The sequence below is a fragment of the Maribacter huludaoensis genome (assembly GCF_029350945.1).
In the GTDB taxonomy this organism is placed as follows: domain Bacteria; phylum Bacteroidota; class Bacteroidia; order Flavobacteriales; family Flavobacteriaceae; genus Maribacter; species Maribacter huludaoensis.
In genome coordinates this window covers 1,039,027-1,096,697 of sequence record NZ_JARKMS010000001.1, presented here as the reverse complement: position 1 = coordinate 1,096,697, position 57,671 = coordinate 1,039,027, and the positions used below count along the sequence as shown (strand labels likewise).

Sequence of the window (57,671 nt, the reverse complement as noted above, 5' to 3'; positions counted from 1 at the left end):
TTGTCCTTCCGAGGAAAACCTAATCCGAATGAAACTGGACGGAATTCCAGAAGTTAAAAACCTTGACTTAGACATCGCTAAACGAAAACTGACCGTTTTTCACAACGGACAGGCAGACCAAATTGAAAAGTCGATTGACGAATTGAAATTAGGAGGAAAGAAAATTTCAACAGAACAAACCCACGAAACGGATTTTGATGAAAAAACAAGCCAAAAAAGGTTACTTTGGATTGTTCTTGCAATTAATTTCGCCTTCTTCATTATTGAAATGACGACAGGACTGATTTCAAAATCAATGGGATTAGTTGCGGATAGTTTGGATATGCTTGCGGATAGTTTTGTTTATGGAATTAGCTTGTTTGCGGTTGGAGGAACGTTGATTAAGAAAAAACGCATTGCAAAATTAGCTGGATATTTTCAAATAACACTTGCAATTATTGGATTTGTGGAAGTGTTGAGAAGATTTTTCGGAGCCGATAGGCTTCCCGATTTTTCGACAATGATTATCGTTTCAATTTTTGCACTTATTGCGAACGGCTTGTGCCTTTATATTTTGCAAAAGTCCAAAAGCAAAGAAGAGGCACATATGAAAGCGAGTATGATTTTTACTTCTAATGATGTCATTATTAATTTAGGGGTTATAACCGCAGGAGTTTTGGTCAATTGGCTAAATTCTAATAAACCTGATTTGATTATCGGAACAATCGTATTTGTCTTGGTAATTCAAGGTGCTTTTAGAATTTTAAAACTTGGTAAGTAATTTATTCTACTTTCTCTTATCCCCAGCCCGCTTGTCAAAAGCAATCAAATTAAACAGTTCTCGCATTCTGCTACGAACGCGATTACCATAGCGTTCTTCTAGTTCCTCGGCATTCAGATTAGTTGTAGCGTGGGTTTTCATTTTATGTTTGGTCTCAAGGTAAAGTTCGTATCGGGAAAGTAATACTTCGCCCATCACGTTTAAATCTTTACCATAAAATCTTCCTGCAGGTTCAATACCCAAATCATCAAAGCAATAGAATTTGGTACTGCCATAATCTTCAATAGTCTTAAAGCCTAGGTGGTTAAAGCTAAAAGCAACATTCCTGCACGGAATCATTTCGTACGGTCGTTGTAGCGGTACGATGTGTCGCAATAATTTCATTAAACTTGTTTTTCCACAGCCTACGGGTCCAGAAAGCAAAATGCCTTTGTCAATGTCTATTCCATACTTTTCACAATTGTCCTTATCCTTGATAAAATAGTGGCAGAGCTTTCGGATGATTGTGATATCTTCATCGTAAATTCTGAAATTTTTTCCGAATAATTGTCGGCCTTTGGCATTCAAGTAAATCAAGATTTTATCAAAATCGTAGAGAACACTTTTGCCATCAAATTTTCCTAGCGAATATTCCACGCCACCTTCGTTAATTTTAGAGGGGTTGTCCATAGTCTTTGTTTTTAGTGGTTCGCAAGTTGTCCTTGATTTGGGACGCCTCTTTAAAGTTTGGTTTGTTTTCCTCAGCGAAAAGTTCGGTTCTATCCATCCAATTTGTAGCTACTGCGCGCCAATCTCTAATCGCTTTTCCGTCGCTAGTTTGCCAATTACGAGTTTCATAGTGTTTATAGAATTTTTTTCCTTCATCAGCATTAATACCTTTTTCAATAAAAAAATCAATAATGGCCTGCCAGCCCTTTGGTTGTTTTATATTGTTTACTTGTTTGGTATTGTTTATAGTAGATACTAATGCTTGTCCACCTATGGGAGGGTGCAAGTCCACAGCTTGTCCGTTTATGGGATGGTGCTGTCCCGTAAGCGGTACACCATTGGGACGGTACTGTTCCGCAACCTGTTCTAATATGGGACTGTACCGTCCCATATCCGGTTCATCACTTGTCCCGATAATGGACATCTTGATTTTACTGCCCTTATATGGATTGTTGGAAGGAAAGTAGCTTAGATAGTCCCAAGCATTTAAATCGGTCACACATCTGTGGTATGTGGATTTTGAGCCTATTTTAGACGCAAGCATCAAATCCCTGCGGTTCACGTAAAATTCATCCGCAAATCTAGAGCTGTTCCATTCTTGGAACAGCGCCATATACAAACTGATATGTGTAGGATTGAGCCGGTCATCAAAAAAGAACTTTTCAAAAGCCGCATTGAGTAGCTTTATATAGTTCATCGCCTAAGAATTAAGACCGTGCTGCACTCGGTTGGCGGTCATTATCGTTTGAATTTCTTCAGAATCATAGTAAATGATTCCCCCAACTTTGGTGTAAGGCAATGTACCATTGATACGTAGGTTTTGTAAGGTGCCTGGACTTACTTGTAATAAATCCATAACCTCGGAAGATTTGAGGTATTTCTTGAGCTTTCCCTTGGCCTGATTGGTCAATAGTTTTTTAATGTCATCGAGTAATTCTAGTTTGAATTCCCGAAGGTCGTCTGTGGTAATAATACTTGTCGGCATAATAAAACGGGTTTAATGGTGAGGGACTATCTGAGTTTGAACTTTTAATTGATAGCCCCTGACCTGATTTGACTTTCGTTCTACAAATTTGAATAGGTTTATCGGATTTTATTCCCCAGTACGACCGTAGTACGGGCAAAATTTAACATATTGAAATTTGATATGTTCTGTAGTGTTTTGAAGGTCATAAAATAGAAATCACACGCCAAATCATAGTAAAATAAATGAAAAAAGTTTTCAAAATCGAAAGACCGTAGGTCTACCGTAGTACGGTCTTATTTTAACATTTTAAAATTGAGTTTAAGGAAATCATTAAAGGCTTATTCTTCGCTCTTTTTTATTTCGATTTGAAGTGCTATCGAAAGGTCGTCAAGAAAAAGAGTTCTACTATTTTTCCGATTTTTAATGTCCTGAAAAGTTTTGTAAATGTCTTTTGGCTCAAAATCGAATACCTGCTGCAATCGCTTAGAAACTTTCATTATACTTTGATTATCCTGCTTGCCTAAACCTTTTGCACAAAGGGCATAGACCAATTCTACCCAATCCGTATTAGAAAACGGCCACCGGATTTTTTGAAAAGATGTAGCTGAAGTTAAAGGGACATTTGAACCATTCTGAATTCGAGTTTTTTTTTCATCCAGATAAATTATCAGAGAATTGAACGCCTTGAACTTTCCTAAAAGCATATCTCTTGGTGTGCAAAATTCTGGGTCTTGAAAATAGAATTTTGAGGTAATAATGCGAAAAGTGTTCATATGGTCTCTTGTATAATACTCTTTATCAAAATGAACTGCTTCAGAATTAATATAACGCCCAAAATCGATATTATACAAGAAGAAACGATTGAGTTTGTTGATTTTCTTTTTGATATATTTTAACTGATTATTTTTACCCGCCTTCGGGAACTGTGTTTCAAAAGAATGTATCTCTGAAAAATAAATTAGTGCTGTTAGCGGAATTTGCTTGGTTTCCTTAAAGAATGTTATTTCGTCCTTGATGGTATTAAATCCTTCTCTAAGAATTTCTTTCTTAAAGGTGCTGAGTAAACTGCTGCATAGTGCGATGGATTGATACGCCCTTTCCAAGATGTCATCATTTTGAATTCTAACATCATCCAAATCTTTTATCAGCTTTTTTGATAATAATTGTAAATTCATAAGAAGGCGTATTAAAAGTGTAAAACATATTAACGTGTTTTAATTAAAGGTTTCAAAAAGGATATTTTTGTGATTTAAACTAGATTAAATCGCACCCATATTCTAAAAAAATCAAGTTTTGCAAGGGTTGTAATGGAATTCTTGTTAATTTACTTTTTTAGTAAAATAAAGTCAAGAAAATGTGACGTACTTAATTACGGAATATACCGTATTTTTCTACGGAACTACAGTCATTTACTGTAAACACTAGGTTTGAAGTCTTTGGTAGCTATTACTTTTTCTTCCGGAATCGTTTTAAAAATTCAGTTCTATTTTTCACGCCACTCTTTTTAAAAATATTGGAAGCGTGTTTTGATACTGTACTTTCAGCGATGAATAAATCTTTAGCGATATTTTTGTAGCTCAAGTTACTTTAAATGGAAACTGCAACCTCGATTTCACGCCGGGTCAAATCTTCATAGATAATCTTATTCTTTATTAATTCGGTTCTATGCTTTTTCTTCAACGCAAAAACCTGATACATCCTGTTCTTGTTTTCGATAAAATAAAGATACCTGTCGATTTCTATGGTCGTAATGGCGTAAAATGCAATATTCATTACGCTAAATGTAAGCCATTGATAATCGCCTATCAGCGTGCAAACGGGAAGCAATGCAATACTTGATGCGCCAATTAATGAAAGTTTGTTCCTTCTCAAGATAACAGGCTTAGGATTATTTGGTATTGATATTCGACGATAGAAAATGGCTAGAAAAACGAAGGCAATTATCGAAATCGGAATTGAAAAAAAAAGTCTTGCCGAATTAAGATTGTCCGTTAGTGAATAAGGAATTATAAATAATATTAAAAAACAGACTGCTACCATTATAGCAACATTCCGAACAGATGATTTAAAGGATAGAACTACTATATCGTATTCTTTATATAAGTGGTATATAATGAAAACGCAAAGGGCAATGGCCACGCTATAGGTAACGATATATTGAAGAATAATTGGACCTGGTAAGCTATCTACAGGAAGTAAACCGCCTGTAATATTGTATGTAATAAAAAGTAAGCCTAGACTGATAAAACGTTCAAGGCTCCTACAGTTCTGTTTTCTAGAAGCGTAAATTGCAAACAATACAATAAACGTATCTAGCAATAGATAGAAAAACGTTGTCCAATGTATAGATGTACCAAACATTTATAATGTTACTATTCATTATGCTCAAATTTGTTGGTTTCTAAGTTTTTTGAAACATTGTTCCAATGAAATACTTTTCCGTTCATAGCAATATAAACATCTGGCTTTAGAAATTGTAGTGAGCTAATTGCATACCCTAAATTAAATGGGGCATCCGTATTAGCAGACGACCCTAAAATGAAAGACCCAACTAAAACTATAGTTTTGCCAATATTGAGCTTTCCTATATAGTTTGCGGTAGCTTCCATCGTGAAAGTACCGTGTGTAATTAATACTTTGGTCGCATTAGTTCCAATTATCTTACTGACAAGCAATTCAAGGTCATTTTCAGTAATAGCTCGACTATCCTTTTTAAAGATACTTTCGATGGTATATTCAAAGTCAACATTTGCACTATCTAAAAAGTCTTTAATTGTTATATTAGTTTCTGTAACACCTTGGTCATTTTCATAATCCAAACCTTCGATTGTGCCGCCCGTTGTGAATATATGTATCATAATTAATTGTCATTGTAATACTTTTAAAGTTAACCGAAATATTTTATAATGGTTTTGAGGGGATTTAATGTAGATAAATTTTAAGATTAAACATACAAGTATGATTAGAAATTAATGACACTATCAAGCGCATCATCAGTATCTTTATTGATGAAGTTTGCTTGGTAGCGTATTGTTGTGGTCACCGAAGAATGACGATATAATTTTTGTAACATTTGAATTGGTATTTTATCCCCAGAAATATTTCCGAAACTATGTCGAGCTATATGCATACTTATGTTTTTAGTTATGCCTAGTTGCTTTGCTGCAATTTTTAGCCTTCTGTTTAGGTTTCTGGTAATGGATTGTGTCCTTTTTGAAACTTCCTCGGTATTATTTAGGTCTATATGATTTAATTGAGGAAACACCAATCCGTTGCTTTCTGATTCATCCTTATAATTTTCGATTATTTCAATTGCTTTTTCAGGAACCTTTAGAGAAACCAGTTTGCTATTTTTATTCATTCTATAAAGTAGCCTACCATCATTAAAATCCGACCATTTTAGTTGAAGTACATCCCCAACTCGTATGCCAGCGAAATAAAAACTAATAAGCCAAATATGAATTGCCTTTTGTTGGGCTTCCGTTATACCTTGCGCATTTTCAAGTTTTTGTATTTCATCGGCGGTAAACCCTATTTTTTGAGATTCAGGAATTCTAATGGTCATCTTACCTTTCCCAAAAGGATACAACCCTCTATCTACAATAGATTCTGAAATAGCTAAATTATAAATGGTTCTTATAAGAATCAGATAATTCACAACAGTTCTAGGCGATAGGTTTTTGCGATGTAATAAGTGTGTTTCAAACTTCTTTAGGATTGTAACGTCCAGCTTGTTAAAAGGAAGTGAATCCTTACCTAGAAACTCTTTAAACTTTTTCAATCGACCAAATTCCGTATCGTACTGATGGTGTTTGTTTCTGTTCTTAAGATTTTGAAGATGCATATCTGCAACCGTAAAAAAGTCTAAACCCTTCTTCTTAATTATTTTATTTCTTATTTCTGAAACAGTTTCATACTCAGATTTCATTTCCGATTTGAGAACCTTGTCATTTGCTTCGGCTAGCTTACCTGTTATAAAATTGTTGAGGACTTTGGAGTTAGGGTGGGATTTTCTAACATTACGATTCCTTTCATCCCAAAACTTTTCATCGATGTATTGACCCGTATTTAGAAAGGTGCTTTTACGGTCTTTTGTGATTCGAATAGCAATAGGAAGCTGTCCAGCTTTGTTTTTTTTCTTTCTCGTAACTGCTCTAATTGTTGCCATATCGAATTTATTAAATCTTCAGTATAAAGGTAATCATTTTGGGTACAACATAGGTACAACATTTGTTGATTTCGTTTGATATTATTTGATACCAAATTATATTAATTTTTAATTAAATAATTGAATATCAGTATGTTTATATTATTATGATGCATTAGTATCAAAAACTCATAACCCGAAGGTCGCTGGTTCGAGTCCAGTCCCCGCTACTAAAAAAAAAGCCACTGAAAATTCAGTGGCTTTTTTTATCCAAAATTTTACTCATTCAATTTTTTACGAACTGTTGACCAAAAGGATAATAACGTAGCCGTTGTTTTTTTAGAAAGATCTGCTAATAGGGTCATGTTGGTTACAAACACCTCTTTAGAATCATAATAATGAGAAGCATCTACCGGGGCATAAAGTGCCATATCCCAATTGGGAAAATATCTTTGATCTGAAGTACCTTGCCATAAAAGATCCAAAGTGTGGTGTCTGTTATCTTTTTCTATTTTACCGAATAAATCCATTACATCGTTCTTTTCACCTTCCAAAATCTGAACAATACTTTCTTCAAAATAGACCAGGCATCCGGTTATATTCCGAGCGTTATTTCTCTTTCGTGCATCAATGAGAATGTTCTCAATTTGATCAATTGTTAATTCAGGTGCTATTTTTGATTGGTAGGTTAGTTGAAACATTTATTCAATAAAGTATGTTTAGCACATTAAGTTAATAAAAAAGTTCATGCATTTTGCCAATCTCTTAAAAAAGCGGTCTGCTATAATTTTCCAATAGTCAACAACTCTCCCCACTGGGTAGTATATCTAGGGCTCCTGTGTTCTTTTATCAATGCCCATTCTTTAGTTCTGTTCCCTACGGTGGCTACCTTAATTTTGTTTTTACCAAATTTGCCGTTTAAATCATCAATGACACTGGTAATTACATCACTTTCACTTTTATGTGGTTTATTGAACAAATTTGTCTGCACCTCATTTTGGCGTACCAATTGCGTTAGGTTTACGCCTACTTTTTTGTACCTATAGCCTGGTTTATAAATTTCTCGCAAACCTTTAAGTGCTTCTTTCGTTAACCTAATAGTGCTATCGGTCGGTGTGTCTAGCGTTATGATCGTCTTATTTCTATACTGCTTATCTATAGCACTATGTTGATTGGTCTGTAATGAAATTTCTAATTGAGCCGCAAGACTTTGTTGCTGTCTTAGCAGATCGGCCACTTCGGCTACATAATAACTGCAAGCTTCTTCTATAAGCGAATAATCGGTCAGCTTGAAACCGAACGACTTTGCCGTGCCTATACCTTTTTTAGCATTGGCTTCCGTTTCTAGAACTAAACAAGGTATATTATTAAGTTCTCGCCAAAGACGTTCGCCTATAACCGTCATTTCTTTCCTAACCCAGGCCACTGGCATATTGGCAAAATCCAACGCTGAATGAATGCCATTGTTTTGAAGCCGAATTGCATGTTTCTTACCAATGCCCCAAATATCCTTCACTTGAAGATTTAGCAGTAAATGGTGTCTCTTTTTTTCACTATCCACTACATATACATTATTGTTTTTAGGTATTTTCTTGGCGTACTTATTCGCCAATTTTGATAGTGATTTTGTCTTTGCAATACCCACACCCACAGGTATACCTGTATTTTTATATACCGTATCTTTTATTGTATGTGCAGTTGCCGTGTAATCATCTAGCCTAAGACATCCCAAATCTACCCAACTTTCATCAATGCTGTATTCTTCCACTCTGGGTGAAAAGGTCATCAAGGTATCCATCACTCTTCTTGACATATCACTGTAAAGCGTATAATTCGATGAAAAATAGGTGACATTATTTTCATCCAGCAACTTTCGTATTTTAAAAATAGGCTGAAACATGGGAATATCCGTCAGAGCTTTTGCTTCCTTGTTCGCAGCAATTACGCATCCGTCGTTATTACTTAAAACAACTACCGGTTTATTAATTAAATCTGGTCTAAAGACCTGTTCGCAAGAGGCATAAAAACTATTACAATCTACCAATGCTATCATAAAACCGCTTTAATTATATATGTTATTGTTCCCCAAATATTCATTTCAAGATTATGTTCTTTTGCTATACGTACTATCTTAAAACTATCGTCTACCGTTGCTAGCACTAACTGGTTTTTTTTAGGGCTTAAAGATTTATCTACAATAAGTACATCATTGGTAACTACGTTATACTCTTTAAATTCATCATCGACCACCCTTATGTAAAAAGTTGAAGACGAATTGGTGACCAAAACTTCATTTAAATCTATACGAGGTTCACTGTAATGTGTAGCCGGACTGGAAAAACCTGTCTGCGTAGGGCTTTTAACCCTATGGTTGTTTCCTGACTTTTTAATTAAACGATTATCTAAATCATTCATTATTATATGATTACATTATTATTCTTTGCGCTCTCTTACCCAAAAATCATTAGGTACATTCCAAAAACCCAAAACGGGCATAATTTTAAAAACCACTCGGGATGGATACCTGTAGTATAGATAAATATCATGTGTGTCAGTTTCATATTCCACAAAGAAACCATCCATAGAAATCGGTTTTTGCTCTATTAGCCCTAAATCCTTTAATGCACATTCATAGCGCTCTTTCCCTATCTCTTTGAGCAGGGCCTTAATACGCTTAATATCATAATTTCTAAATACTGTTTTGGACATGCTCCAAATTTCAGGATATATTCCAAATAATTTAATGTATTTTTGAAAATATTATTAACAATGACGATAAAATAAAAAAACCACCTCAAGGCGAGGTGGTTATCCAAATCCAATCAATAACCCTTTAAATAAATTGAAGGGACTCAAAAACTTAATCAATGCTACAAAAGTACGTATGGTTACGAATGATTTTCGGTAAATTTTTAACGTAAAAGAATTAAATCTATGTGCTCAATAAAGCTATTAAATACTTAATGCGAGTTAACTTTATGTACAAAAGCATACTAATTTACAATCACCGTATAGCTTTGACCTCATGAACAGGGCTATTCTAAAAACTTCAATTTAACTACAACACTAAATGAGTTTAAAAGAAGAATTAAACAAGCAACAGTTAAAAGCGGTTGAATTTTCAGGTAAACATCTGTTGGTATTGGCAGGTGCAGGTACCGGAAAAACACGCACAATTATTGCAAGGGCCGCTTATTTGATAGAAAACGGAGCAAATCCGTCAAAAATTCAGATTCTTACATTTACCAAAAAAGCGGCAAATGAAATTGTAGAACGTGTAAAGGCTAGTTTACCACAATCCAATGGGCGCGCTATGAGCGGTGCTACCTTTCATTCTTGGTGCAATCAACTGATCATTAAATACCCCAACTTATTCGGTGCCGCTAATTTTACGGTCATTGACCCGGATGACCAATTGGGATTGATGAAAATGGTCTGCGGTAGTCATAGCGAAGTTTATGGTAAGCTACGTATTAAACCTCAACAATTATTAGATGTCTATTCTTATGCCAGAAATACCAAAAAGAATTTAACCGAATCTATACGCACGTTACTCTACAAGGGTAAAGAAGATAAGGATACCGATTATGAAATAACCGCAATGAAGCCCAATGTAGAACTACTACTAAGGGCATATCAAAAAAAGAAAATGGAACAACATTATCTTGATTATGATGACCTGTTATTGGTAGTTTCTACACAACTAAAGTCTAACCCAGAGGCCAGAAAGCTCTTATCTCAAGACCTTGATTATCTACTGGTGGACGAAATGCAGGATACCAACCCACTGCAATGGGAACTACTTTACCCGTTCATAGATATCTGTAGTTTGTTCTGTGTTGGCGATGATGCGCAATCTATCTATTCTTTTAGAGGTGCAGATTTTAGAAATGTTCATCTGTTCAAAGATCGTGTACCCAATTCAGAAGTTTACAAACTTGAAAAGAATTACCGCTCTACGCAAGAGATACTGGACATCTCTAATTGGTTATTGGGTAAATCGCCAATAGATTACAATAAACAATTACAGAGTGTACGGGGAAGCGGAGAAGTACCTAAATTACTGAATGTAAGCGATGAATGGCAAGAGGCGAATTGGGTAGCAGATGAGATTTTAAAAAATTATACAGATGAAGACCGTAAGTTTTCGGACCACTTAATTTTATCGCGTTCCCAATATTACACCAAGACATTACAGGCGGTTTTCATAAGACGAAAAATACCGTACGTTACCTACGGAGGCCGTAAATTTTTACAAGCAGCACATATTAAAGATCTTGTTTCTTTGTTACGTATAGTCAACAACCCTTATGATGAAATTGCTTGGGTACGGTTCTTGACCTTTTGGGAAGGAATAGGAGAAGTGAGAGCTTCCAGAATTATGGCAGTTATCATTGCCGATGAAGGTAAAACCGACATCCCCACACTATTACAGGGTGCCATACCCGGAAAAGATGGAATCAAAATTGCAGAACTTTATAATGCCGTACAAAAAGAGAAAGGCAAAGTGGGCAGAATGGTAGACATTGCCTATGATGCCATGTCACTAGGGCTAGCTTTCAGATATCGTAAAGATTGGATCGAGAAGCGCAAAGGAGACTTCCCTGTATTAAAACTTTTGGCGAACAGCTACGCCAGCCTAGGTGAATTTATTGGTGAAGGTTTATTGGACAATGCGGAAAAGATGAACGGCGCACCTGTTTTAAGCGAATCTCAATTAGAGACCGATGAAGAAAAAGACCATGTGGTCATATCCACTATCCACTCTGCAAAAGGATTGGAAGCGGATGTCTGTATTGTTTTGAATGTATCGCCAAAGGCATTTCCTTCCGCATGGTCTTTAGATGATGTAGATGCCATTGAAGAAGACCGTAGAGTACTGTATGTTGCACTAACACGTGCTAAGAATAGATTGATAATTACAAGAAATACCGCATCAATATCGGCAATTCACGGTAAATCCATTTCTGCCAATGTAGGACAGCAGACAGACGATGCAGAAACCTATTTTTTAACGGCTATACCTGAAAGATTGGTACAACAAGAGACCATTGGTCATGACTTTAAACCAGTTAAAGATGCTTCAACACCCAATGCTATAGACCTTTCTTCAGGAATGGATTTCAGCTAAAGATTACAAATGCAGAAAAGACAATTTGCTATTATTTCAATGACCACTTTTGGTTATAAACCTGACCCTTTAAGAATAGTACAACTATCAATTAGTAAGCTTAGAGGTGACTATTACGAGCCTATTTTTACGACCAACATCAATCCTGAAGAACGTTTACCAAATTACATTCAGCAAAGAACAGGTTTGACCGATACTATACTTTTAAAAGCCCCTACTTTTTCAGAAGTTGCCAATACTATATTAGAAGAACTTGAAAATCATATACTAGTTGGGCATAACGCATCATTTCTACATTATGCCCTACAATCGGAATTTAAGTATTTAGGGTACTCTTTTAAAACTCCACAGTTATGTACCGTCCGCTTGGCGAAGAAGTTGATTCCGAACATGACTAGTTATGAACTACCCTATTTGAGCGGTGTATTGAATATTCCGTATACAGCATCAAATACTCTAAATGATGACAATGCTGCTGTTGCCATACTATTTCAAAGATTGATTTTGCTAGATGATGACGAAATGGTCATCTCAAAATTCTTAGAACCTAAAGTCGAAAAAGAACATATAGCACCCAAAAACACAGCCTATCAAAAACTAAACGCTTTACCTAACTCTCCCGGTATTTATAAGTTTCAAAATAAGAAGGGTGAGGTAATATATGTTGGCAAAGCGAAGGATATTAAAAAAAGGGTATTAAGCCATTTCTATAATACCACGGAGAAAGAAATAACATTATGCGATGCTACCTTTCATATAGATTTTGAAACTACCGGTAGCGAACTTATTGCCTTATTACGAGAAGCCGATTTGATTGACAAACTAGATCCACCTTTTAATTACATTCAAAAGAAAAGTTATGTCACGTACCATATAGTGCCTCAAAAAAATAGAAAAGGTATAATACAGCTTAAAATAGAAAGAAGACCTTTTGAACACTCCCCCACCGAAATATTCTTGAAAAGAGGTGATGCCATTAAACGTTTAATTGAACTGACCGAGAAATTTAGATTATGCCCCTTACAAACTGGTCTAAAAAGTAAGTTGGGCAGATGTACCCATGGTGAGTATAACGAATGTGATGGCGTTTGCACCGGGGAAGAAGAAATAGGACTATACAATTTTAAAGTTGAAAATGCCTTAAATTATCTCAACAATGAAAATGACAATTATGTACTTTTTGAAAAAGGTAGAACCAAAGAGGAACGTGGTTTTGTTTTAATTCTTCATGGTGTTTATCAAGGATATGGATTTTTAGACAACTCCCAATCGGTTTCTAATTTAGAACATTTAAAAGATATGTTAGACCCAAAAAAACACTCTTATCATACCGCAAAGATTATTTCAAGCTATACCAAGCGTAATCCATGGAAAATTAAACCTTTGGAAAATGTAGGTTAAGATTTAAAAAAAAACAATACATCCAGTTTATTTAGTTCACCTTCATTTCAAAAGTCTCATTAAACTTTGCCATTTCTTGTTCCTCCCAATCTTTTTGTAATTCTTCAGGGTCAAACCATTGTGGTTCCGTATGGGTCTTACTCCAGTTCCGGGCCTCTATAACCATTTGCTTCAATTGCTCTGGATGCTCTTTGCTTAGGTCATTACTTTCACCTAAATCATTTTCTAGATTGAAGAGCTTCCAAGGGTTTTCATTTATCCTTAAGGCTTTCCATTCATTCAGCCTTACACCAACATCACTATATCCTGCCCTATGCCTTAAAACAAATATAGGTTCATCTTTTCTTGAGTTCCTGCCTTCTATCAAATCTTGCCAAATGTCTTTACCGTCTAATTTTTTTCCCTTTGGGATAGAAGCTCCTGACAATGTCGCAAACGTAGGATAAAAATCTAACGCAGAAACCGGGTAATCAAACTTTTTTCCTGAAGGAATATTTGCCGGCCAATGAAAGAACATTGGCACTCGGTAACCGCCTTCGCAAGTGCTTCCTTTCCCTTCCCTTAAAGGGTAATTGTTTGCTCCTTTTGAAATTTTACCTCCATTATCACTAAGAAAAACAATAAGTGTATTTTCATACTCATTTTTAGCTTTAAGCGCTTTTACCAATTCGCCAACGCCTCTATCAACTGCATATACCATAGCGGCATAGGTTCTTCTGTCATTATCTTCAATATGCCTGAATAATTCTAAGTCTTCCGCTTTTGCTTCCAAAGGTACGTGAGGGGCATTATATGCCAAATACAAGAAGAAAGGATTCTCGTCTGTATTTGTACCCTTAACAAAATCTACAGCTTTTCCAGATAGCTCATCCGTAAGATATTCCGTAGGGTTTTCTACATTTTTACCATTATGCTCCAATGGCTTTAAATAATCGAAAATAACCTCTCTTCCTTCTGCTTTTTGCTTATTATAAATAACAGTATATTCCTCTGAAAAATACTTATGACCACCGCCTAAAAATCCATAAAAATCGTCAAAACCTCTTTTATTTGGATGATAATCTGTTACTGCGCCCAAATGCCATTTACCAACCGCACCTGTTCTATAGCCTGCATCTTTGAGCATTTTACTCATAAAGACTTCTTGCAACGGTATTCCTTTACCAACATTTACCTCACTATTAGCTGGTAAGTTAAACTGAGAACCAATTGTATGTGGATATCTTCCTGTTAACAATGCGGCCCTACTGGGGCCACAGAAGGGATGTGCAACATAACCTGAAGTTGCAATAGTACCGTTTAATGCCAGCTCGTCCAAGTGCGGGGTATCAATATCTTTAGAACCGTTAAAACCAACATCTGCATACCCTAAATCATCTGCAACGATCAGTATTATATTTGGTCTTTTAACTGATTGAACCGTTTTTTTGACGTCATCTTTTTGGTGTTCTTTACAACTACTACCTATAATTGATAGGGTAAGAACGATTGCACAACCGAATATATATTTTTTCATCACTTCTAACTATTAATTAAGCTTCGCCATATTTCCTTGCCAACCTTTATTGAACTGAACCAAAAGTTCTTCAACTATCTTGGGATTTTCATTTGCGATATTCACAGTTTCGGTAGGGTCATTTTTGTGATCGTACAACTCAAAAAATACCGGCTTAGATTTTTGGTCCGTATAATCTTTCCAAACCGTAAAACGATATTGAGATGTTCGCATTGAATATCCCATTAATCTATTTTCAAAAAGGTCCCTGTTCCATTTATTGCCCTGTTGCTTCTTTATTCTTTCTTCAACCTCCTTTAATAATGGTCCGAACGATGTTTCCCTCATCCCCTTAGACAAAGGGTTGGCCGCCCATTCCCGTAATGCCGGACTTGGAAATTGAGTAAATGCCGCTGTTTTCCATTCCATGTTGGGGTTCGTCAACAAAGGTTTAAAACTTTGTCCTTCAATACGCTCAGGAATTGACACTCCCGCTAATTCACATAGCGTAGGGTACATGTCCACTAGTTCAACCAGGGCATTGGTTTTACTACCTCTTACGGCATTTGGCATATTAGGTGTTGAAACTATAAGCGGCACTCGCGTAGCTATTTCGTAATTAGTTGCTTTTCCCCAAATACCCATGTCGCCCAAATGCCAACCATGATCGCTCCACAGCATAACAATGGTATTGTCCTTTAACCCTTCTTCTTCTAAAGCTTTTAGCATCTTGCCTATTTGAGCATCAACATAACTCACTGTGGCCAAATATGCGCGTTTTAAGTTTTTAGCCTGTTCTTCTTCTATATCACCATAATTAGGTATATCTGCTCTGGCACGTAATTCAAAAGAAGCATGTAACCCCATTGTCGCACCATTTACCGGACCCTCATGTTGATCTGTCAACTGCAAATCCACATCTTCATACATGTCCCAGTACTTTTTAGGAGCGATCCATTCTAAATGAGGCTTTAAAAAACCCAACCCTAAAAAAAATGGTTTATCGTTTTGCGCCATTTCCTTCATTGTTTCAATGGCCAATTCAGTATTGTGACCATCTTCATAGCTATTGTCAGGAGCGTCTGCAAACTCATAAGCCGGACCTTTACCTAAACCATTTCTAGGTGCATTTTCACCATATTTGGCAATGACTTCAGCTCGGTTTTTCCTAAATATCTCTTGATTTTCAGCTAGCACATATCCTCTAACCCTTTCTGGCATTTCCTCAACTTTAGGCCCCGAATATGCTCTTCTGCTCCATGAAAGTTCTTCATCTGTGTAACCAGGATGAAATATCTTTCCCGCATAAACAGTTTCATACCCTACCGATTGCAAATGCTGTGGCAGGGTTACTATATCTGGATTGAGGTCCCGGAAATATGAAAAATTCTCGATAACCTTTATAGTCTCCGGCCGGGCGCCTGTCATAACACTTGCTCTAGAGGGGCTACAAATAGCTTCTTGGCAATAAGCGTTATTAAACAAAAGACCTTCTGCCGCAAGTGCATCCATATTTGGCGTTATTGCAACTTCTGAACCGTAGGCGCCTATCTCAGGTCTTAAATCATCTATAGCGATAAATAGAATATTAGGTTTTTTAACGGGCTCTACGGATAAATTTTCTATTTGGGCCTTGCAGCTAAATAGAAATATATTTATTAGAATTAAGATGTTTATCCTTTTCATACGACCACCTTTTAAGTTTTAAAAATTAAGTACTATTATTTCTTACCTATAAAAACCTTCCCACCCTTTTTAATAGTTCTATTTATGCTCTCGCCGTTGCTCCACGTAACATTCACTTTTACCGGGGCTTTACAAAGACCTAATCCAAAGTGCATATTTGCATTAAAACTTGAAGAATAAACCGACCCTGTAGCTCCTACCCTTTGTAGCTGATCATTTTTACAGCCCGTAACTTTTACCAGCGCACCCAATGCAGTAGCTTTACCGGATGGCGAATTACCAACTTTTACGATAATATGTTTGTTATAGGAATTAGACAATATCTCATTTTCAAACAAATGCCATTTACCGCGTTCATTACCTATTACCACATCAACATCACCATCTAGGTCATAGTCCAGAACCTCAACTGCCATACCTATTGCACCAATATCCGAAGTAGCTATACCATGATGGTGAACCTGCTTAAATGTAGCATCACCCTGATTTAGGTACATTATGGATTTATTTTCATAAACAAGCTCACCTCTTCGTACCATCAGTACGTCTTGAAAGCCATTATTATCAAAATCTGCAACCGAAACTCCAACGGTATGATCTATAAGCAAAAGATTCGCTTTTTCAGTGACATCAACATACTTGCCTTTTATATTCTCTAACAAAACATCGGGCAAACCTTTAGAATGTTCATATGCCGGGTATTCTTTAACTCCTATTACCGTTCCAGTTGTGGGAGACCAAGTACTACCGGCAATACGCCAACTATCATTACCAACATACCCCACATGTATACCACCTTCTTCATTTAAAACATCTGGAAAACCCAATGCATCACTATTAACCAAGCGTATGTCCTTACCTGAATGTGTTTCTCCAATAAATTGGTACTGATATGCAGATTCACCTATATAATATGCGTCATTAAATGGCCATTGCGATTGAAAATTATTCATATGTAACACATCGCCTACTACTAAATCATTAAACTGAAAATCACCTCTTTTGGTAAAAAAACCCCATGTTAGCGTTTCTTCATTAAAAAATGTTTCACCAATTTCAAATTCTTTTCCCCTGGTCATTATCAAATCAAAATCACCATCATTGTCAAAATCAATTTCACTTATGGCCGTTACGTCATTAATTTCATAAGGTAAAAGTGCCGACTTCTCTTCATAGGTTAAATCTCCATTACCTAGGTAAAGCCTGACCTTATCATTACCAAACAGCAGTATATCCATAATACCATCGGTATTTACATCGGTCAACGTTGTTTTTTGACCATCCGCTTTTATCATGGGCAATGTTGCTTTTAAATGAAGTTGTCCCTTAGCATCATTTTCATAAATATAATTCTCTGTTTGTCCTTTTTTTTCTTTGGACGGAAAAGCGAAATTTATGAGATCTAAATCACCATCTTGGTCACCATCATAAAATTTTAAGGTTCTACCTCTCATCATTTCAAATGGTACTTTAAAATCTGGCAAGGGCAAAAACTCCCGCTGTGCGGTAACTTTATACATTTTTGAATTACGGGCATTACTACCGGACCCACCACCTCTGGACAGTACCATTTCATTTATTCCGTCAAAATCAAAATCACCGACAGCTACACCATGTAAGTCACCCATGATCACATCATAGGGTTTTGAAAAACTGCCTTGGTTATTCCAGCAAACACTAATGCCCAAACCATGATCATTGAGAACTAGATCAGGATATCCATCATTATCCAAATCGGCAACAATTGGGGCATCCCATTTTCTAAGGTTTACTTCCTTTCTAGGGAAACCCTCAAAATTCTCTTTAAAAAAAACGACCGATCCATGCTTATCTTGCGACCAAGCATTTAATAAAAAACCTAAAAAAATAACACTAAAAACGCCTTGTATCTTGGTTCGGCACTGCATTATATCGCTCATCATCTTAATATCGGAAACTTCAGTTAATTCCAAATCATTGGCATGAAAACTGTCATTTCACCAACACCCCTATTACTCCATGCGTAGTATGGTATTAGATTAGTTTTAAACGTATCAAATTTTGGCATACCCACTTCTTGATACATGCCCAGAGCTTTATCTTTCCTTATCATTAAATCCCCATCTAATGTCGTCATACCACCAAGGTAATCTGGTCTGTAGGTTGGTTTTAAACTATTACTACCTTTAATGTAAACATCAAATATGCTGGTATCTTCCGGTAAATCGGCAGATTCTACACAGTAGACTACAGGTCCTCTTTTTACGGCAACTTGATTACGAACTTCTTCGATTCTAGGATGACCTTCAATAAACTTTACCTCCATTGGCATATCTAAGGTAATTACATCACCAGCTTTCCACTCACGCTCAATTTTAGCGAAGCTTCCTGCTTCCACGTTCTCAACGGCTTTACCATTTACATTAAGCGTGCTACCTTCTGCCCAAGCAGGAATTCTCAACAACATTTCAAAAGCTTCTGGCTTACTTTCTTCTATGGTAATCTTTACCTCCCCTTCCCAAGGATAGTTGCTTTTTTGATTTAATTTTATTGCTGAACCATCTAATAAGGTAGTTTCTAATTTATTACCGCCATAAAGGTTTACAGCAATACCATTTTCAGATTTACTGTAGGCCCACCCTGGTGACTTTGCTATAGTACGCACCAAGTTTGGTGGGCAACAAAAACATTTTAGGTAAGGTTGACGCTCCGGAAATTCCACGTTCATTTTATCATAGTCCAAGGCACCATCAACCTTACGCAATGGATTAGAATAATAGTAATCTTTTCCTTCTAGGCTAATACCCGAAAGCCCACTGTTATGCAACACTAATTCCATAACATCTCCGTGCTTGGAATCTCCACTTAAGGTCAACATTCTATAATTGAACATTGAGTTACAAATGTTGGCACAAGTTTCATTATAGGCCGTCATATTGGGCATCATGTATTCATCAATGAACCCTTCTTCAATTTTATCCAATCGAGATGACCTACCGTAATGCGTTTGCCCAACTGCACCTGTTATGTACATTTTTTTATTGGTTACGTTATCCCAAAGTCTATTTAAGGCGTCTATTAATTCTTTCTCGCCTGTTTCTGCATATACATCTGCTGCACCGGCATAATAATACAATGCCAGAACTGCGTGCCCTACCGCTTCTGTTTCTTCCCTCAACGGAACTCTTTCTTGCACCATGTCACCAATAGGATAACCCTCTGTGGTTGAGTCTTCAACAATATCAAAAGTACCTCTAAGATTTATGAACTGTTCTGCAAGTTTTAGATAGCGCTCATCTTTTGTGGTACGATAAAGTTCTACCAAGCCCATTATTTGGGTTTGATTAAAACCGAATCTTTTCAATGAGTCTTTTATTGGCACGAATAATTCGTATAAATAATCTGCATGTTTTATGGCGATATCCAAAAAGTTAGTTTTACCTGTTACACGATTATGGATACATGCAGCGGTCAATAAATGCCCACTATTGTAAAGTTCATGATACCTTCTGTTGGTAAACGGGTCTATATCTTCACGAATGATAGCAGGAGTAGATAGGTACCCATCCTCTTGTTGTGCCTTGCCGATGACCTCTATAATTTCATCAAGTTCATTTACAATAGCTTCGTCCTTGTTTACACCGTATAGATACAAATTGGCTTCCATCCATTTGTAAAAGTCACCATCATGCCACCAAAAACCTTTATGCTCGCCTTCTTTAAGACCTGCCGCAATTTTAAAATTATTATAACCATGACCAACATCGCCTTTTAGAATTTCTCCCATATGCGGAATCATTACCTCCTCGGCAATCTTCCATTTATCTGCCCAAAAGCCTTCGGTCCAACGACAATCCCCAATATCTATACTTTTAAGTTTAACATTCGGGCTATTTGTATTGTTAATGATACCCTTATTGGTATCTAGTGATAATATTTCTTTTTTTTGATTTACATCTGTTGATGCAACTTCTTGATTTTCTTTACAGGAAAAGAAAACGGCTAAAAGACAAAAGCTGAACAAAGTGATTTTTTTCATTTTACTTAGAGTTGAAATAAGGATTACAAGAAACGCATAAACAAGGAAATGTGAGATGTGATTATTAACTATGACCTACACTATTTTACCCTTTATCTAAAACTTAGGCAATCTCTAATTACCATTTACTACAAGAGCACTAGATTTCTTACAGGTGAGAATATGGCTTTACTTCTCTTTTATATCCATACGTTTAACATCAACAAATAGCGGACCTGTTGCCAATCTTCCAATTTTAAAATACGCATGAAAATTACCTTCTCCCTTAGGCAAAGAAACATTAGTAAATACAACATTTCGCTGTCCTTTAACAATAGGCTTTGTTAGATGTAAACTGTTATATTTTATATGTGCCATGCCATCTGCGCTTACCTCTGGGAGATCTAAGCTAATGGTATACGATCCAGGCTCTGTGGTAACCCGCCAATGCCCCAATTCATTTTCTGAAATTACCCGTGGTCCGCCCCAATCAAATCTAGACAGGTTTACTTCTGGTTGTTGCGGTGTACCTATATATATTCTTTGAATACCTTTTGCGTCTCGCTCTTCCGTAACCTCATCGAACCAATTCTCGTACTTGGCCAATAAATCTTCTACAACATCTGGATGGTCTTTAGCCAAATTAATGCGTTCACTTGGGTCTTCTTCAACATTATATAGCTCTAAATTTGCCAGTACTTCTTGTAATTCTTCATCTTTGGGTTGGTATAGAATGCCATGTGGAAAATCATGCGGACTGATCAATTTATATTTTTGGGTTCTTACTGCAAAATGCATGTATTTAAAAGGTGTAGGACCATAATGCATTTGAGTGAAAAACAAGCTATTCTCAAAAGAAGTCTTTTTACCGGTCCACAAAGGTAAAAGAGATTTTCCGTCAATCTTAATATTCTCCGGTGCCTGTATATTACAAGCGTCAAGTATGGTGGGTAAAATATCGATCACGGTACCCATAGTTTTTGTGGTCTGATCCGGTTGTATATGACCGGGCCATTTTACAAAAAACGGCACTCTAATTCCACACTCATAAACACTTGTTTTAGTACCTCTTAAATTAGCTGTCCACCTACCCGGGTAAACATCATTCTTTGTTCTTCTGTTTCTTGGACCATTATCAGAAAGAAAAATTACAATGGTATTCTCTTCAATCCCCAGTTCCTTTAATTTTTCTAACACGCGACCAACATTGTAATCAATGTTATCGATCATACCATACGTTAGTGCGTTGTCTTCATGCAATCCCTTTTTGCGATAAGGCTCTGCCCGTTTATCTGGAACCTGTAACGGAAAATGAGGCAAATTGGTCGCTAAATACGCTAAAAAAGGCTTTTTATCCTTTTTACCGATAAAATCTAAAGCAGCATTGGTAAAAATATCATCGCAATATCCTTCAAACTTTTTAGACACATTGTTATGTTCTAAAATAGGGTCGAAATAGGTATTTCCGGCAGGTCCTGCAGCCTGACCTATTCCACCACCTTTATGTACCAACGCTTCTTGGAACCCTTGATCCGTTGGTCTCATTGGTGCATTATCTCCTAAATGCCATTTTCCAAAAATTCCTGTTCTGTAGCCATTATCTTGAAGTATTTCTGCCAAAGTCTCTTCTGAAGTATTCATAAAGTGATCTACCTGAGTTACAGCTGTTACCCCAGTTCTATATGGATATCTTCCGGTTAAAACAGCAGCACGGGATGCTGAACAATTTGGATATGTAAAAAAATGGGTCATCTCTACTCCTTGCTCACCAATAGATTCCATATTAGGTGTCTTCAAATACGGGTTACCATGAGCACCTATATCTCCGTAGCCTTGATCGTCGCTCATCATAATGATAACATTAGGGCGATCTTGTGATCGTAAAATGGAGCAGGTAGAAATAATGGTTACCGCAATCAATATTCTTGACAATCTAAACTTTAGCTGAGTACTCATAATTAAACTTCTTTTACCAATTTGTATAAGAACCATCTCTCTTTTTTAAGCGGGGTGTTTCTACAGGAATAAATTCTTTGGACAAAGCTAACTCTTCATTGAAATCAACACCTAGCCCTGGAACATCTGGAATACTATATTTAGCACCTTGCAATTGCGGTTGATTAGGATAAAATTCAGCATCATTGGTACCTGGCTGTTCTGCCGGGGTATTGATTTCCTCTAACCATGCTACATTGGGGCATGCCGCCGCCAAATGAATGGAAGCCGCAGTACATATAGGACCTAACGGATTATGTGGCATTAAGTCAATATAATGCGCTTCTGCCATAGCAGCCACTTTCATAGCCTCTGTAATACCTCCTACATTACAAACGTCTACCCTGGCAAATTGGGTGATGCCTCTTTCAATGTAGGGCAGAAATTGCCATTTACTGGCAAATTCCTCACCTATTGCAAAAGGTACATCTACCATTTTCCGTAGGCTCTCATACGCTTCGGGCGTTTCATCCCTAATGGGTTCTTCAATAAAATCTAAAGTTCCCTTAGGCATTTTCGACAAAAAAGAATAGGTCTCCGGTGCTGAGAGTCGGTGATGATAATCTATACCTACAACCGGATCAGCCCCTATAACCTCTCGTAACCTTGTAACCCATTTTGATATTTTTGTAATAGATTCCCTAGGTTCAAAAATAGCCTGACTATTCTCTTCATACTCTGCAGGTGCCAAGCGCAACACATTCCAACCTTCTTTGATCAGGTGTTGGGCCCTTCCAATTAATTCATCTTCTGAAGTGAATCGTAATGAAGCAAAACAATCTATATAGTTTCTTTGTTTACCCCCTAATAGTTCATAGACCGGCACACCCAAAGATTTTCCCTTTATATCATACAAGGCAATATCAATGGCAGAAATAGCCGCGGTCAATACACGACCTCCTTCAAAATACTGACCTCTGTATAAATCTTGCCAAATAGCTCCGATCTGATGAGGGTCTTTGCCTACAATATTTGGTCTAAAATGGTCTATAGCACCAATGACCGCCAATTCCCTACCGGATAATCCCGACGCTCCCCAACCGTATATACCGGCATCGGTCTCTACTTTGATAACCAATTGACTGCCAAAACCTATATTGATAGGATATGTTTTTACTGCTGTAATTTTCATTTATGATTTTATACTTTGGGTTCTACTACTTCAATTCTTTTTACTTTACCAACAATCAACAAAAAGGACAAAAAACCAAGAAGTGTCATTGCGCCTATAAAATATAATGCCGGACTAAAATCGCCATCCTTCACAAGTATCCCTATAACTACGGGAACTACCACGGCCGAAAGTCCACCAATTAAATTAAACACACCACCTACCAAACCGATCAAATGCTTTGGCGCCATTAACGAAACAAACACCCATGTGATAGAAGCCAACCCATTACCAAAAAAAGCAAGGGTCATAAATAAGATGACATAAAAAGTATCATTGGTGAAATTTGCTCCTATAATACTGACCGACAATAATAAACCGCATAAGACCGGTGCTTTTCTGGCAATCTCCTTAGACTTGCCTTTCTTGATTAAAAAGTCTGAAGTGAAGCCAGAAAGTAATACTCCTGCAAATGCCGCTAAAAAAGGTAACGATGCCAAAAAACCCGACTTTATAAAATCCAATCCCCTATATTCTACCAAATAAGTTGGAAACCAAGTCAAGAAAAATATAGAAACAGAACCTACACAAAACTGACCAAGGTATACCCCCCACAATTTTCTATGTTTAAAAGCTTGTGCTAAGTCTAACCAACTAAACTTTGTTTTTTCTGTTGTAGCCTTCGTAGTCTTCACTAGACCACCACCTTCTCTAATATGCTCAATCTCCTTAGAACTTACAGACTTGTGTTTATCTGGATCACGATAAAAGGTATACCAAACAATTGCCCAAAGAATACCTATGACTCCCGAAACTATAAACAAACCCCGCCAACCCAATTTATCTTGAATTATCGTCAATACCGGAAACAGAAAGGCCAAACCAATAAATTGCCCAGAAGTATATATAGCTATTGCGGATGCCCTTTCACTCTCAGGGAACCACTTTGTAACTATGGCGTTATTTGCAGGATATGCGGGCGCCTCAAATATTCCAATACTGGCACGCAGACCCAACAAAACAATGAATGAATTGACAAACCCTTGTAGCAATGTAGCTATTGACCAAAAAAATAGCATAAGACCATATAACAACCTAGCCCCTACTTTATCCACGACGATGCCGCCCGGTATTTGCAGTGCAACATACGTCCACCCAAATGCCGAAAAAATTAAACCCAATTGTACGGATGAAAGATCTAAAGCTTCTTTAATTGCCGGAGCGGCGACAGAAATATTGGTCCTATCCAAATAATTAATAACTACACTTCCAAAAATTAAGGCAAGTATGTTATAGCGTTTCTTGGTCATAAAATTGAATTTCTACTTTTTAGATTCTCCGTTCAAATATTTAGATTGATCCCTATATTCATCCATGCGATCTATATCAACTTTTTCAAAAGACTTTTTTAACATCCATCTAGGTCTTTCTAAAGTAAGTTCCCAAGCAAAAAGTTCCTTAAACAGCTCCCTTACCATTTCTGGGTGATCCGCAACCACATTATTGGTTTCAGAAATATCATTTGGAATATTATAAAGTTCAGCGGGCCTATCTGGATATCTAATAAGTTTCCAATCTCCTTTACGAATTACACCCCTTGCATCTTTTTTCCAAAATAACGTTTTGTGCGGTCTATCTTCATTTATACCATTGATGTAAGGCATAAGGTTTACACCGTCAATGTCTTTTAATTCTTTTTCATTACCACCTGCCGCCGCGTAAAATGTAGGTAGCAAATCTAAAGTACTTATTGGGTAGTCATATACCGTATTCGGTTGCAACTTACCTGGCCACTTCATTAAAAAGGGTACGCGTATGCCACCTTCTAAGTGGCTGGATTTAGTGCCACTTAATGGATAGTTTACACCGGCATTTTTATCGGTAGGACCACCATTATCATTTGTAAATATGACAATGGTATTATCTTCAATACCCAATTCTTTTAATTTATCCAGAACCTTACCACACGCACGATCTAGTGCCAAAGTCATAGCGGCAACAGTCTTTCGTTTACCTTGTAAATAGGGAAATTGATTTAAATCATCTTCCGTGGCATCCATGGGCGTATGAACCGCATTAAAAGATAAAATGGTAAAAAACGGTTTAGATGCTTTTGCATTTCTCTCTATAAAATCTACAGATTCTTTTGCCAATGCATCGGTCAAATATTTTTCTGGCTCTACAAAATTACCAAAACCACGTTCCATTAAATCCAATTCACTCGCAGGCGCATCAGAATATGGAAAATAACTTCTTGCACCTCCTCTAAAACCATAAAATTCATCGAAACCTCGCTTGGTAGGGTGAAACCTATCATCACCTCCTAAATGCCATTTACCATAAAACGAAGTAGCATATCCTTGCTTTTTCAAGTAATCCGCTATGGTTATTTCTTCTACGGGTACGCCCATTTCCCTATTGTCCACTGCAGATACAGCACTCATATAACCAGGTACATTATTTTCTTCAAAGCCAAATCTTTGTTGATATTTACCTGTTATCAACCCAGCTCTAGACGGACCACATGTAGGATCGGACACATACGCTTGTGAAAAGCGTACGCCTTGTTTTGCCAGTTTATCTAGATTTGGTGTCTTCATTATTTTACTACCATGAAAACCAAAATCAGCATAACCCGCATCATCGGAAAACAATAGCACTATATTCGGTTTTTCCTGTGCCGAGGTACATACGCCAATAAGGCAAAATACCATGAATACTATTTTTTTCATTAACATCTTTTTAAAGTTCAAAATATCTTTGAGAAGTAAAGCCGGAGACATACCCCGGCTTTGTTCTGCATTCAAATTGAAATAAGTTACCAATAATTAATATCCTTCGTTTTGAATTAGTGCCTCGGTTCTATTAATTTCCGATTGCGGTATTGGTAAATAATACTGCTTTTTATCAAATGGCCTTGTTTCAATAGTAAATTCTTCAAAAGAGACATTCTCATCCAAATCTTTTGTCCAACGCAGACCTTTTACGTCAAAACCAAGATTATCTTCATTTAACCAACGTCTCTCATCAAAGAAGTTATGGCCTTCAAAAGCTAGCTCTACTCTTCTTTCCCTTTTGATAGCCTCTAAAAGTTCTGCCCCACTAGATGTAATAGCTGGTTGTAAAGCTCTTTCTGAAACTCTGCTCACATATCTTCTTGCCGTCTCTTCATCACCAGCCCTAAACGAAGCTTCTGCATAGTTTAAATAAATTTCAGCAAGACGATAGATAATATACGGTCTTCCCGGACTAGCTTGTTTTACATCGGTACCTAAGGCTTCGTTTTGGAATTTACGCATTGCATACCCTGTTGTAGAACCGTGTCTAAAGTTTCCTAATGTTTGCTGATCTTGTGAAAAAGAATCCAAACCATCTGGAACAACGGTGTTATCTACAGAGATAGCGTAATCAATAGGTCTTCCCCTAAAATTAGCCCCTTGATAATTAATATTGGCATAAAAGCGCATTTCACGATTTTCGTAAGGGTTTGCCGCATCATAAGAAGGACTATCCGTAGTACTACCATCTTCCATATTATAAACCAATGTGTAGTTGTGCAATGGGGTAGAAAGACTCCATCCATCAAAACCTCTTGGCGATTGTGCATTGTCTGGTTGGGTAGTTACATCTGTACCAAAACCGAACACACTTCCTCCAAATGGTCTTGCGAACAAAATATCTTCATTTGCCGATAAAAATAGTTCTTGGTAAGCCTTTGCATTTGGGGTACTTATTAAATCCCTGTCTCCAACCAAATCGATAACGGCCTTGGCCGCAGCGGCAGCATCTTGCCATTTATCAGGTTTGTCATAGGTATACAATTCTAAATTAGATGATTGTGGTGCTAACGAAGGATCATGCAGGTCACTGGCAGCATATAGCAAAGTTCTGGATTTAAGCGCCAAAGCAGACAATCTTGTAGCCCTGCCAAATTCCCCACTATCTCTGGTCAAAGGTAGAAGCGGCGCAATAGCATCTATTTCACTTACTATAAAGTCTACAACATCTTGGTAACTGTTACGTGGAATGTTAAAATCATCATCCAAGGTTGCTGCCGATGTCAACAATGGTACCCCACCAAAGAACTTTAGTAATTTTGAATACTGGTTAGCCCTTAAAAAACGCATCTCTGCCTTTAAAGCTTCAATTTCTTCAGGATTGTTTAGCTGCGCCTCACTGCCTTCAACTAATTCCAGAAAGACATTTGCTTGTCTCACATACGTCCAAAGATCTTGCCATTTGCGACCCAACTGCCCCACATTCGCAGATGTCCACCCTCTAAGTACGGCGAATTGATCTAAAGCTTGTGTTGTTGCATTAAAATTCATTCTAGCTTCAAAAGAAGCAATTTCCACATTCATGTACCTGGCCCAAAATTGACTTCCGGCCCCAAAAGATTCAGTACTGTTATATGTGGTAAGCAGCAACAATTCTACTTGTTCGGGCGTGCTCAATACCAAGTCACTGGCAAAAGAATCCCTTACATCTATTTCTAAACTATCTTCACAAGCACCCAAACTAAAGAGAATGATTGTTAGCACTAACGCACTATATCTTTTAATCGATTTATAATTTTTCATGATCATTTTTTTTTAGAAACTAAAATTAACACCTATGGAATACGTCTTTAACGGAGTATAACGAGCTCCTCTAAAATTGTTATAACCCGTAGCTTCAGGGTCAAGACCCAAATCCCAAATATCAGAGAAGAAAGTAGCTAGGTTATACCCCCTTGCAAATAAGCGTACATCTGCAAACTTGATTACGTCACTCTTAAGCGTGTATGAAAGTTCCACTTCTTTAAGACGAACAAAAGAGGCGTCAAAATAATAAATATCGGCAAAGCCAGAAGTACCATCTACCTGCCCACCACTTATAGCATCACCTTGGGCAAAGGCTCTTGGATAAATTGAATTTCTATTGTTCGGTGTCCATCTTTCATTGAACACAAATTCCGGTTTTGATCCAGATTGATCAAAGAACACCAAGGTTTCCGCTTCTGCCTGGCCTTGGAACAAGAAATTTAAACCAAAAGCTTTGTAATTGATCCCCCCAAATACACCATATTGTACTTGTGGTATGTTAGAAGTCGATGTTCTTATAAAATCATTTGCGTTGGCTACACCATCATCATCTATATCAAGGTAAATTGGCTCTCCTTCTACAGTACCTTCTCTTTTTATTTCTGTGGCATCTACTTGGGCTTGATCTCTAAAAATACCATCTGTAGGATAAACCAAATATGAATCTATAGGTTTACCGCTTTGCTTTTGTGAGTCCAATATATTATCACCCTCCGGTAACGAAATTACTTCGTTACGAGCTTTGGTAAAGTTCATTCCTATATTATAAGAAAAGTTGTCGTTTACCTGATCGTTCCAAGCCAATTCAAATTCATAACCCCAACTTCTTGTCTCTCCAATGTTCTCTGCCGGTATTTGACTGTTTTGTAATCCAATGAATCCGGGAATCGCACCTGATCTGTTTACCAGAATATCCGATCTATCTTGCTCGTAGTAGTTTACATCACCCGACAATCTGTTGTCTAAAAATGTAAAGTTCAACCCAACGTTCCACAGCTTAGCAGTTTCCCAAGTAACATCAGTATTTGCTAACCTAGCAAGATTATAGGTGTTGAAGAAATTCTCTCCACCCGCGCCCAATACATAATAATTTGGAAATCTTGTGCCCAATGGATTATTGGCGTTTCCGGTGTTTGTTCCAAGATCGAACAAGGAAAGAAACTGATTGGCACCAATACGATCGTTACCCATTTCTGACCAAGAAGCCCTAAGTTTTAAACCGTCTATCCAACTAACGTTTTCTAAAAAGCCTTCTTTATCAATTGCCCAAGAAACGGCGGCACTTGGAAATGTACCATAACGGTTACCCTCACCAAATCTACTAGACCCATCATATCTCATAGTAAAGTCTACAAAATATTTTTTCTTAAAATCATATGAAATGGACCCAAAGAAATCCTGTCTTTTGAACTCAGAGCTAGTTCCGCCAGATGACTGCCTATCATCATTATTACCTTGAAATAATTCTCCTCTGCTAGCATCTGGAAAACCACCAACTTTTGTAGCAAAGAAATTGTTAGAATCGTTCGTTAACCTTTCCATACCTACGAAAGTGCTTATTGAATGGTCACCGAACGTATTGTCATAATGTAAACGTGCGTTATAAATTTGCTCATCGAATTTATTAAAGCTCTCTGTCAATATACGTTCCGTTCCTTGTTGGTTAGAACCAATTCTAGGCTCAAACGTTCCATCATCTGATTGGGCGTAAAATGTCCACGGTGTATACCAAGATTTTGTATTGTTCTCTATTTTTCTAAATCCTGTAAATCCTTTTATACTTAAGCCTTTTAACACTTTATCCAAATTCCAATCTACCGTAAAGCGGCCTGTAATGGTAGTAGTAAAGTTATCTTCAAAACCAGAAGCATTGCTAGACGTCAATATAGGGTTACCTTCATCACCACCACGTGCCGGCAGCCCATTTGAAAATCTTGCTATTTCATTTGGTGGCAGTCCAAAAATTAGTTTATAGATATTATTGGCGTCTACACCTGGTGACGTTCTTTTGCCAAATCGTGTAGATAGATCAACACCTAATTTAAAGCTGTCCGTTAAGTTCACATCTATGTTAGAACGAAGTTGATATTGTTTAAACCCTAGAGCACCTGAACTATACAGGCCTTTTTGGTCTATGAAATCTCCACTGACAAAATATTTAGCTTTGTCCGTACCACCGGATACAGAAAGAGAAGTTCTTGATTCCGGTGCGCTTTTTGCCAAAACCTCATCGGCCCAGTCCGTATTTGGAAAACCTGCAATTTGCTCCGGAGTAAAAACTGGGTCAGCATCGGCACCATTAACCCTTGCATTTATTTCATTTTCATATATAGCGAACTGATTTACATCCATCAATTCCGGTCTTCTAGTAAAGGATGAAATATTGTAAGCATTAGAAAAGTTTATTTTTGGCTTTCCACTCTTACCTCTTTTAGTAGTCACCAAAATAACCCCATTGGCCGCACGTGATCCGTAAATAGCGGCGGAACCATCTTTAAGAACCGTAAGAGATGCAATATCTTGTGGTGCCAATTGCGAGAACGAACCTGAAGGAACACCGTCTATAAGAATCAAGGGACTGTTATTACCTAAGGTAGACTTTCCCCTTATCAAGATAGTAGTGGCATCGTCATCCGTATTGCCCCCTGCACCATTACCAGCACCCGGTACTCCTCCACGGTCACTAATAATTAAACCAGAAGCCCTACCTGCCAATGATTTGGCAATATCCTTACTTGAAGACTGTTCTATGGCTTCACTACTAATGGTGCTTACAGAACCGGTAACTTCCCCTTTTTTCTTGGTCGTATACCCAAGAACAACTACCTCGTCCAATTTAGAGGCATCTTCTTCAAGGGTTACATTGATTAAAGATTGCCCATCTACCGAAATTTCTTGTGTAGCGTAGCCTATATAGGAAAAAACCAATACTTCACCATTGTTTACGGTTAATGAGTAATTTCCATCAAAATCTGTTTGAGCCCCGGTAGTAGTGCCTTTTACCAAAACACTTGCACCCGGCAAAGGACCTTGAGCATCTGAAATAGTACCGGATACCTTTAACTCTTGAGCCATAATACCGGTTATGCCAAAGAATACACATAGAAAAGTACAAAGTCCCATTCTATGAAATTCTTTAAAATAAAAACCGCCCCAACTAGGGTTGTTTTTCTTTACGATTGCTTTTTTCAATTTTTCCATAAAGCTTTCTGTTGTTTATTTAAGTTTAGTTTAAGTATTTCATTGTGTTTACTTGTTTGAATTTGAGTACGATACGCTATACCCTTAACCCATCTTTAACAATTACTTTACAAAAGAAGTGGAAGCTGTCCTGTTTCAACACCAAAAAATTACCTAGTACTAGCATTATTCTAACCTTTTTGATTTCTTACTAAATTTTAGGGTTAAATTTTGCGAATATAACATTATGGTATGTGCATTTTAAACACATAACCAAAAAACCTGTTTTTAACTAAGAATGAATAAAAAGACGTGACCAGGAATGAATTATTTACCGGTTATTGATACAATTACCGATAGCAAAAAAGTATAAAAAGTGTAGATAGTGTAAAAACCGGTTACTTTGAAACCTCCATAAATTCTACAGGAGCACCATTGTGGTCTATAAATGCAACACGAACACCATCAGCGGGAGCAAAAATTTCCACCAATATATTTCTACCCAATAAAGCCTCTTCAAGGTTATCTACCAAATAAGCTACATGTGGCATTGTACGCATCATTTTCGGCATCGGGCTATCGGCATCGAACTTCACCCATTCCACAGCATATTCATCGGTATTAAAATCCGTGTAATGAATTTTACCAGGCTTATAATAGCCGTCCCAATCTTTTTCTTCTTGTGTAGGTACCCCAATATGACTGAACTGATATTTCATACTTCTAACTTTTTACAAAAAGGTTTATTTCGTTTCGTATTGCCGTAAAATGACCTTGCAAAGCTTCAAAATCCTTCACCTTGATCATTTGTTTGTCAAATAATGAACTGCCCATACCGGCGCCCACTACGCCCGCTTCAAAAAAAGATTTGATATTTTCCTGAGAAACTCCACCTGTTGGCATTAACTTAATTTGATTTAAGGGCGCCAGCACATCTTTTATGTATTTAGGACCCAATTGTGTTGCCGGAAATACTTTTACCGCAGATGCACCCAAAGCCCATGCTTTGTAAATTTCCGTAGGCGTATACGCACCGGGAAAAACCGGTAATTGCATTGCAACACATTTTTTAATGACCTCTTCATCTATAATGGGTGTGACTATAAATTGCGCTCCCGCAGCTATTGCCTTATCTAAATCTGCCATAGTACACACGGTACCCGCACCAACATTTAAATCAGGGTAATTTAAACGTAAGTCATTTATTATTTTAGCAACATTGGGCGTATTCATAGTTACCTCTATGGTATAGAATTTTGCAGCGATGTAAGCCTTTATAATTTGCCTTACCGTGTCCAAATCCAGCCCCCTTACAATACCTACGATGGGTGTAATATGATATCTGTGCCAAGAAAAAGCGGTATTATTTTGCATATATTTCCATTATGTTATTTTGCCCTAACAATAAAGCCTTTTCCAAAACTTTATCACCAAAACATATTACTTGTGCAGCATTAAGCACACTCTCTAACGCCAATTTGTACATACTATAAAAAGGCTCTGGCGCCGCAAGAAAAACGTTATGTTCCATGTCTTTTAAGTAAGAGAGCTCATCACCTATAAGCATACCGCTTAAAAAATAGAAATTATCTTTTTTGTTGGCATCATCAAGTATATGCCTTGCCCTTACAGAAAAAAGATGCGCACTTAATTCTCCCCTAAAACCAATTTTCAGCCCTTGCTTAAATGCATCATGCCTTTTGTTGATCCAATGACACTTTTCTACACTATTAGACAGAATACTATTGCAAGACAACAACTCAAAAACCTCACCTGTCATAAAGCTTTTAAGGGAATTAAACTCCCCGTTTAAATAATGAACATGCTTACTGTGCGTGCCTGGCAATATGAGAATACCTGACCGATAAGACTCTAAATATTTTGAGAGCCCTAAAGCTTGTATTTCCTCCCCGCGCATCATACCAGTTTCGGTTTTTACCCCAGAAATCAAAATAATATCCAGATTTTCTTTGAACGGTACTATTTCCCACTTTAGACCTTCTCCCTTATCATTGAAAGGTACCTCACCATAGGGCAGTTCCTTCATTCCAATATTTGAAGAAGCCATACCAGCAGCTACAATTAAACCCGCTTTATGGTAATCATCAAATTTATTGATTTGACTTTCTAGATAATTTTTAAAAAATTGAGTTTGACCTATTTGATTTTGCTGCAAGAATTTTTGGTAAACGACTTTTACTCCCTGATCTGTCTTATGTTCAACTAATACATTGAGTGTTTCGGTCGCTACCAACTTAAGCCTAAAATTAGAGGTACCCCAATCACAACTAATAAAGTAATCTGGTATTTTCATCTGTTCAAAGCAAGTGTAACTCTCTTTTTGACCAAATAATCATCTAGCGCATAAGTAGAGCAATCTACACCAATACCACTATTTTTTACTCCTCCATGAGGCAGATAAATATCATATTTTACACCGTTGAGCTGAACCTCACCAAATTCTAACTTCTCAGCAAAATAATTTAAGGTATCCTCATTTTCAGAAAAAACATAAGAAGCCAAACCGGCATCTGTATTATTCGCCAATTTAATAACCTCTTCTTTCGTATTAAAAGGAACAATAATTGCTACGGGACCAAAAATTTCGTGTTGTAATATCTCAGCATTATTATTTTTCATGCGAATAATGGTAGGTTCAAAATAATAGCCTTTTCCTTCAATAGAATTACCACCATATATAAGTTCACCACCTTGCTTAATTGCTTCTTTTATAATAACCTGCACTTTTTTAACCGATGCTTCATTAGCCAAAGGTCCCATATCAGGTTTGTTTTCACGACCGAATCCTATTTTAGTATTACCGAACCTTTCTGCCAAACCCTCGGTAAAATTATCGATAAGCGATTCGTGTACAAAGAAGCGATTAGGCGCTACACAAATTTGCCCGGTGTTGCCTATTTTTAAAGCAGCTCCAATAGTTATGGCCAACTCTAAATTAGCGTCACCCATTACTATAAAAGGAGCATTACCGCCACACTCCATACTATATCTTTTAATAGATGTCCGTGCACTTTGCGCAATCAGCTTTTGTGCCGTTTCAGTAGAACCGATCATGGTAATCAGTCTTGGTATAGTACTCTCACATAACGGAATACCAACATCTTTTAAATCTCCACAGATTACATTTACAACGCCGGCGGGGAAATTAATTTCTGCACAAAGCTCCCCAATAATATAGGCCGACAATGGTGAAAATTCAGATGGCTTTAAAATAATACTAGACCCAGATGCCAAGGCAGGGCCCAGCTTAAAACCTAAGTTCAGCAACGGAAAATTATATGCCAAAAAAGCAACGGCAACACCTAGTGGTTGTGATACCATCTTGTGCTCATGACTACCCTCTTTATCTTCAATAGGAATATCCTGCCTTAATTGAATTTCTTCAGAATAGTATTTTAATGAGTTAATGATACTAGTAAGATCCTCTTCTGAACCTTCCCACGTTTTGCCCATCTCATACATGATACTTTCACGCAGCAGATCACTATTCTCTATTATTTTGTTTCTTAGTTTATCAATCCATTGTAACCTTGTGCCTAATGGCATTGCAGACCAAGTTTCAAAACCTTTTTGTGCCGATTTTAAAGCCCTGTTCGTATCTTCAAAACTTGCCCATGCAATGGTGGCCGTAGGTTTTTCATCTGCCGGACAAATAACCTCAAAAGTCTTTCCATTGGATGCTTCTGTTAATTGCCCATCTATATATAATTTTTTATGACCGAATTTCAATGTCCCCATTATTTATATTTGTTTCTTTCTCCTTGAATTTTTTTAAAGCGTCTAGATCCACATCTACACCCAAACCTGGTGAGTTTGGCACGTTGATCAAACCATTCACTACTTTGACATCACTCTTTGTAACAATATCCCGCAGTGCATTTTCGGTTCTGTCCAATTCCATCGTTGGTAGTTCGCAGTACATTCTACCGGGGTTCATATCCAAGTTGCCCACAAAGTGTACGGCAGCGCTGATAGCGATCCAAGTACCCCAAGTATGGGGAACAACATCCTTGCTATATGCCTGCGCCAAGGTTGCTATGCGCTTAGCTTCTGTCAATCCGCCGGTAGCACAAATATCTGGCTGGGCAATATCTACGCACTCGTTTTCAAATAAGCGTTTAAAGCCAAATTTTAGATATTCACATTCACCACCGGCAATTGGTATTGTAGTATTCTCCCGTAACCTTCTGTAACCTTCATAATCTTCTGGAGAAACTGGCTCTTCAAACCAAGATATATCAAATTTTTCAACTTTTTGAGCAAGTCTAGAAGATTCTCTATAATTGTAGGCATGATTAGAATCTATCATTAATCTAATGTCCGGACCAATGGCTTTTCGTATTGCAGAAATATACTTAATGTCTTCTTCTACTCCCAGACCTACTTTCATCTTCACCGCCTTAAAACCTTGACTTTTATACAATAGCGCCTCTTCAACCAATGTTTCTTCAAGATTTCCTACCCTAGTAAAATATAGTCCTGTTGCATAAGGTTGAATTATTGGATTTTTAATTCCGCCCAATAACATAGATACAGGTTGCCCCAATAACTTGCCTTTAATATCCCACAATGCAACGTCTATTGCACTTATTGCCGCCTGAAGACTGCCACTACGAGCATAATCCAATGAGCGGCGATACATTTCTTGCCATAAAATCTCATGGCCCAAGGCGTCTTTACCTAGAAGAAAAGGTGTAAAAAATTCAATTCCCGCCTTAATTACACCTGCCGGTCCATAGCCTTCTCCCCAACCATAGGTCCCATCTTCTAAAGTAACTTTTACGATACAAATTCTACGCGTATCATACTGCCATTGAGAAAAATAGAAAGGAGTGTCTAACTTATGTACTATGATATAAGGTTCGATTTTTGCTATTTTCATTTTATATATTGTTTACTTCTTGAAATCTATTGCCATTACAACCTAACCTCTTCTTTTTAATAATTTGCATAGCCCAATATGCATATGGCCAGTATGAGAACAAACAGACCTATTAGAAGTATTGAAAAGGGTTTTTTAGCGTTTTTCCATTCGCCTGCCCTATAGGCCCAAATATTACTGATTATCAATGCCAGCCCCAATAAAATGGGCCAACCTATTACCGGTCCCATTTTACCCATTAATGCCGCACCCTGCCCATAAACCCCTAAGGCACAAAACCAAAAAATACCGGATACTATGGCCCAGGTATATGCCTTGCGGCTGTTTATAGTCTTATAGGAAGACCACGAATTATTTTTTGATAATTTAAAGATGGCATACCCGCCGTTCATAATGAACGCCCCGATCAAAACAACTACCCATGATGCCAAGCTGGCATTTTGAGCACCTACTCCATAAAAATCAACGGCCCTACTAGCTACAGGTGCCGCATTGGCAAAACCAACATTTAAAAAGGCAGAAAGCACACCGGACGCCACTGCAATTGACACTCCCGTTTTTATAGCTCCTTTCTTGGAGTTTTCGGTAATGCTCAACTGATCTCTTTTCACCCCCGCAACGGCGGTAATGGCAACGCCCACCAATAAAAGGGCGACCCCTATTAAAATTATAGGAAATGTAGGCTGGGACATTGCACCATCAATTTGAAATAACGGTATGATGGATCCCATAGATGCCGCTAAGCCCATTACAATTCCGTATGTAATAGAAATACCCGTCTTCTCTACACTAACGCCAAACAAAATTCCGCCAATACCCCATAAAAAGCCATAAAAAGCTGTTACCAACAATACATTACTTTCTGTACTTGAGATAACCCCGAACAAATCTGGAACAACCAAAAAAGCCCATAGCATTGGTACAAATATCATTGCAACAAAGGCATGTACCAACCACCAAGCCTCCCATTTTAAAGGAGCCATATATTTCATGCCCAAGCCAAATGTTCCTTGAAAAAAACTTGCTAAGAGCACCAATATCAAAGGAAGAAATTCAATATTCATAAGTTTACTTTATATAAACAAAGAGCAATTAGATACATTTGCACTGTTTGGAACTACCTTGTACAAATACAATATTACCCTCGTTTCAATTTCATTTATAAGAAAGAGATGAAGCTGATTTAATATCATTTTAAAATGATAATTAGATTCTATTACATTATTAAGCATTGAAAATAAAACACGGCAATACCTGTAAAATACTACCGTGATCATATGCAACAACTAACTCAACTGTAATAATTGACTTAACTCAACTAACAAGTCAAAGTACGTGGTTATCAAGAAGAGCCACTATGCAATTATTAACCTACGACTGCACAATATTATCATTTTGATAAAAATCAAGCACTCAAACAGATAATTTAGGTGTTTTTTAAACTTTTTATAATATAATCCTAAGAAGTAGAGGCAATTAACAATCTTAGTTAGAAAACCAAAACAACAATAAAACAAGTAAACCGCCACTAATTGCCACAATGCCGGAAAGTACACTGAACGACCTTAATAATCTGGTCACTGAAACATCATGAACCTCTTTAAACAGCCAGAAAAAACTACTGTTTACGTGTATAATACCTAAAGACCCGGCACCAATTGCGGCAGCTGTCAATTCAGGATTCAAAACCCCACCAGTTACCAAAGGGGCAGCTATAGAAGCGGTAGTGATTAAAGAGACCGTTATTGATCCCGTAACCGTAGTGAATAAAAAACTCAGTAAAAATGGAATAATTACACCTAATATAGAAAGACTGCCCATGTCCACTTCCGAAAATAAGGAGTTGACAATCTGAGTATCTTTAATTACCTGACCAAAAGCACCACCTGTACCAGTGATGAGAATGACTATGGCGCATTTTGCCCCAGCAGACTGAAAATATGAATTTAGATGTGTTGAAAATTTTACCTTACCAATTAAAGGAAGTGCAAAGCATACCCCTATCATTAATGCCCAAACCGGATTTTTGATAAAATCAATGAACGGATTTTTCACATGAAATATGTTGCCTATGGACATTAAGATCAAAGGTACAATTAGGGATGCAAAAGGCAATATCCGTTTATACCCAACCAATTCTTTTTTATCCAAAATTTCATGGTCTTTTTCAATTGCTACAGCACTTTGTCTATTCAATTTTACTGAATTCAGCTTTATCCAAATTAAACCTCCAATAACTGCAACAAAAGCGACCATAACATTGAATGGTATCATTTCACCAATGTTAATTTCTAACAGTGCCGCTACCGCCAAAGGACCTGGAGTTGGAGGAATAAGTGCATGCGCAACAGTTAAGCTCATTGCCAGAGACAAGCCCAATACCAAAATTGACTGACCCGACCTTTTTGAAAGTGCTACCATGGTAGGTAATAAAGTTAGATAGGCAACGTCCATAAATACCGGTATACCAACCAGAAAACCAATTACTGCCATGCCCAATGGCAATCTATTGATTCCAAAAAGCTTTATGATACTTTCGGCAATAACATCTGCACCACCGGTCTCTGCCAATATCTCACCAAGCAGTGTACCAAATAGTATGACCAAACCTATCCACTTTAAGGTGTTACCAAAACCACTTAAAAGACTTTCGGTTACCATCTGGACCGAATTACCTGTTGCCAAACCTAAAACCAAGCCTGCAATCAATAGCGCAGGAATTGGATGTACCTTAACTACCGTAACACCTATTATTAGCAATATTATGCAGCCAATTAAAATAAAAAGGGAGGTCATATACTTTTAATTCTATGGAATATCAATTGCAATTAACGCCTATAATTAACATTCCTTCACAAACTTAATTGAAACAACGATCAACAACACCTTCACAGTTATCTAGCAGATGCACTATTTTAACTTATAATCAAACGTCATTTAAAAAGGCGCAAACCAAATAGAAATATTAAAATTGCGAATTGATATATTCTCTATACGTTTTCTAACTCTACTTTTTGATTTGAAATATAGGGTTCCATATATTCAGTAGGTGTCATATTCATTAAGGCTTTAAACTGACGATTGAAATTTGTGACCGTATTAAAACCGGATTGATAGCAAATTGTAGTAATCTGAAGTTTACCTTCTATTAATAATTTACAAGCGTGCCCAATTCTAATTTCATTTAAAAACTGCACAAAAGACTTTTGGGTTCTTTTCTTAAAATATCTACAGAAAGCATTTGGCGCCATATGGGCTATAGATGCCACGGTTTCTAATTCTATCTTATTTTCAAAATTTTCATTGAGATATGATATTATTCTGGCCATACGTTCTTTTTCACTCTTTTTATATGAGTTATCAAAACCATTGGAACATAGAAAACTGAAATTTTCGCTTACCGATAGAATATCCAATATCTTTAACAATCCCACAATTCTAGAAAGTCCTTGTCCCCTAACAAGCCCCATCATATGTGTATGAACCAAATAGGTTGCTGCCTTAGAAAATTTGAGACCCCTATTTGAATTATCAAAAAGTGTCTGCAATCTTTTTGCTTCAGGCAATTCTTTAAAAGTTTCGCCTAAAAAATCGCGTTCAAATTTTACAACAATTAAATCTGCTGAGTTATTTTCATCTATACCATCATAATATTCCCTGTGGTTTCTGAACAAATGCGGCACATTACTACCTATCATATAAAGTTCACCCTCCTCAAAATTACCAATTGAATTACCTACATAACGTGTACCGGTACTTTTTAAAAAATAGATAAGCTCTATCTCTGGATGAAAATGCCAATCTTGCTCAATACATGGTATTGTATCTTGACGTGCTAAAAAAGAATTTTCCGGTTTTCTATCGGTTTGTTTATAGGTTAGCTTCATTATTCGCAGTAGTAAAATTTATTAGCTAAAAAATCCAGAATTAATAATGCAACAATAAATTCACTTGATTTTTATCAAATATACAAATTATAGATAATTTAATACTATATGCCAAATTACAACCATTACTTATGACAACTTGTTTATTATTACTACAACATACATAACTAAATTTAAGACGCATTTATTGATGGTCCGTTTCCTTTAAACACTTATAATTTTAAACGGGATACGCACCCTTTTTAATAAAATGATAATGAAATGAAAATAAGGAATTAAGCCTAAAAACTTTAATCTACTAGTGCTCTAACTCTGCAATTGTTTTTAAAAATATGGAATGTCCTTTTACCACTGCATTTACTTCCTTTGCATCATTTAAAATTAGGTGCTCTTGATTTGGGAACAATTCTTTTAAGGCTATCTCGTATAGTTTTAAAAGTGGCGAAACAGTATTTAAAATAATCTGTTGATGTTCACTCTCTATATTAGACAATTCTTCACCTATTAACAAACCACTTAAAAAGTAAAATGCCTCGTTTTTAGAAGCTTCGTTTAAAATATCATTTGCACGTATAGCAAACAACTGTGCCGTTAATTCTTTTTTAAAACCTAGATTTAGTCCTCTAACAAATTCTTTTTTTGACTTTGGAGACCATTGCTTTTCTTGAACACTATTAGAGAGAATACTACTTTTAGACAAAAGCTCAAATAGCTCACCTGTCATATAGGTCTTAAAATGAACTATTTCATTATTGCAGAAATAAATATGCTTACTATGAGTACCCGGCAAAAGCAATACACCTTTATCATATTTAGCAAGAATAGTATGTAAACCAATTACTTGCGTCTCTTCTCCGCGCATTACATCAACTACATCTCTAACACCTGATATTAAAAGTACATCTGGCGAAGTAGGATTGGTTATCAATTTCCAATGTAAACCATTGCCCGTAATTGAAAAAGGAAGGTTTGCATAGTCCATTTCCAACATGCCTATGCTAGAAGAGGCCATACCAGAAACAACAACTAAATCTTCTTGAAATTCCAGCGGTAAATTCTTAATCAGTTCTATTAATGTCTTATAGAAATAACTGAACTGCCCTTTATCGGACGCTTTTAAATAATCTTGATAGACCGCCTTAATACCTACATGGGACGAAAACTCGGCAAGTGTGCTCAGCGTTTCTGTCTCTATGACTTTTAATCTAATGTTGGTGGTTCCCCAATCACAGCTAATAAAGGTTAAAGGTATTTTCATTTTCTAGTTTACCAATTTGTAAGAGAGCCATCGTTTCTGTACAACCTAGGCACTTCTATCATTTTAAATTTCTGTTCAATTGCCAGGTCTTCATTAAACTCAACACCTAGTCCCGGAGTATCGGGCACTCGGTATCTGGGACCTTCTAATTGATGTTGCACCGGATAAAACTTTGGTGCGTTCGTTCCCATATACTGTGCAGGCGTATTAACTTCCTCCAGATAACTAAAATTAGGACAAGCTGCGGCCAAATGAATTGAAGCCGCCGTACAGATCGGACCTAAAGGATTATGCGGCATAAGATCTACATAGTGCGTTTCTGCCATTGCAGCTACCTTCATAGCTTCGGTCAACCCACCAACGTTACATACATCTACGCGTGCATATTGCGCTATATTATTTTCTAAAAACGGCATAAATTGCCATTTACTGGAGAACTCCTCACCTATGGCAAATGGCACATCAATTATACGCCTTAGCTCTTGATAAGCACCCGGGTTTTGATCGCGAATGGGTTCTTCAAGAAAATCAATAGTACCGGTAGGCATTTTTTTCATGAACGAATAGGTCTCAGCAATGTTCAATCTGGTATGGTAATCAACGCCTATGGTAATTTCATTACCGACTTCCTTTCTTAAACTGGTAATCCAACTAGCTAGTGTAGCTATTGATTCCCTTGGTTCAAACCTACTTTTATTTTCTTGAGACTCAAATTCTGCCGGTGCAAGCCTTAGTACTTTCCAGCCTTCTTTTACGCATATTTTTGAATACTCTAAAAGTTCTTCTTTGGTCGTAAATCTTACAGAGGCAAAGCATTCTACATAATCTCGCTGTTTTCCTCCTAAAAGTTCATATACCGGCACCCCTAAGTGTTTGCCTTTTATATCATACAGAGCAATATCTATAGCCGATATAGCGGCCAACAAAACCCTGCCCCCTTCAAAATATTGGCCTCTATACATTTCTTGCCAAAGAGCACCAATTTGCCGAGGATCTTTGCCTATTAAAAAACCTTTAAAATGTTCTATTGCACCAACAACGGCCATCTCCCTTCCTGACAAGCCAGAACAACCTAAGCCATATAGGGCATTATCAGTTTCTACCTTAACGACCAATTGTACTCCACCACCTTCAATATTTATTGGATACGATTTTATATCGGTTATTTTCATAAATGTGCGTTATTTTAGTTCTCAGGGATTATACGTTCTACCTTGCCCACAATAAATGTATAGGAAATTAAACCCAATAAGGCCAATGCCCCTATAAAAAAGAGTGCAGGACTAAAGTCGCCATCCTGTACTAAATAGCCTATAACTATAGGTACCACCACAGCAGACAAACCACCAATAAAATTGAAGGTTCCCCCTATTAATCCTATATTGTTTTTTGGTGCTATCAATGACACAAATATCCAAGCGATACTTGCCAGTCCGTTTCCAAAAAAGGCTATTGACAAAAACACTATTATCAACGTAGTATTTTCTGTATAATTTGCCCCTATTATTGCTATTGACAGCAACATACCGGTAATTATAGGTGCCTTTCTTGCCACCTCACGGGTAAAGCCTTTTTTAATTAAATAGTCTGAAGTAAAACCGGCCAACAGTACACCAAAAAATGCTGCCAAGTAAGGAATCGATGCATAGAAGCCTGATTTAATAAAATCCAATCCCCTGAATTCCACCAAGTATGTAGGAAACCATGTTAAAAAGAATATAGTAGTTGCGCCCAAACAAAATTGCCCAATATATAAGCCCCAAAGTTTACGGTATTTAAAAGCATTTGCTAAATCTGACCATTTAAATTTTTGGGTATCGTCCTTATCTTTGGTAACTATCAAACCTCCACCATCTTTAATGTGTGACAACTCGGCCTTACCAATTTTTTTATGGTTTTGTGGATCACGATAGAAAAAATACCAAACTGCCGCCCAAAGTAGACCTATTATCCCAGATACGATAAACAACCCCCGCCAACCCAGGGCATCTTGAATCAAAGTTAGTACCGGTAATAAAAAAGCCATACCCAAGAATTGTCCAGAGGTATATGTTGCTATAGCAGAAGCTCTTTCATTTTCAGGAAACCATCTTGTTACTATTAAATTATTGATCGGGTAAGATGGCGCTTCAAACATGCCTATACTTGTTCTTAGACCCAATAACGCCGTAAAAGAATTTACCAAACCCTGTACCAATGTTGCCAGTGACCACAACACCATTATAAGCGGATACAATATTCTAGATTTTACCTTATCCGCAACAATACCTCCCGGTATTTGAAGTAAAGAATACGTCCACCCAAAAGCAGAGAAAATATATCCCATTTGAATGGCGTTGATACCTAATTCTTCTTTTAACGCACCAGCCGCTATGGATATATTAGTACGGTCCAAATAATTTATTACCACAGTAATAAATATCATAACTAGAATATTGTACCGTTTTTTACCTATACGTTCTTTTGAGCCTGGCCCTACATTACCCATATATCTTATTTTAAATACTAATATCTGTTCGCCTTATTAATTTTTAACCCACCTCATTAATACTACACTATTTAATACAGGTTTTCGCCAATTCATAAATTGACCATACCAATGTTATAGTATCCTAATTTTTAAAAATTAAAAATCTTGAAGATTAGTTAAAATTCTGATCCAAATATGTCTTTAACATTTTTAATTACCTCATCATTCTATTCCTGTAATCACTACTCGATGCAAATAAATTTTACAAAAATTAAATGTTCCACAACGCCATTTCACGTATTTCAAATCTAGACCTAAACCTTAGAGGGAATAAGTAATATTTATTCAAATACTATAACAAATAGGCTAAAAGCGTTCAAAAAATGTTAGCGATATTCAGTAATGATTTAGAGTTCACATTTATGATGACTTTACTTGTAATTTAATAACTATGATACGTTAAGGTAAAATAGAAATGAGCTGTATAAAATTATTATTATTGGCTACCAATAACGCAGCGGTATCCCCATACTTAATGAGCTGCATATCTTTGGCATCATGCGGTGCAAAAAAGCCGCTTTCCATTACCGGAACCACATTAAAAGCTCCTTTTCCGTTTCCCTTTAAAAACAGACCCACTCCTGCATCATTTCTAGGGGTTTCTATTTCAGATGCATACAGGTTGCCAGAGACCAAAAGGTCTTGTTTTCCATCTTTATCAAAATCATCTGCTATAATATTGTTAATACTAGAAACTTGTGCCAATTGTGGCAGTAAATGCTTTTTGAACGATTTTCCTTCTATATTCTCAAGGTAATAAGATGCAAAAGTATGTGCCTTTAAGTGCAAAGACTGTTCTAGATCAGCTCCATAAATTGTATTTAAATCTGCCTCACCGAACGACTTAAAAGTGGGGAATTTTTTTTCTAATGAAGGCATTTGTTGAATAGAACATGATCTTCCCCTAACAGGAAACAGTTTGCCATGCTCATAATAACTGAGCACAATATCGTTTAATCCGTTTTTATCAAAATCACCGCTGTATACTTCAAAAGGAGTTTGTGTAGATGCTTTGTATTTATAATTTAGCCCCAGGTTACCTACGATAAGGTCTTCATCTCCATCACCATCCATATCTCTGTGTACAACTTTATAGTACCAACCCTCGCTATTCTCAAGCCCCTTCATTTTATTTCTAGCAAATTTTCCCGTCCTATCTTGCAAAAATATAGTTACCGGCATCCATTCACCTACAACAACCATATCCAATCTAGTATCACCATCGACATCTACCCATGTTACCGAAGTGACCATACCTAAAGTTTTAAGTTCAGACGCCTTTTCTGCAGTTACATCTTTTAAAAAACCGTTCTTATTTTCTAACAACCTACTACTGGCCGGCTGCGGATAGTTACCGGGCACAAGTCTACCTCCAATAAAAACATCGTGGTCACCATCGTTATCAAAATCAGCTACCTCTACTACTGAACCGCTACTACCATCTTTTGGAATGCGATTGGCTGCCTTGGCAAATATTCCTTTACCATTATTTAGGTACAGTCTATCTTGAAGGTATTTACTGCCAGATTCAAATTCATTACCGCCACTAACTACTAAAAGATCCAAGTCCCCATCATTATCAATATCAAAAAATGTACTTCCCATATCCTCAGAAGCTTTATCTTCTGTCCATATACCGTCCGTAACCTCTTTAAAACCTGAATGTTGCTGCATGAATAACGAACCGGAAAAACCTGCGGCGCCACCTATATAGAAATCATCCAGCCCGTCTGCATTTACATCTCCTACAGCTATTGAAGGCCCAAATGTGGACATTTTATGTGGCAACAGAATTTCCTTTTCAAAATCATCATATTTATTTTCTTGATGTCTATAATTCAATTTGGCCTTTTTAGTACTTGTCACAAAAAGTTTACGATTGCTTTTAGCAGTCAATTCAGAGTTCCCTTGCCTCAAAGTTCCTTTGGTGAGTGTCAAAAGTTGATTGGCATTGACATCTCTCAGTTCTTCAATAACACCATCTGGCCATTTAACCTCTATTTTATCTATAGCTTCTACTTCACCCAGACCAAAATGTGCTATGTCCTCACTTTTGGACATATACCCTCTTGTATTCGTAATCTCTATCATTTGCCACAATTCCGTGTTTTTGAACAGCGTAATCCTTGTTCCGTAAATGGATTTATTCTCATCTACATTTAACGCTACACGAAGGTAATTGCCCTGTTTACGGTCAATGGTATTATTTCTGTACAGAAATGCCTTCTCATTAATATTGTTGACCACTATGTCCAAATCACCATCATTATCCAAGTCTGCATATGCCGCCCCATTTGATAGGGATGGAAGATCAAATCCCCAATCTTCTACAGTATTTTTAAAGGTCAAATCTCCATTATTCCTATAGATATAATTGGTCAGTTTATCTTCTGGTGCCATTTGGGCCAGGGCCAAAACATCTACCACATCTTGAAATCTTTTACCGGTGTCTTGAGCTACCTTTTCCAAACTGTCCAAGATTACTTCATAGGTATTATTGACATCACTGTAGCGCATATTTCTTTTAATACCGTTGGTAACAAATATGTCTTTTAGGCCGTCGTTGTCAAAATCTGCAATTAACGGTCCCCAACTCCAATCCGTATTAGAAACCCCGCCCAACTGCGCCAGATCGCTGAACGTACCGTTACCGTTATTTCGCTGAAGCGTATTGAACATATATTGATAGTGCCCCCCATTCTTGACAATGGCCCAAAAATCTTCCGGATTCATTCCACTCATGTTGGTTTTTATACGTTTATGATCTTCGGCCACCATATCAACCACCATGATATCTAAATTACCATCATTATCATAGTCGGCAATATCACTGCCCATACTAAAATTAGATATATGCTTGAAGCTTTGTTTTAGCACATCTTTAAACTTACCATTGGCAGTGTTCAAGTACATATAATCTGGCCTGTCATAATCATTGGTCACATAAATATCTGTCCATAGATCATTATTGATATCTCCAATAGCGGCAGAAAGACCATGGGCCATATTTTGAGTACCGGAAAAAGCGGACACTTCCACAAAGCCCTTCTCTTTACCTAAATTTCTATAAAGTTTATCACTGTAACGGGTATTTGTATTTTTTAACGGTGTTTTACCTCCCTTTCTATTCCCGTAACTTGGTGGTTGGTTCACCAAGTACATATCTAGCCAACCGTCTTTATCATAATCAAAGAAATTTGCCTGAACGGCAAATCCAGGATCTGCCACATTATACTCCTTTGCCATTTCAGTAAAAGTTAAGTCGCCATTGTTTACATACAAAAGATTATAGCTTACCCCCGTATTATTTCTTGCGCTCTTACAGATATAAATATCTTGAAATCCATCTGCATTGACATCGGCAAACGTTACCCCGGTAGACCAAGATTTTTCCAGTAAAATTCCGCTACTTTTCGTAATATCCTCAAATTGAAGATTTCCTTTGTTTACATAGAGTTGATCGTGTACTTGATTACCGGTAAAAAATATATCTAGTAAACCATCATTATTGATATCCGCAACAGCAACACCTGCACCATTTACGAACTTCTCGTTCAATAAATGATTATCTTCTTGGGTTTCTATCAAGCTATTTTCAAAATCAATATTGGAATACGTATGATCGATCAACGTAAAACGTTTATCAGATTCACTAACAGGCACACTCTTTTCCTTATTACATGATGCCAATAGTACTAGACAAAATATCGACATCATAGAAATACACTCTTTTTTGACCATTATCCTTTTCAATTTTATTAAAGATGTTTACAGTGCCAAAGAACCTATAACGTTCCTACACATAAACACGTCTAACCACCATTATACAGTAGAAACTACATGTTCCGCCACGATTACGAATTACAATATAATGCAACTTACCCTTATAAATTTGATAAAATATCGATTGAAATAGCCTTTGATTAGATATTCCTTAATAATGCACACCATTTACCATTAATACTATAAATATTACACTTCTTTTGGAGTGTGGTTAAAACTACTGCCAACTTCTCTGCTCAAAAAGACTTTTTTTTATAGACGGAGCAGTATTACCACGAACGAATAACGAACACTTAAATTAACTTAAAACTCATATTACTATGCCAAAACACTATGTATTAAGAAAAATGAAAAAAAATGAAAAGTGGTTTGTTCCACTATTGTTTTTTCTATGTTTAACAACACTTGCCTATGGCCAGACCGTAAATGTGAGCGGAACTGTGACCGATGAAATGGACCAACCGTTGATAGGCGCAAACATTTTGGTCAAAGGAACAACTAACGGTGTTGTTGCAGATTTTGACGGTAACTTTTCCATAGAGACATCAAGTACCGCAACTTTAATAATATCCTACACGGGCTATTCAAAACAAGAAGTACCGGTAAACAACCAAACTAGTATCATGGTAAAGTTATTACCTGATGCAGCAGCTCTTGACGAGGTTGTGGTAATTGGATATGGCTCTAGAAAACGGAGTGATGTAACAGGTGCCGTTAGTACAGTAAAAACGGCTTACATTGAACAACAATCTGCAGGTGATGCAACACGTGCTTTACAGGGTAGTGCATCTGGTGTAACCGTTGTTTCTTCCGCCAGACCCGGCCAACAGGCACAAGTACGTATTCGTGGATTGGGTACGATCAATGGTAACGGTCCCCTATACGTTGTTGATGGGGTTTTTGGCGCACAACTACCGCCAACCAACCAAATTGAATCTATGCAAGTTCTTAAAGATGCTTCTTCTACCGCCATTTACGGAGCAAGAGGGGCAAACGGTGTGGTATTGATCACAACAAAAACCGGAAGAAAAAGTCAACCTGCAAAAGTAGAATTGAACGTTAGAACAGGTATTGGTTCGGCAAGTTCCAAGTACGACTTTGTTACCGACCCCGTTCTTGTTGGCCAGCAAATTTGGCTAGAACAGACCAATGACGGTATTACACCTAGTAGCGCACATTTTAATTTTGACCCGAATAATATTCAAGGTACTACCGTGAACGATTATTTATTTCCAAACGGTGCATCGATCGGCGATCCATCTACAGACCCTGCCTTGTATGCAGAACGTGATTACCCCATTACCTTAACCAACCAAAACGGAACAGATTGGTTAAAAGAACTTTACCAACCGGCACCTATAACAGATATTACACTTTCTGTTTCAGGTGGATCTGAAAATACGACATATGCCATAAGTGGTAACTATTTTAAAGAAGATGGTGTTTTAAGATATAATTCTTTTGATAGATATGCCTTTAGAGCCAATGCGGATTCACAGATAAAAGATTGGTTGAAAATTGGTCAAAGACTTGGGGTAACCTTAACGGAATCTAAAGGTAACACGGTAGGTTTTAATGCTATTGTTGAAACAAGCCCTTTAATCCCAGTAAGAGATATAGCAGGTAATTTTGCCGGTGGTATTGTAGGTGGAGGTTTAAACGATGGTCCTAACCCTTTAGGTAATAACTTTCGCGAAAGAAAAGACACAAGAACAACTATTAACGCTACCGGTAACTTCTACGTAGAAGTAAAACCGCTTAACAATATTACCGTTAAAACACTTTTTGGTTACAATACAAGCTGGTATGATAATTATGACCCACGCTTTGCCGATCCAGAAAATACCAATGGTACAACCGGTAGTACATTAAGTGAAACCAGAGGAAAAAACTTTTCTTGGAACTGGACCAACACCATTAACTATTCTAAAACGTTCAACGAGCTTCATAATGTTGAATTCTTACTTGGTACCGAAGCTACACGGTTTGAATATGATCAAATTAGTGCCGGTAGAGAAGGTTTCATCTCTACGGACGATGACTTTTTTATATTGAGTTCCGGTTCTGAAAACCAAACAAATGATGCAGAAGCTGCAGCTTGGGCATTAAATTCTTACTTCGCCAGGGCATATTATTCATTTGACGACAAATATATGCTAGAGGCTACCCTAAGACGCGATGGATCATCAAGATTTGGTGCAAACAACAGATGGGGTAATTTCCCGGCCGTATCAGGTGGTTGGGTTCTTTCAAGAGAAAATTTCCTTAGTGAGAGCAATGCCTTATCATACTTAAAACTAAGAGCTGGTTGGGGACAATCCGGTAATGACCAAATTGGTAATTATAACGGCTTTTCTACTTTTGGTTCCGGTCTTGGCGCTTCTTTCTATGGCCTTGGCGGGGCAGATGGTATTATTGTTCAAGGATTTCAATCTACTGCCGTAGGTAATCCAGATGCAAAATGGGAGACTACGACCTCTACCAACTTTGCCATTGATGCTACATTTTTTAACAGAATGAACATGACCTTGGATTTTTGGAGCAAAAACACTTCAGATATGTTATTTCCGGTTGCCATCCCTGCCGTGGAAGGTATTGCCAACGCACCTTCCGTTAACATTGGTGACATGGAAAACAAAGGTATCGATCTAGAACTAAGCTATAGTGGCGGCGGAAACGAAGAAGGTGACTTCAAATATAACGTTGGTCTGGTATTTTCAACATACAAGAACGAGATTACAAAATTATCAGATAACGAAGATGAGTTTATTGTTGGTAGCCAACAACGTGCGCAACGCTATACCAGGGCAGAAACAGGTACATCGTTCCCTGAGTTTTACGGGTATGTCGTTGATGGTATATTCCAAACCCAAGCAGCTGCAGATGCCCATCCTACAAATGGCGATTACAATCAGCCAGGAAACCTGATTATTCGTGATGTAGATGGTAATGGTGAAATAACGGCTGACGATAGAACATATATTGGTAATCCAAACCCAGATTTTACAGCTGGCCTTAACTTGAGATTGGAATATAAAAACTTTGATTTTACAGCTAGTTTATACACTAGTCAAGGTAATGATGCCATCAATTATTATAACCGTTTTACGCGCTACGGCCTTTTTCAGGGTCCAAAGAGCTCTGATCGTTTATTCCGTTCTTGGGGCAGCCCTTACTTAGACGACAATGCAAATGCGGTTCTACCTAAAGCATCATCGCAAACCAGCTTTGAGCAGAATACACATTCCGATCTAGTTGAGGATGCATCGTTCATTCGTTTGCAAAATGCGCAAATTGGCTTTAACGTACCTGAAAGAATTTTAAATGATCTGGATATTACTTCAATGCGACTTTATGTTATGGGTACCAACCTTTTTACAATAAGTGATTATTCTGGATTGGACGCCGAAGTATTTGTAGGTAACGAAATAGACAGAGGTCTTGATCGTGGTACATGGCCTTCGCCAAGACAATTAATTATCGGTCTTGACATTAAACTATAATTTCTAAGAAAAATAAAATTGAAAAAGATGAAAAAATTACACTTTAAAATAGGGATACTAACCGCTCTAGGGCTTCTTCTAGGAGCTTGTAGCGAAGAATTTTTAGAAGAAAAACCTAAGGGAGCCGTAAACGAATCTACCTTAGCCGACGAAAATGGTGTTAACCTACTTCTTGTAGGCGCTTACTCTAGAATAGATGGTTATGCAAGTGGTGAAGCCGGTGGCACCGGTGGTGCCTCTGCTACAAATTGGGTCTGGGGAGATGTTACTTCTGATGACATGCACCGTGGGGACCAAACAGGTGGCTGGGCCCCTATAAATCTTATAGAACGATTTGAAGTGGACGCCTCCAACCCTTGGGTAGAAGAGTTATGGATAGCCAACTTTGACGGTATTGCCAGAGCTAACGATGCTTTAAGAATTTTGAGACAGGCAAGCGAAAATATATCGGACGCCAATGCCGCTCAATTAGAATCCGAAGCAAGATGGCTAAGAGCTTGGTACTACTTTCAACTACGCTCTAAAATTGAAAAAGTACCTTACATAACAGAGGATATGGTGGCCAGCGAGGTTCCAAACGACAGAGAAATCTGGGACGATATTGAGGCGGACCTTCAATGGGGTATTGATAATAATATGGACGAAAACCCAGAAATTGGTCGCGCTTCACGTTGGGCAGCAAAAGCTTTAAAAGCCAGAGTGCATTTATTTCAACAAGAATATTCTGAAGCAAAACCGTTATTGGATGATATTATAAACAACGGTCCGTTTATGCTCATGAATCATTTTTATGACAATTTTGACGAAGAAAAGCAAAACAATGCAGAGAGTATTTTTGAGGTACAATATACCGTAAACGACGGAGCCGGTGATGCAAACTCCGGTATTGACCATAGAACGCTTTTTCCAAGGGGATCGGACATAGGCTTATGTTGTGCCTATAGCGCACCTTCTTTTGATCTTTTCAACGCTTTTAAGGTAGATGCCGACGGACTACCGTTATTGGACACTTTTCAGGACGATTTATTACTGGAAGATTATGGACTTCTAGATACGGATGAGTTTACACCTACCGATGTCGCTTTAGATCCACGTGTAGACTGGACTATAGGTAGAAGAGGAATTCCATTCTTGGATTGGGGACCGATGTCCGGTGGTGATTGGATGCTTGATCAAGCAGGTATGGGACCCTTTTTAAATAAAAAGATCATGTTCTATAAAAGAAATTTTAAAACGATCTCTATCTCTAGCCCAACATGGTCCGCCGGTCTAAATGGCAACAATTGGCGCTTATTTAGATTAAGTCATGTTATATTGTGGAGAGCAGAAGTTGCTGCTGCAGAAAATGACCTGGAGACCGCTAAAGACATGGTGAACATGATACGTGAAAGAGCCCAAGATGATATGGTAATGGGCAAAGTAAACAATACTACTTTTGAAAGTGGCTACGTTCCGGATATAGATGAGGATCAACCTTCCGCCAATTATAACCTTGGACTTTATACTTCCTTTCCTGATGTTGAATATGCCAAAAAGGCCATATATCATGAAATGCGATTAGAATTTGCTTTGGAAGGCATGCGTTTTCAAGATCTTGTTCGCTGGGGCATTGAAGAAGAAACAATGAACAGCTATTTACAATCAGAGTTATCTGATGGAAAGTTACCTTGGTTACAAGGCGCATCGTTCACCGCAGGAAAAAATGACCATTTCCCAATTCCACAGGCACAAATAGATTTGCAGCCGGGAGTATTGACTCAAGATCCGGCGTATTAATATAATATAAGAACAATTTTTTTTGAGTTAGTTTGCTTGAAGGCGACCCTTACTGTTTAGGGTCGCTTTTTTTAGTAGTAAGGACTATCATAATATTGATAAGAATAACGCAACAAGCACAAAAATTAACATTAAATGACTTTAAATCAAAAAGATAACATATAGCATATTAGATTAATAATAGTTAGGTTCAATTTTTTCATAGAACAGGGTTTCCATATTATTGAATAGAATTTACCCGGTAAAAATAAAATTATGCAGAAATAGAATGGTATTTTTAAATGTTACCTAACGTGGAGAAAAGTATATGAACAGAATAATCAAATCTTATATCTATCAAATATGTGTTGGCATTATGCTGCTGTGCAATAGCACCACTTTTGCCCAAGGAACTGATTTGAGATTTGAGCATTTTATAGATGACAAAGGGCTTTCCCAAAATTCGGTAATGAACATTCTGCAAGATAAAGAAGGTTTTTTGTGGATGGCTACGCCAAATGGCCTGTACAAGTATAACGGTAAAGGTTTTACGATCTACAGACATGAACATGACAACCCTAATAGCTTAATCAACAACTCGGTCTACGAACTTGAATTAGATACTTCCGGCAACATACTTATTGGTACAGGACGAGGATTGAGCCGGTTCAACAAGGTAACCGAGACTTTTTCAACATATCCTGCAATTTTAAAAGACAAAAGAATTAGCGCTATTTACCCTGAAGATGATGGCTCTCTTTGGGTAGGCACATTATATTCAGGTGTCTATCATTTTGATAGCAGTGATGAAATGGGCACTAAACCCGAGCGATATTCTTTTCAACTTGATATCTCTTCTACTGTTAAGAACAACAAAGTACATTCTATTACAAAAGATAGTGCCGGCAATGTTTGGGTAGGAACCAATTATAGCTTGTACAAGCTAAAAAAAGAATCTAATGACAATTATGTTCAGTTCAAGGTGTTGAATGAGGGTGTAAAATCGCTTTTCTTAGATAAAAACGGAAAGCTGTGGGTAGGGATTAAAGGGCATTTTTTAATTGGTATTGAGAATGCAGAAAATATAAATGCACCAGAAGACTTAAAATTTAAGCGATATAGCTTTCATCCTGAGTTAAAGGACGCCAATGATTATGGGGGCTTAATTGCAATTAGCCAGGCAGATGGTTCTAATTTATGGTTAGGCATACACGGTTTTGGCCTGTATTGGTTCAATACAGAAACAGGTGAATTTAAGCTATACGCACCAAATCACTTAAACTCTAAAAGTTTAAGCAGTGTAAATGTAGAAACCATACTTGTAGATTCCTTTAATGTTTTGTGGGTGGGCACTGAAGAAGGCGGGTTGAACAGATGTGATCTAGGCCATAAGGATATAACTTTTTTAGAAAAGAATAAACTCACCAAAAACTCTTTGAGCAACCCCTCTGTTAACGCTATAATTTCTGGAGAAAAAAACGCTATTTGGGTAGGAACAGAAAATGGTCTAAACCATATAAAATTTAATGGAAATGGCTTTAACGAGCCCAGTTTTAGCCACTACTATTTAAATAACAAATTGACCAAATCAGGAAAATCGTTTTCACAACCAATATGGTCAATTTTAAAAGATAAAGATAATGACTATTGGCTTGGAAGCACGGAAGGTATCACACATATGACTGTTGATGGAAATGAACAAAATGTTTCTTTAAAGCCCACTGAAATCAACGATGTTATTGAGGTATTTTCATCTTTGGAAGATAGTAACGGAGTTTTGTGGTTTGGATCCTTTATAGATGGTTTAATTAAATGGGAAAAGAAGAAAAAACCTAATAGTAATGAATTTGATTTTTCGAACGCAATTTATTATTTACCGAATTCAAACGACCCAAATAGTATTAGCGGCAAAGAAATAAGCTGTATTTATGAAGACAGTAAAAATCAACTTTGGATCGGCACTTTACAAGGTGGACTAAACTTGGTAATACCTGGAAAAAATGGACTGCCCGATACTTTTGTGTCCTATCAACATGACCCCAATGATATAAATAGTCTAAGTCATAACTCGGTTTTTTCTATTATAGAGGATACGAACGGTGATTATTGGATCGGCACCTTTGGTGGTGGGCTCAACAAAATGACCCTTTCTGAACATGCGGATAAAAAACCGGTTTTTAAACATTACCGTGAAGAGGATGGCTTGGCCAACAATGCAGTTTACGGCATTCTTGAAAGTAATCAAGGAGAATTATGGATCAGTACAGATAAAGGCATTTCTTCTTTTGACCCGGTGAAAGAGACCTTCAAAAATTTAAATAAGAAAGATGGGCTTCAAAGTAACAATTTTAGAAAAAATGCCTATTTCAAAAACAAAGACGGATATTTATTCTTTGGGGGGCTTAAAGGCCTGAATATTTTTCATCCTGATAATTTGAAGGACAATACCATACCGGCCGTACCAAAAATTACAGCCTTTAAAATAAAAAACCAAGCCGTAAAGGTAGGTCAAGAATTTAATGAGCGTATTATCTTAAATCAATCCATATCCACCTTAGAAAACAAAAAAATAGAGCTTAATTACGACGAAAGCGTACTTACTTTTGAATTTGCCGCACTTCATTATGCCGCTCCTGAAAAAAACAGGTATTCTTATAAATTAGAAGGTTTTGATGATGAATGGCACAACTCAAAAAATACCGCTTTTGCCCATTATACAAACTTATCTCCTGGCGAATATACTTTTAAGGTCAAAGCTTCTAACAATGATGGTGTTTGGAGCGAAACACCAGCAACTATGAGCTTTAAAATCTCCCCTCCTTTTTGGCATACTATCTGGGCATATTTACTATACATTCTACTTCTAATACTACTTCTTTTGGGTGTAAGATCCTATTTTGACCTTAAATCAAAAGAAAAAACAGCACTAAGGATTCAACAGGAAATTGAAAAGACAAACAAATTAAAACTTCAGTTTTTTACCAACATTTCGCATGACTTTAAGACGCCCATTACATTAATAATGAATCCTATAGAAGAGATTTTAGAAGACTCGAGTATTAATACCGCATTGCGTAAAAGGTTAGGTATCATTCAGCGTAATGCCGATTATTTATTGAGACTGGTAAATCAATTAATAGAATTTCGGAAAATAGAGGTTGGCGAAACTAGGTTGATCGCAACCAAATCTAACATTGTAAATTTTGCAAGAGAAATCACCTTTTCCTTTAAGGCCTTGGCCTTAAAAAAGAATATCAGTTTATCTTTTGAAAGCCAATCGTATGCATCAGAAGTTTGGTTCGATTGGGATAAACTGGAAAAAATACTCAATAATCTAATTGCCAATGCCATTAAATTTACCAATGAAAACGGTAGTGTAACCGTTCGTTTACGGATTTCAAAAGACAAATCTAAATTTGAGATCAGAGGAGGAGAAATGGAATCTGAATTTGTCAGTATTGAAATTGAGGATAACGGACCGGGAATACCACATGATCAATTGCCTCACATATTTGAGCGTTTTTATCAAGTAAACAAAAACAATGAAGCTTCATCAAAGCCAGGTTCAGGAATTGGCTTGGCCATTACAAAAGACTTGATCGATTTACATTACGGTGCCATTGAAGTTGATTCTAACTTAGGCGTTGGTACCAGATTTATTTTAAAACTTCCTATTGGCAGTGAACATCTATTGCCGGAAGAAATAGCCCAATATTCTGAACCGCCACAGAAAGCAGCAGAGACGAACAGCCATTTAGAGACTACTATTGTTGAAAATGTCAAGAAAAAAACTGTGAGTAAAAAGAAAACTGTTTTGGTAGTAGATGACAATCAAGATATTAGGTCGTTGGTTAAAAACGGATTGCAAAAAAAATACAATGTATTGGAGGCAGACACGGGTAAAAGTGCCTTAAAGATTGTTTTACAAGCATTACCCGATCTTATCGTTAGCGATGTACTCATGCCAGAAATGGACGGTATACAATTATGCCATGAACTAAAATCAAATATTAGAACCAAACATATTCCCATTATTTTACTTACTGCATTAAACTCAGTTGAACATAGAATAAAAGGAATACAATCTGGCGCAGATGCATATATTCCAAAGCCCTTTAAAATGAAACTTTTATCTATCACTGCAGATAAACTCATAGAATCTAGAGAATATATGCGTGTTCTTTTTAAGACCGAAGAACAGTTAACGCCCAAAAAAATTATTCTAGATTCTGAGGACAAGAAATTTTTAGATAAGATCATGTCGCTCATGGAAGAACAAATGAGCAATGAAAATTACTGGATAGAGCAATTGGTTTTGGACATGAACACCAGTAGATCAACCTTTTTTAGAAGACTTAAAAAATTAACAGGGCAGCCGCCCAATGATTTTATTAGACTTATTAGACTAAAGAGAGCCGCACAACTTCTAGAACAAGGTGAATTAAGTATTGCCGAGGTTAGCTACAAGGTTGGTTTTAACGACCCAAATTATTTTGGCAAGTGTTTTAGAAAAGCATTTGGCAAAGCACCATCTAGGTATGTATCAGAAAACGAATTATAGCTTAATACAGTTGGCACCTGCAATTAATAACAGAAGACCCATAATGAGCATTAACACTCTTTACAACACATTTAAATTGAATATAGCTCTGGCGTGTATTTTTAGCGTGTTCGTTTTTTCTTGTAAAGGACCAAATGAAGATCCACCATCCACAAGACCAAATATCGTATTTATCATTGCAGATGATGTTAATTGGAACGACCTTGGGGCCTATGGCAACGATATTGTAAGAACACCTAATATTGATCAACTAGCAAAGGATGGCATGTTGTTTACCCAGGCATTTCTGACCACAAGTTCATGTAGCCCAAGCAGAACAAGCATTATTAG

The 57,671-nt window shown here is 37.1% G+C and carries 41 protein-coding genes (2 of these 41 only partly in view); 7 read left to right on the top strand and 34 right to left on the bottom strand.

Features of this window, described 5'->3' with window-relative positions:
• A protein-coding gene (locus PXC01_RS04710; RefSeq protein ID WP_073243665.1) for a cation efflux transmembrane domain-containing protein crosses the window boundary here: on the top strand, window positions 1-760 show its 3' portion. Its footprint begins 35 nt before the window's first position; the window shows 760 of its 795 coding nt (coding positions 36-795); the start codon falls outside the window, past its left edge; it ends in the stop codon at window positions 758-760.
• Window positions 761-766: 6 nt separating this feature from the next.
• Here the strand turns inward: PXC01_RS04710 and PXC01_RS04705 are convergent, their stop codons facing one another.
• The 12 genes from PXC01_RS04705 to PXC01_RS04650 form a co-directional block, all read right to left on the bottom strand.
• Window positions 767-1,429: a P-loop NTPase family protein gene (locus tag PXC01_RS04705; RefSeq protein ID WP_073240410.1), complete on the bottom strand. Its 663-nt coding sequence runs from the start codon at window positions 1,427-1,429 to the stop codon at window positions 767-769.
• Window positions 1,413-2,165 (bottom strand): hypothetical protein, encoded by a 753-nt coding sequence (locus PXC01_RS04700; RefSeq protein WP_073240411.1) that lies wholly within the window; start codon window positions 2,163-2,165, stop codon window positions 1,413-1,415. The genes PXC01_RS04705 and PXC01_RS04700 overlap by 17 nt, the downstream gene beginning before the upstream one ends.
• A gap of 3 nt (window positions 2,166-2,168) precedes the next feature.
• Window positions 2,169-2,453, bottom strand: a complete 285-nt coding sequence (locus tag PXC01_RS04695; RefSeq protein WP_073240412.1) for a helix-turn-helix domain-containing protein — start codon at window positions 2,451-2,453, stop codon at window positions 2,169-2,171.
• A gap of 320 nt (window positions 2,454-2,773) precedes the next feature.
• On the bottom strand, window positions 2,774-3,610 hold the full coding sequence (locus PXC01_RS04690; RefSeq protein WP_073240413.1) for an RteC domain-containing protein: 837 nt from the start codon (window positions 3,608-3,610) through the stop codon (window positions 2,774-2,776).
• Between the two features lie 271 nt (window positions 3,611-3,881).
• The gene (locus PXC01_RS04685; RefSeq protein WP_276471203.1) at window positions 3,882-4,016 is read right to left on the bottom strand and encodes a response regulator transcription factor; all 135 of its coding nucleotides are present in this window, start codon (window positions 4,014-4,016) and stop codon (window positions 3,882-3,884) included.
• A gap of 6 nt (window positions 4,017-4,022) precedes the next feature.
• Window positions 4,023-4,307, bottom strand: a complete 285-nt coding sequence (locus tag PXC01_RS04680; protein WP_276471202.1) for a hypothetical protein — start codon at window positions 4,305-4,307, stop codon at window positions 4,023-4,025.
• Between the two features lie 500 nt (window positions 4,308-4,807).
• Window positions 4,808-5,293, bottom strand: coding sequence for an asparaginase domain-containing protein (locus PXC01_RS04675; protein WP_073240415.1), 486 nt, complete (start codon window positions 5,291-5,293; stop codon window positions 4,808-4,810).
• A 104-nt stretch (window positions 5,294-5,397) separates the two neighbouring features.
• Window positions 5,398-6,603 carry a site-specific integrase gene (locus tag PXC01_RS04670; protein ID WP_073240416.1) on the bottom strand — a complete coding sequence of 402 codons (1,206 nt, stop codon included), beginning with the start codon at window positions 6,601-6,603 and terminating at the stop codon, window positions 5,398-5,400.
• Window positions 6,604-6,860: 257 nt separating this feature from the next.
• Window positions 6,861-7,283: a BLUF domain-containing protein gene (locus PXC01_RS04665; protein WP_276471201.1), complete on the bottom strand. Its 423-nt coding sequence runs from the start codon at window positions 7,281-7,283 to the stop codon at window positions 6,861-6,863.
• A gap of 80 nt (window positions 7,284-7,363) precedes the next feature.
• Window positions 7,364-8,635: a Y-family DNA polymerase gene (locus PXC01_RS04660; RefSeq protein ID WP_276471200.1), complete on the bottom strand. Its 1,272-nt coding sequence runs from the start codon at window positions 8,633-8,635 to the stop codon at window positions 7,364-7,366.
• Window positions 8,632-8,997: a S24 family peptidase gene (locus tag PXC01_RS04655; RefSeq protein WP_276471199.1), complete on the bottom strand. Its 366-nt coding sequence runs from the start codon at window positions 8,995-8,997 to the stop codon at window positions 8,632-8,634. The genes PXC01_RS04660 and PXC01_RS04655 overlap by 4 nt, the downstream gene beginning before the upstream one ends.
• Before the next feature lie 18 nt (window positions 8,998-9,015).
• On the bottom strand, window positions 9,016-9,291 hold the full coding sequence (locus PXC01_RS04650) for a hypothetical protein (RefSeq protein WP_276471198.1): 276 nt from the start codon (window positions 9,289-9,291) through the stop codon (window positions 9,016-9,018).
• A 361-nt stretch (window positions 9,292-9,652) separates the two neighbouring features.
• Between PXC01_RS04650 and PXC01_RS04645 the strand changes: the two genes are divergently transcribed.
• A complete protein-coding gene (locus PXC01_RS04645) occupies window positions 9,653-11,713 on the top strand; it encodes an ATP-dependent helicase (RefSeq protein WP_276471197.1) in 2,061 nt (686 codons plus the stop codon).
• Between the two features lie 9 nt (window positions 11,714-11,722).
• Window positions 11,723-13,114, top strand: a complete 1,392-nt coding sequence (locus tag PXC01_RS04640; protein ID WP_276471196.1) for an exonuclease domain-containing protein — start codon at window positions 11,723-11,725, stop codon at window positions 13,112-13,114.
• 31 nt (window positions 13,115-13,145) lie between these two features.
• On the opposite strand, the gene PXC01_RS04635 is transcribed toward PXC01_RS04640, so the two are convergent.
• The 22 genes from PXC01_RS04635 to PXC01_RS04530 form a co-directional block, all read right to left on the bottom strand.
• Window positions 13,146-14,630: a sulfatase-like hydrolase/transferase gene (locus PXC01_RS04635; protein ID WP_276471195.1), complete on the bottom strand. Its 1,485-nt coding sequence runs from the start codon at window positions 14,628-14,630 to the stop codon at window positions 13,146-13,148.
• Between the two features lie 12 nt (window positions 14,631-14,642).
• Entirely contained in the window at window positions 14,643-16,295 is a 1,653-nt protein-coding gene (locus PXC01_RS04630; RefSeq protein ID WP_276471194.1) for a sulfatase, read from the bottom strand.
• 35 nt (window positions 16,296-16,330) lie between these two features.
• Window positions 16,331-18,247: a CRTAC1 family protein gene (locus tag PXC01_RS04625; protein ID WP_276471193.1), complete on the bottom strand. Its 1,917-nt coding sequence runs from the start codon at window positions 18,245-18,247 to the stop codon at window positions 16,331-16,333.
• Window positions 18,238-20,313 carry a glycoside hydrolase family 127 protein gene (locus tag PXC01_RS04620; RefSeq protein WP_276471192.1) on the bottom strand — a complete coding sequence of 692 codons (2,076 nt, stop codon included), beginning with the start codon at window positions 20,311-20,313 and terminating at the stop codon, window positions 18,238-18,240. The genes PXC01_RS04625 and PXC01_RS04620 overlap by 10 nt, the downstream gene beginning before the upstream one ends.
• A 168-nt stretch (window positions 20,314-20,481) precedes the next feature.
• The gene (locus tag PXC01_RS04615) at window positions 20,482-22,248 is read right to left on the bottom strand and encodes an arylsulfatase (protein WP_276471191.1); all 1,767 of its coding nucleotides are present in this window, start codon (window positions 22,246-22,248) and stop codon (window positions 20,482-20,484) included.
• Between the two features lie 13 nt (window positions 22,249-22,261).
• Window positions 22,262-23,419 carry a mandelate racemase/muconate lactonizing enzyme family protein gene (locus tag PXC01_RS04610; protein WP_276471190.1) on the bottom strand — a complete coding sequence of 386 codons (1,158 nt, stop codon included), beginning with the start codon at window positions 23,417-23,419 and terminating at the stop codon, window positions 22,262-22,264.
• 8 nt (window positions 23,420-23,427) lie between these two features.
• On the bottom strand, window positions 23,428-24,708 hold the full coding sequence (locus PXC01_RS04605) for an MFS transporter (protein WP_276471189.1): 1,281 nt from the start codon (window positions 24,706-24,708) through the stop codon (window positions 23,428-23,430).
• A gap of 12 nt (window positions 24,709-24,720) precedes the next feature.
• Window positions 24,721-26,130 (bottom strand): sulfatase, encoded by a 1,410-nt coding sequence (locus PXC01_RS04600; RefSeq protein WP_276471188.1) that lies wholly within the window; start codon window positions 26,128-26,130, stop codon window positions 24,721-24,723.
• Between the two features lie 96 nt (window positions 26,131-26,226).
• Window positions 26,227-27,978 (bottom strand): RagB/SusD family nutrient uptake outer membrane protein, encoded by a 1,752-nt coding sequence (locus PXC01_RS04595; protein ID WP_276471187.1) that lies wholly within the window; start codon window positions 27,976-27,978, stop codon window positions 26,227-26,229.
• A gap of 12 nt (window positions 27,979-27,990) precedes the next feature.
• Entirely contained in the window at window positions 27,991-31,182 is a 3,192-nt protein-coding gene (locus PXC01_RS04590) for a SusC/RagA family TonB-linked outer membrane protein (RefSeq protein ID WP_276471186.1), read from the bottom strand.
• A 377-nt stretch (window positions 31,183-31,559) separates the two neighbouring features.
• The gene (locus tag PXC01_RS04585) at window positions 31,560-31,880 is read right to left on the bottom strand and encodes a VOC family protein (protein WP_276471185.1); all 321 of its coding nucleotides are present in this window, start codon (window positions 31,878-31,880) and stop codon (window positions 31,560-31,562) included.
• A gap of 4 nt (window positions 31,881-31,884) precedes the next feature.
• The gene (locus tag PXC01_RS04580; RefSeq protein WP_276471184.1) at window positions 31,885-32,535 is read right to left on the bottom strand and encodes a bifunctional 4-hydroxy-2-oxoglutarate aldolase/2-dehydro-3-deoxy-phosphogluconate aldolase; all 651 of its coding nucleotides are present in this window, start codon (window positions 32,533-32,535) and stop codon (window positions 31,885-31,887) included.
• Complete coding sequence (locus PXC01_RS04575) at window positions 32,525-33,475, bottom strand: 2-dehydro-3-deoxygalactonokinase (RefSeq protein ID WP_276471183.1); 951 nt, start codon at window positions 33,473-33,475, stop codon at window positions 32,525-32,527. The genes PXC01_RS04580 and PXC01_RS04575 overlap by 11 nt, the downstream gene beginning before the upstream one ends.
• Window positions 33,472-34,920: an aldehyde dehydrogenase family protein gene (locus PXC01_RS04570; protein ID WP_276471182.1), complete on the bottom strand. Its 1,449-nt coding sequence runs from the start codon at window positions 34,918-34,920 to the stop codon at window positions 33,472-33,474. The genes PXC01_RS04575 and PXC01_RS04570 overlap by 4 nt, the downstream gene beginning before the upstream one ends.
• A complete protein-coding gene (locus PXC01_RS04565; RefSeq protein ID WP_276471181.1) occupies window positions 34,895-36,064 on the bottom strand; it encodes a mandelate racemase/muconate lactonizing enzyme family protein in 1,170 nt (389 codons plus the stop codon). Before PXC01_RS04565 ends, PXC01_RS04570 begins: the two co-directional genes overlap by 26 nt.
• Before the next feature lie 56 nt (window positions 36,065-36,120).
• Window positions 36,121-37,128: an L-rhamnose/proton symporter RhaT gene (locus PXC01_RS04560; RefSeq protein ID WP_276471180.1), complete on the bottom strand. Its 1,008-nt coding sequence runs from the start codon at window positions 37,126-37,128 to the stop codon at window positions 36,121-36,123.
• A 421-nt stretch (window positions 37,129-37,549) separates the two neighbouring features.
• Complete coding sequence (locus PXC01_RS04555; protein ID WP_276471179.1) at window positions 37,550-38,860, bottom strand: GntP family permease; 1,311 nt, start codon at window positions 38,858-38,860, stop codon at window positions 37,550-37,552.
• A 194-nt stretch (window positions 38,861-39,054) separates the two neighbouring features.
• On the bottom strand, window positions 39,055-39,951 hold the full coding sequence (locus PXC01_RS04550; protein WP_276471178.1) for an AraC family transcriptional regulator: 897 nt from the start codon (window positions 39,949-39,951) through the stop codon (window positions 39,055-39,057).
• A gap of 298 nt (window positions 39,952-40,249) precedes the next feature.
• Window positions 40,250-41,209, bottom strand: coding sequence for a 2-dehydro-3-deoxygalactonokinase (locus PXC01_RS04545; protein ID WP_276471177.1), 960 nt, complete (start codon window positions 41,207-41,209; stop codon window positions 40,250-40,252).
• Between the two features lie 8 nt (window positions 41,210-41,217).
• Window positions 41,218-42,381 carry a mandelate racemase/muconate lactonizing enzyme family protein gene (locus PXC01_RS04540; protein ID WP_276471176.1) on the bottom strand — a complete coding sequence of 388 codons (1,164 nt, stop codon included), beginning with the start codon at window positions 42,379-42,381 and terminating at the stop codon, window positions 41,218-41,220.
• Window positions 42,382-42,395: 14 nt separating this feature from the next.
• The gene (locus tag PXC01_RS04535) at window positions 42,396-43,697 is read right to left on the bottom strand and encodes an MFS transporter (RefSeq protein WP_276471175.1); all 1,302 of its coding nucleotides are present in this window, start codon (window positions 43,695-43,697) and stop codon (window positions 42,396-42,398) included.
• Between the two features lie 441 nt (window positions 43,698-44,138).
• A complete protein-coding gene (locus tag PXC01_RS04530) occupies window positions 44,139-47,456 on the bottom strand; it encodes a VCBS repeat-containing protein (protein WP_276471174.1) in 3,318 nt (1,105 codons plus the stop codon).
• Between the two features lie 386 nt (window positions 47,457-47,842).
• Between PXC01_RS04530 and PXC01_RS04525 the strand changes: the two genes are divergently transcribed.
• From PXC01_RS04525 to PXC01_RS04510, 4 genes are all read left to right on the top strand, one after another.
• Window positions 47,843-51,025 carry a SusC/RagA family TonB-linked outer membrane protein gene (locus PXC01_RS04525; protein ID WP_276471173.1) on the top strand — a complete coding sequence of 1,061 codons (3,183 nt, stop codon included), beginning with the start codon at window positions 47,843-47,845 and terminating at the stop codon, window positions 51,023-51,025.
• 27 nt (window positions 51,026-51,052) lie between these two features.
• Complete coding sequence (locus PXC01_RS04520) at window positions 51,053-52,801, top strand: RagB/SusD family nutrient uptake outer membrane protein (RefSeq protein WP_276471172.1); 1,749 nt, start codon at window positions 51,053-51,055, stop codon at window positions 52,799-52,801.
• 307 nt (window positions 52,802-53,108) lie between these two features.
• Window positions 53,109-57,341, top strand: coding sequence for a hybrid sensor histidine kinase/response regulator transcription factor (locus PXC01_RS04515; RefSeq protein WP_276471171.1), 4,233 nt, complete (start codon window positions 53,109-53,111; stop codon window positions 57,339-57,341).
• Window positions 57,274-57,671 carry the start of a sulfatase family protein gene (locus tag PXC01_RS04510; RefSeq protein ID WP_276471170.1) on the top strand. Its footprint extends 1,243 nt past the window's final position, so only the first 398 of its 1,641 coding nucleotides appear in the window; it begins with the start codon at window positions 57,274-57,276; its stop codon lies beyond the right edge, outside the window. The genes PXC01_RS04515 and PXC01_RS04510 overlap by 68 nt, the downstream gene beginning before the upstream one ends.

Bases quoted from the DNA above. Each gene is read 5' to 3' on its own strand.
- PXC01_RS04545 (WP_276471177.1), bottom strand. From the start codon at position 41,209: ATGAAAATACCTTTAACCTTTATTAGCTGTGATTGGGGAACCACCAAC.
- PXC01_RS04655 (WP_276471199.1), bottom strand. From the start codon at position 8,997: ATGAATGATTTAGATAATCGTTTAATTAAAAAGTCAGGAAACAACCAT.
- PXC01_RS04520 (WP_276471172.1), top strand. From the start codon at position 51,053: ATGAAAAAATTACACTTTAAAATAGGGATACTAACCGCTCTAGGGCTT.
- PXC01_RS04610 (WP_276471190.1), bottom strand. From the start codon at position 23,419: ATGAAAATTACAGCAGTAAAAACATATCCTATCAATATAGGTTTTGGC.
- PXC01_RS04605 (WP_276471189.1), bottom strand. From the start codon at position 24,708: ATGACCAAGAAACGCTATAACATACTTGCCTTAATTTTTGGAAGTGTA.
- PXC01_RS04695 (WP_073240412.1), bottom strand. From the start codon at position 2,453: ATGCCGACAAGTATTATTACCACAGACGACCTTCGGGAATTCAAACTA.
- PXC01_RS04670 (WP_073240416.1), bottom strand. From the start codon at position 6,603: ATGGCAACAATTAGAGCAGTTACGAGAAAGAAAAAAAACAAAGCTGGA.
- PXC01_RS04540 (WP_276471176.1), bottom strand. From the start codon at position 42,381: ATGAAAATAACCGATATAAAATCGTATCCAATAAATATTGAAGGTGGT.
- PXC01_RS04580 (WP_276471184.1), bottom strand. From the start codon at position 32,535: ATGCAAAATAATACCGCTTTTTCTTGGCACAGATATCATATTACACCC.
- PXC01_RS04690 (WP_073240413.1), bottom strand. From the start codon at position 3,610: ATGAATTTACAATTATTATCAAAAAAGCTGATAAAAGATTTGGATGAT.
- PXC01_RS04595 (WP_276471187.1), bottom strand. From the start codon at position 27,978: ATGAAAAATTATAAATCGATTAAAAGATATAGTGCGTTAGTGCTAACA.
- PXC01_RS04675 (WP_073240415.1), bottom strand. From the start codon at position 5,293: ATGATACATATATTCACAACGGGCGGCACAATCGAAGGTTTGGATTAT.
- PXC01_RS04570 (WP_276471182.1), bottom strand. From the start codon at position 34,920: ATGGGGACATTGAAATTCGGTCATAAAAAATTATATATAGATGGGCAA.
- PXC01_RS04615 (WP_276471191.1), bottom strand. From the start codon at position 22,248: ATGAGTACTCAGCTAAAGTTTAGATTGTCAAGAATATTGATTGCGGTA.
- PXC01_RS04635 (WP_276471195.1), bottom strand. From the start codon at position 14,630: ATGAAAAAATATATATTCGGTTGTGCAATCGTTCTTACCCTATCAATT.
- PXC01_RS04525 (WP_276471173.1), top strand. From the start codon at position 47,843: ATGCCAAAACACTATGTATTAAGAAAAATGAAAAAAAATGAAAAGTGG.
- PXC01_RS04575 (WP_276471183.1), bottom strand. From the start codon at position 33,475: ATGAAAATACCAGATTACTTTATTAGTTGTGATTGGGGTACCTCTAAT.
- PXC01_RS04585 (WP_276471185.1), bottom strand. From the start codon at position 31,880: ATGAAATATCAGTTCAGTCATATTGGGGTACCTACACAAGAAGAAAAA.
- PXC01_RS04665 (WP_276471201.1), bottom strand. From the start codon at position 7,283: ATGTTTCAACTAACCTACCAATCAAAAATAGCACCTGAATTAACAATT.
- PXC01_RS04620 (WP_276471192.1), bottom strand. From the start codon at position 20,313: ATGAAAAAAATCACTTTGTTCAGCTTTTGTCTTTTAGCCGTTTTCTTT.
- PXC01_RS04515 (WP_276471171.1), top strand. From the start codon at position 53,109: ATGAACAGAATAATCAAATCTTATATCTATCAAATATGTGTTGGCATT.
- PXC01_RS04555 (WP_276471179.1), bottom strand. From the start codon at position 38,860: ATGACCTCCCTTTTTATTTTAATTGGCTGCATAATATTGCTAATAATA.
- PXC01_RS04565 (WP_276471181.1), bottom strand. From the start codon at position 36,064: ATGAAAATAGCAAAAATCGAACCTTATATCATAGTACATAAGTTAGAC.
- PXC01_RS04530 (WP_276471174.1), bottom strand. From the start codon at position 47,456: ATGATGTCGATATTTTGTCTAGTACTATTGGCATCATGTAATAAGGAA.
- PXC01_RS04600 (WP_276471188.1), bottom strand. From the start codon at position 26,130: ATGAAAAAAATAGTATTCATGGTATTTTGCCTTATTGGCGTATGTACC.
- PXC01_RS04705 (WP_073240410.1), bottom strand. From the start codon at position 1,429: ATGGACAACCCCTCTAAAATTAACGAAGGTGGCGTGGAATATTCGCTA.
- PXC01_RS04700 (WP_073240411.1), bottom strand. From the start codon at position 2,165: ATGAACTATATAAAGCTACTCAATGCGGCTTTTGAAAAGTTCTTTTTT.
- PXC01_RS04535 (WP_276471175.1), bottom strand. From the start codon at position 43,697: ATGGGTAATGTAGGGCCAGGCTCAAAAGAACGTATAGGTAAAAAACGG.
- PXC01_RS04640 (WP_276471196.1), top strand. From the start codon at position 11,723: ATGCAGAAAAGACAATTTGCTATTATTTCAATGACCACTTTTGGTTAT.
- PXC01_RS04650 (WP_276471198.1), bottom strand. From the start codon at position 9,291: ATGTCCAAAACAGTATTTAGAAATTATGATATTAAGCGTATTAAGGCC.
- PXC01_RS04660 (WP_276471200.1), bottom strand. From the start codon at position 8,635: ATGATAGCATTGGTAGATTGTAATAGTTTTTATGCCTCTTGCGAACAG.
- PXC01_RS04630 (WP_276471194.1), bottom strand. From the start codon at position 16,295: ATGAAAAGGATAAACATCTTAATTCTAATAAATATATTTCTATTTAGC.
- PXC01_RS04645 (WP_276471197.1), top strand. From the start codon at position 9,653: ATGAGTTTAAAAGAAGAATTAAACAAGCAACAGTTAAAAGCGGTTGAA.
- PXC01_RS04550 (WP_276471178.1), bottom strand. From the start codon at position 39,951: ATGAAGCTAACCTATAAACAAACCGATAGAAAACCGGAAAATTCTTTT.
- PXC01_RS04590 (WP_276471186.1), bottom strand. From the start codon at position 31,182: ATGGAAAAATTGAAAAAAGCAATCGTAAAGAAAAACAACCCTAGTTGG.
- PXC01_RS04560 (WP_276471180.1), bottom strand. From the start codon at position 37,128: ATGAATATTGAATTTCTTCCTTTGATATTGGTGCTCTTAGCAAGTTTT.